This window comes from Amycolatopsis sp. NPDC049252, from assembly GCF_043197175.1.
Taxonomy (GTDB): domain Bacteria; phylum Actinomycetota; class Actinomycetes; order Mycobacteriales; family Pseudonocardiaceae; genus Amycolatopsis.
Genome location: NZ_JBICSQ010000071.1, coordinates 1 through 44,853, shown reverse-complemented (window position 1 = coordinate 44,853; position 44,853 = coordinate 1). Strand labels below are relative to the sequence as shown.

Sequence of the window (44,853 nt, the reverse complement as noted above, 5' to 3'; positions counted from 1 at the left end):
CCTAGATGGACGACTCGCGTACCGGGGCGGTCGGCTTGCGTGTCGGGAGGGTCGATAGGGCGGCGGCCGGGTCGGGCGGTGTGTCGTCCGGCTGGGTACGCGTGTCGTCCGGCTGGGTACGGGGGGCAGGGGTCAGGCGGAGTCTCGGACTACCAGGTCCGGGTCGAAGATCACTGACTCCGCGCGGAGTGCCGGGTTCGCCATGCGGTCCAGGACCATTCGCGCCATCGCCGCGCCCATGGCTTCGACCGGCTGGCGGATCGTCGTCAGGCGGGGGCGGCAGCTCAGGGCCACGCGGCTGTCGTCGAAGCCGATGACCGCGATGTCGTCCGGGACGCGGCGCCCCGCCTCCGCGAGCACCGACAGCGCGCCGTAGGCCATCAGATCATTGGCGACGAACACGCCGTCCAGCTCCGGCTCGGTCGCCAGCAGGCGTTCCATCGCCAGTTCGCCGCCGTGCTGGGTGAAGTCGCCCTCGGCGACCGCGACGTAGGCGTGGCCGTGGCGGGCCATCGCGTCGCGGAAACCCGCCAGCCGGTCGTGGCCCGCCGGGGTGCCGCCCGGGCCCGCGATCGTCGCGACCCGGCGGCAGCCGCGGGAGACGAGCCGGTCCGCCGCGAGCCGCGCGCCGTCCTGGTGGGCGACGTCGACGTAGCACACCGGCGCCGGGCGGGCGGGCCGCGCGAACAGCGCCGTCGGGACGCCCGCCTCGGTCAGCACCAGCGGCAACGGGTCCTGGTCCGGGGCGAGCGAGATCAGCAGCACCCCGCTGACCTGCTCCTGCCGCAGTTTCGCCACCAGCTTCGCGCGTTCCTCGTCGCTGTCGACGAGCATCAGCAGCGGGTGCCGGCCGTGCGGGCGCAGGTGCGCGACGACGCCCTCGACCACCCGGCCGAAGAACGGGTCGCCGAACACCCCGCCGGTGAACGCCTCCGCGTCGACGTGCCGCTCCGGCTCCGACACGACCAGCGCGATCCCACCGGTGTGCCGGCTGACCAGCGAGCGGGCCGCCCGGTTCGGCACGTACCCGGTGTCGGCGATGGCGCGTTCGACGGTCTCCCGCAGCTTCGGGTCGACGTTGCGCACGCTGTTGACCACGCGCGACACGGTCGCGCGTGAGACACCGGCGACCCGCGCGACGTCCTCGAGGGTCGGCGGCACCGAAGGAAACGTGGTCACCCGTTCTTTGTAGCACGCTGTGAGAGCGCTCTCCCAGTGTCTGGCGCCAACGTCGATGACAAATGTCATGAGCGCCCGGTGCGGGACGGCACTGCCCTCTCCGAGCCCGCGCGACGAACATTTCCGGGGCAAGCACTCCGATCCACACCCTGGGGAGAAACCCATGACCGTCCAGACCACCGCGCCGGCCTTCCGCCGCGTGCTCGCCCTCGTCGGCACCTACCTCGGCGTCAGCGTCCTGACGCTCGGCGTGATCGTCCTGTTCCGTGACGACCACACGATGGTGACCGACGCCGTCTGGGTGCGCGCCACGATCGTCGTCGGCAGCGCGCTCCTGACGCTCGCCTTCGCCCGCCGGGCGGCACGCGGCTCGAAGAGGGCGTTCCTGCGGCTGCGGATCGTCTCCGGCGTGATGCTGGTGGCGATCGCGGTCATCGTCGCGCTGCCAGGCGCGTTCCCGGTGTGGCTGCGGGTCGAGCAGGCGGTCTGCGGGCTGCTGCTGCTCGGCGTCGCCGTCCTGGTGAACGGCCGCGAGCTGCGGTCGCGGTTCGCGGCCCGCTGAGGCCGGGCGCGGTAGCGTGCCCGTGATGAACGATTCGACGGCACCCGCCGACGCGCAGCGGTGGGTGCGCGGCTGGCGGCGGCTGGTCCTCGACGCGGGCCTGCTCGCCTTCCCGATCGTCACCGTGCCCGGCGTGCTGGAGCACTCGAGCGGCGCGGCCGCGGTGGCCGGCTGCGTGATCGTGGCCGCCTTCGCCGTCGCCTACGTCGTGGGCGCGGTCGCGGCCGCCCGCCGCACGTGGCGGCGGTACTGGGTGTCCCTCGGCCTCTGCACGGTGCTGTTCGCCGCCGCGCTCCCCTTCGCACACGCGGAAGCCTTCTTCCTCGCCACGGTCGTCGTTTCGCTGGTCGCGCCGCGGATCGGCCGCTACGCCCTGGCGCTGGGCGCCGTCGCCGCGCTCGCCGCCGTCGTGGTGCCGTGGGCGGTGCGGCCGTGGCGCGCCGAACCGGGCTGGCCGCAGGCGATCGCCCTCTTCTTCACCGTGCTCGTGGTCTACGCCTTCGCCGAAGCCATCCACGCCAACATCGCCCTCGTCGACGCCCGCGCCGAGGTCGCACGGCTGGCGTCGGAGGCCGAACGCGCCCGGATCGCGCGGGACCTGCACGACCTGCTCGGCCACTCGCTCACCGCGATCACGGTCAAGAGCACCCTCGCCCGCCGGCTCCTCGACACCGAGACCGCACGCGCGGGTGAGGAGATGACCGCCGTCGAAACCCTGGCCCGCCAGGCGCTGACCGACGTGCGCGCCGCGGTGTCGGGCTACGCCGAAGTCACGTTGGCCGGCGAGCTCGCTCGCGGCCGCGAGCTGCTGCGCGCGTGCGGGGTCGCGGCCGAGCTGCCCACGGCCGTCGACGTCGTCGGCCCGGACCACCAGGAGCTGTTCGGCTGGGTGGTGCGGGAGGGCCTGACCAACGTGGCCCGCCACTCCCGCGCGACCCGGTGCGCCGTCACGCTTTCCGCGTCGTCGGTCGAGGTGGTCGACGACGGCCTCGGCGGCTCCGCCACCGAGGGAACCGGGCTCTCCGGGCTCCGCGAACGGGTCGCCGCCGCGGGTGGCCGCGTCGAGGCCGGGCCGGTTTCCCCGCGCGGCTGGCGGCTGCGTGTGTCCCTGACCCCGGTGGAGGTGCCGTGACCGTCCGCCTGCTGCTCGCCGACGACCAGGAGATGGTCCGCCAGGCGCTCGGCACCCTCCTGGACCTGGAGGACGACTTCGAGGTCGTTGCGTCCGTCGGGCGGGGTGACGAGATCGTCGGCGCCGCGCGCGAACACCGTCCCGACGTCGCACTGCTCGACATCGAGATGCCGGGGCTCGACGGGCTCGCCGCCGCGGCCGTGCTGGCCGCCCAGGTGCCGGACTGCCGGGTCGTCATGCTCACGACGTTCGGCCGCGCCGGGTACCTGCGCCGCGCGATGGAGGCCGGCGCGGTCGGGTTCGTGGTCAAGGACGCGCCGGCCGACGCCCTCGCCGACGCGATCCGCCGCGTGGTGAAGGGCGAGCGCGTCGTCGACCCGGCGCTCGCCGTCGCGACCCTGGCCGCGGGCGAATCACCGTTGACCGCGCGAGAACGCGACGTCCTCATCACCGCGCGGACCGGCGCGACCGTCGCCGAGATCGCGTCCCGGCTCTACCTGTCCGAAGGCACCGTGCGGAACTACGTGTCAGCCGCGATCACCAAGACGGGCGCGCGCAACCGCGTCGACGCCGTCCGGATCGCCGACGACCGCGGCTGGCTCTGATCGTGGGCCTGGATCGGCGAGCTGGACGAGCGCTGGGGCCCGGCGCGGGTGGCGCCGGCCGCCGGGCGGGCGCACGAGAACGAGGTGTGCTGCGGGCCTTCTCCACCGCGTTCGGCACCCGCGTGCACCCGCCGACCGGAACACTCTCGAAGCCGCCCTCGCGGAAAGCAGGCTGGCGTGGTGAACGCGTCCTTCGGCCCGGTCGTCACCCCGATTCCGCGCGGCGAGTCCTGCTCGTGACCGGCGCAGAGGGCTTCAGGCGTTCTCGTCGAACGGGATGCCGCCCGGCTTGGCCTTGCCGAGGTTGCCGGTGAACTGGCCGTCCTTGATGCCGAAGGTCGCGCTGCCGAAGTTCGCCGCGACGAGCTTGTCGCGGATGCCGGCCGGGTAGCCGTCCCAGCCGACCAGGGTCGGGTACTGCCAGACACCCTTGTGGTTCTCCGGCGGGTCGTCGTTGCCGTTGGCGGAGCGGAAGCAGTGCGTCGAGCCGCCGTCCTTGTGGTAGACGACCTTCGCGTGCGTGCCTTCGAACCGCATGCTGGCGCGGTCGTGCACCGCGAAGCCGCCGTGCTGCGACGTCGCCACGTACTCGACCTGGTTGTCCTTGACCCACACGACGATGTGTTCCCAGTCGTGGCGGTGGCCGGCGCTGCCGGGGCCGAGGGAGGCCTGGTCCTTCTCGAAGTAGAGCGTGTACATCACCGCGCACCAGCCGTTGTTGCACTTCTGGCGCGAGTACGAGTTGGTGTTGTCGAGGTCCCAGGAGTCGCGGCAGTGGCCGTTGGTGTCGCCGCCGAGCGACAGGCCGGGCGCGACGGTCCCGTCCGGGCCGATCGCCGGGGTCGGGTAACAGCCGTCCTTGTCGTAGTCGAAGGCGGGCTGGAACGTCTTCTCGAAGTCGCTCGCGTTGGCGGGCAGGGCGCCGGGCGGGTCGGCGAACGCGGTCGCCGGAAACGCCACCGCCAGCCCCAGCACGGCGGCGGCCACGGTGGCCAGGGTGCGGGATCGGTGCGCCATCACGTACTCCCTCGGTCGCGGTCGGCACTGTTCCGACGTCAGCGTCACCAGGTCACCCGGGGCCCGCAACGGTACCCCCGGCGATTCTGCCCGCCCGGGACCGTCGCGAGGGGACGAACGCGCACTCCTGCCCCGTCCACCGGCACGGACTACGGAAGCCGGGCTTCGGCGGCGGCCCAGTCGGCGCGGCCGGAGGGGTCGTAGCGGCGGACCTCCTGGGTTTCGCGGACCAGGGCTCGCATTGACGGCAGGTCTGGGAGGTCCTCCCCCAGGGCGCGGGCCTGGACCAGGACGTTGCCCAGCGCGGCGGCCTCGACCGGGCCGGCGAGGACCGGGACGCCGCAGGCGTCGGCCGTCAGCTGGCAGAGGAGTTCGTTGCGTGCGCCGCCGCCGACGATGTGGACCACGTCGAACGAGCGGCCGGAAACCTCGGCCGCCGTGCGGAGGGTGCGGCGGTGGGCCAGCGCCAGACTGTCCACAATGCACCGGACCACCTCGGCCGGCGTCGACGGCGGGCGCTGGCCGGTCGCGCGGCAGGCCGCCGCGATGCGGGCGGGCATGTCGCCCGGGGGCAGGAACGCCGGTGCGTCGATGTCGACCACGGCCGCCAAGGCCGGGGCCGAGGCGGCCGCCGTCAGCAGCTCCGGGAGGTCGGTGCGGGACCACGTCCGCAGGGTCTCCGACAGGACCCACAGGCCCATCACGTTGCGCAGGAAGCGAATCGTGCCGTCGACGCCGCCTTCGTTGGTGAAGTTCGCGGCCAGCGCCGCGTCGCCCAGTTCCGGCTCGGGCAGCTCCAGACCGGCGAGCGACCAGGTGCCGCAGGAGATGTAGGCGAAGTTCGTGCCCGGCTCGGCCGGGACCGCGACGACGGCCGACGCCGTGTCGTGCGAGCCGACCGCGATCACCGGCACCCCGGACAGCTCCCGCGCCGGGCCCACCACCGTGCCGGGGTCGCGCAGCGGTGGCAGCAGTCGCGGCGGAACACCCACGCGCGAGGCGAGCGAATACGCCCAGGTCCGCGCACGGACGTCGTAGAGCTGGGTGGTGGACGCGTTGGTGCGCTCGGCGCCGATCTCGCCGGTCAGCCAGTAGTTCAGCAGGTCCGGCACGAGCAGCATCGTGCGCGCCGCGGTCAGCCGGTCCTGTTCGGCGACCAGCTGGTACAGCGTGTTGAACGGCAGCTGTTGCAGCCCCGTGACGTCGTACAGCTCCCGGGCCGACACCGACGCGGCCACCTTCTCCGGCACGCCCTCGGTGCGGGAGTCGCGGTGGTGCACCGGGTTGCCGAGCAGCGCGCCGGACTCGTCGAGGAGCCCGTAGTCGACGGCCCAGGAGTCGATGCCGATGCCGTCCAACGGGCCGGCGTCGCGGATCCCGGCCAGGGTCTCCCGGTACAGCCCGAGGACGTCCCAGTACAGCACCGGCCCGGCCTGGATGCCGCCGTTGGGAAACCGCCGGACCTCCTCCAGACCGAGCTGTCCCGGGCCCGCGGTCCCGGCCATCACGCGCCCGCTGGACGCGCCGAGGTCGACGGCCGCGACCCGCGTCACGCCCGCACCACGGTCAGCTCCAGCCCGAGCAGGTCCGCGACGGCCGTCAGCTCGGCGACGCGGTGGCCGGTGCCCAGCGCCCAGTGGTGCGCGATGCCGCTGGCCGACCAGGCGTCGGTCCACTCCCCCGGGTCGCACCCGAAGTCGACGCGGGACGTCGTGTTGCCGATCCGCAGCAGCGGCCCGGGCACGACCGTGCCCTCCGACGCGACCAGCGAAAACGTCCCGTCGCGACCCTGCGCCAGCCCGCACAGCGTGACCGGCCCGTGCTTGACGTCGAACTCCACCGACACGCCCCACCCGCGCTTGCCGTGGTAGACGCCCAGGCCGCGCAGCAGCGGCTTGCGGGCGCTGATGCCGAGGTGGGCCGGGCCGTCGTGGCCCATCTCGACCACGTTGTCGTGGAAGTTCAGCGCCTGCAGCTCGGTGAACGAGCCGCCCGCGCCGAGCCGGTCCATCAGCAGCATGGCCAGCGACGTCCGCAGCTCGTACTCGCCGACCGCCGGGATGCCGCGGGCGGTGAGCAGCGACGCGCCGAGGATGAACCCGGCGCCGACGCGCTCGTGCGTCTCGCCGTCGAGACCGCGGTGGTAGTAGGCCAGCGAGTCGAGCGAGAAGTCCTCGACGAGCCGATCCAACGCCACCGAAACGCGGGCACCCCAGGCGAAGTCTTCGTCCACAACGGACTCGTCCACAGTGAACACGTCGCAGGCGAGCGCGACGCGGTCGGCCGTCTCGCTGTCGGTCACCTTCTCGACGCGCACGCGCAGGTCGTCGATCTCCAGGATCTCGACGTGCCCGCCGAGCTGGGCGGACACGAGCGTCGGGTCGGTCGAGACGTCCATCATGCCCGGGTAGAGGTGCCCGAGCAGGCCGTGGCGGCCGGTCCGGAACGCCGCCCGCACGCCGGCCGCCTTGATCCAGCGCTCGATGCGCGTCCAAGCCCGCGCGTCCTCGAGGTACCCGGACACCGAGCGGAACTCGACGCCGAGGCGGCGGAACGCGTTGGCCATCTCCGGCAGCGGGCAGGCGCCGCAGTAGGCCAGCCACGCGCCGGTGTCGAAGGACTCGTGGTCCATCGCCTCGGTGGGCTGCAGGTTCAGCAGCAGCACCGGCGCCCCCGAGCGCTGGGCGACCGGCGCCAGCATGCTGGACGTCAGGTACGTCGTGAGGAAGCCGATGATCAGGTCGCAGCCGGCGACCCGCAGCTTCTCCGCGGCCGCCACGCCCTCGGAAGCGTCCGAGACGAACCCGACGTCGACGACCTCGCAGTCCATTCCGGACAGTCGTTCGGCGACCCGCCGGGCCGACGCCTGCAGCTGCGGCAGCAGCTTCGGGAACTGCGGCCAGTACGCGCCGAGCCCGCCCGCGACGAGCCCGACGCGGGTCTTGCGCGGCGTGATGCGGTCGAGGGACATCGAAACTCCTTCAGCCGGGATCAACGCAGGAACGCCGCGGCCACCCCGGCGTCCACCGGCACGTGCAGGCCGGTGGTGTGGGTCAGGTCGCCACCCGTCAAGGCGAACACGGCGGCCGCGACGTGCTCGGGCAGCACCTCGCGCTTGAGAATGGTGCGCTGGGCGTAGAACTCGCCGAGCTTCGACTCTTCGACGCCGTAGACGGCGGCGCGCTGGGCGCCCCAGCCGCCGGCGAAGATGCCGGAGCCCTGGACGACGCCGTCCGGGTTGACACCGTTGACGCGGATGCCGTGCGCGCCCAGTTCGGCCGCCAGGAGCCGGACCTGGTGGGCCTGGTCGGCCTTGGCGGCGCCGTAGGCGACGTTGTTCGGGCCCGCGAACACGGCGTTCTTCGACGAGATGTAGACGATGTCACCGCCGCTGTCCTGGTCGATCATGGCCTTGGCGGCGGCACGCGCGACGAGGAACGAGCCCTTGGCCATGACGTCGTGCTGCAGGTCCCAGTCGCGTTCGGTGGTCTCCAGCAGCGGCTTCGAGATGGACAGCCCGGCGTTGTTGACCACCAGGTCGATCCCGCCGAAGGCCAGCACGGTCGCGTCGACCGCGGCCTGCACGGCGTCGGCGTCGGTGACGTCGGCAGTCACCGCGAGGCCGCCGATCTCCGACGCCACCTCCTCGGCGGCGGAGGTGTTCAGGTCGGCGATCGTGACGCACGCGCCCTCGGCGGCGAGCCGCAGCGCGATGGCCTTGCCGATGCCCGAACCCGCGCCGGTCACCAGCGCGATCCGCCCGGCCAGCGGCTTCGGCTTCGGCATCCGCTGCAGCTTGGCCTCTTCGAGGGCCCAGTACTCGATCCGGAACTTCTCGCTCTCGGCGATCGGCGCGTAGGTCGACACCGCTTCGGCGCCACGCATGACGTTGATCGCGTTGACGTAGAACTCGCCCGCCACGCGCGCGGTCTGCTTGTCCTTGCCGAAGGAGAACATCCCGACACCGGGCACCAGCACGATCGCCGGGTCGGCGCCGCGCATCGCGGGCGAGTCCGGGGTCGCGTGCCGCTCGTAGTAGGCGCGGTACTCGTCGCGGTACTCGGCGTGCAGCTCCTTCAGCCGCTCGATGACCTCCTCGAGCGGCGCGGAGCTGGGCAGGTCGACGACCAGCGGCCGGACCTTGGTGCGCAGGAAGTGGTCGGGGCACGACGTCCCGAGCGCGGCCAGCGGTGCGAGTTTCTCGCGCGCCAGGAACTCGAGGACGACGTCGCTGTCGGTGTAGTGCCCGACGACGCGCTGGTCGGTCGACGCGAGCCCGCGGATCACCGGCGCCAGGGCGGCGGCACGCGCTCGGCGTTCAGCGTCCGGCAGCGCCTCGAAACCAGGCACGACCGGCCCGAACGGTTCCGCTGAACCCCGTGAGGCCAGGAATTCCTCGGCCGTGCGGATGATCTCCAGCGAGTTGCGCCGGCACTCTTCCGAGGTCGCGCCCCACGCGGTGATGCCGTGGCCGCCGAGGATGACGCCGATCGCCTGCGGATTGGCGGCCTTCACGGCGGCGATGTCCAGGCCGAGCTGGAACCCGGGACGCCGCCAGTCGACCCATGCGACGCGGTCGCCGAAGCACTCCTTGGTCAGCGCGGCGCCGTCGGCCGCGGTGGCCAGCGCGATGCCGGAGTCCGGGTGCAGGTGGTCGACGTGCGGGGCTTCGACGAGCCCGTGCATCGCGGTGTCGATCGACGGCGCCGCCCCGCCGCGGCCGTGCAGGCAGTAGTCGAACGCGGCGACCATCTCGTCCTCGCGCTCGACGCCCGGGTAGACGTCGACGAGGGCACGCAGCCGGTCGAGCCGCAGCACGGCGAGCCCGGACTCCTTGAGCGTGCCGAGGTCACCGCCGGAACCCTTGACCCACAGCACCTCCGTCGGCGCGCCGGTCACCGGGTCGGTGACGTCGCCCTTGGCGGAGGTGTTGCCGCCGGCGTAGTTGGTGTTGCGCGGATCGGCTCCGAGCGCGTTGCTGCGCGCGATGAGCTGCTCCGGCAAGGACGGGACCGTCATGCTCATGCTCCCCATCCGGCCTGCGTGCCGCCGGCACGCTCGGCCACGATCTTCTCCTGGTACCCGCTGCGGTGGTAGGCCGCGACGGGGTCCGGGTCGAGGCCCGCTTCCTCGCGGAGTTCGGCCAGCAGTGGCCGGACGTCGGTGTTGTAGGCGTCCATCAGCACGGCGTTCGCGCCGAGCACGTCACCCGCCTGCTGGGCGGTGCGCAGCTCGTCGCGGTCGACGAGCAGCGCCTTGGCCGTCGCCTCCTGGACGTTGAGCACCGAGCGGATGATCGCCGGGATCTTGGCCTCGATGTTGTGGCACTGGTCGAGCATGAACGCGATGCCGTAGGACGGGTCGAGCGCGTCGCCGCGGACGATCTCGTACATGATCCGGAACAGCTGGAACGGGTCGGCCGCGCCGGCCATCAGGTCGTCGTCGGCGTAGAAGCGCGAGTTGAAGTCGAACGCGCCGAGCTTCCCGGCCCGCAGCAGGAACGCCACGATGAACTCGATGTTCGTGCCGGGCGCGTGGTGGCCGGTGTCGATGCAGACCGTCGCCTTCTCGCCCAGCTCCATGCAGTGCGCGTACGACGTGCCCCAGTCCGGGACGTCGGTGGCGTAGAAGGCGGGCTCGAAGAGCTTGTACTCCAGCAGGATCCGCTGGTCGTCGCCGAGGCGGTCGTACGTCTCCTTCAGGGCCGCGGCGAGCCGGTCCTGGCGGTCGCGGATGTCGTCCTGGCCCGGGTAGTTGATGCCGTCGGAGAACCACAGCTTCAGGTCGCGCGACCCGGTGGCGTCCATGATGGAGATCGCCTCGAGCAGGTGGTCGGTCGCCTTGCGGCGGATCCCGGCCTCCGGGTTGGTCACCGAGCCGAGCTTGTAGTCCTCGTCCTGGAAGACGTTGGTGTTGATGGCACCGATCTCGACGCCGAGGTCGCGCGCGTACGCGGTGAGGGCGCCGTAGTCGTCGACGCGGTCCCACGGGATGTGCAGCGCCACGCTCGGCGCGATGCCGGTGAACCGGTGCACGGTCGCGGCGTCGGCGATCTTCTCCTCGGCCGTGCGCGGGACGCCGGGCTGCGGGAACACCTTGAAGCGGGTGCCCGAGTTGGCGTACGCCCACGACGGCGTCTCGATGCGCTGCGCCCGCAGGGCCTGTTTCACGGCCGTCATGTCGCGCAAGACGATCACTGTCCTTCCCGGACGGAGGTGGTTTCGAGGTGGAAGACCTCGTGCAGCAGCTGGAAGCCCTCGTCGGGCGGGCCGCCGTCGAGGCCGGTGAAGAACTCCGCCATCTCCGCCTGCCAGCGGGTGTTGACCTCGGTGCGGGCCATCGCGGCCTGCGCGGCGGCGAGGTCGTCGGCTTCGACGTAACCGATCAGCAGGCCGTCCCCGCGCAGGAAGAGCGAGTAGTTGTGCCAGCCGCTGTCGCGCAGGGCCTGCCGCATCTCCGGCCACACCGCGCGGTGCCGCTCGGCGTACTCGGCCGCACGCTCGGGCTTCACCTGCAGGCAGAAGCAGTATCGGGGCATCCTCGGTCCTTTGTGGACCCCGCGGCCGGGCCGGGGCGGCGATCCGGCCCGGCCGCGGGAGTTTCTCAGAAGTTGAACTTGTCGATGTTGTTCGCGTCGAACGTCGTCGGCGGGCCGAGGACGATCTCACCACTCGCGCCGATGGTGTACTCACCGAGCTTGCCGGCCTTGAACTTCTCGCCTTCCTTGCCGGTGATCTGGCCCGAGGAAAGCGCGACGCCGGCGTACGCGGCGAGGTAGCCGATGTCGGCCGGGTTCCACAGCGCGAACTGCTTCACGGTGCCGTCCTTGACGAAGGCGCGCATCTGGTTCGGCGTGCCCAGGCCGGTCACCGCGACCTTGCCCTTGTAGCTCGACGAGCTGACGTAGCGCGCGGCGGCCGCGATGCCCACGGTGGTCGGCGAAACGATCACCTTGAGGTTCGGGAACGACTGCAGCAGACCCTGGGCCTCCTGGAACGACTTCTGGTCGTCGTCGTTGCCGTAGGCGACCTTGTCCAGCTTGAGGTTCGCGTACTCCGGCTTGCCCAGCTCCTTCTTGAGGACGTCGATCCAGGCGTTCTGGTTGGTGGCGTTGGGCGTCGCGGACAGGACCGCGATCTCGCCGGAGCCGCCGGAGAGGTCCTTGGCCTGCTTGGCCAGCGCCTCGCCGATGCCCTGGGTGGTGGCCTGGTTGATGAAGACGTCGCGGCAGTCCTTGGCGGCGTCGGAGTCGAACGCGACGACCTTGATGCCGGCGCTGCGGGCCTGGTTGAGCGACGGGCACACCGCGTTCGGGTCGTTCGCGGCGATGCCGATCACGTTCTGCTGCTGTTGGATCAGCGTGTTGATGTAGCTGACCTGCGAGGACGCGCTCGCGTCGTTGGGCCCGACCAGCTTGTACTCGCCCTTCAGCTCGTCGAGCGCGGCCTTGCCGCCGCTGACCTCGATGTCGCTGTAGGGGTTGTTCAGCTGCTTCGGGAGGAACGCCATCTTGACGCCCTCCTTGGCCGCGGCGTTGGGGTTCGCCGCCGCCGTGGACTGCTGCGCACCGGAGCCGGTGCTGTCGTTCTTCGTCGTGCCGCTGCAGGCGGCCAGGACGAGCACCAGCCCGGCCGACACTGCGCCGGTGATGAACCGTCGGGACATCTTCGTCACCTTTCTGGGGAAACCGCGCCGGTAGCTGTGGCCCGGTTCCGGCGCCGGAGCGCCGTTCGGGCCGAGGACACGATGTTGGGGAGCAGGACCGACACGATGAGGAGCACGCCGGTCACGATGTTGAGGGCTTCGTTCGACACGTCCTGCAGGCGCAGCGCGTTCTGCAGGGACGCCAGCAGGACCACCCCGGCGAGCACACCGGGCAGGGTGCCCTTGCCGCCGAAGATGGACACGCCGCCGAGGAGCACGGCGGCCACGACGGCCAGTTCGAGGCCGAAGCCGTTGTCGGCGCGGGCACTGGAGTAGCGCAGCGTCCACAGCACGCCCGCGACCCCGGCGACCGCGCCGCTCACGACGTAGAGCCAGAACTTGAGGCGCCCGGTGCGGATCCCGGCGAACCGCGCGGCCTGTTCGCCGGCACCGGCCGCGAAGACGCTGCGGCCGATCGGCGTCGCGTGCAGCACCAGGCCGAACAGCGCCGCCACCACGATCAGCGGGATCAGGACGTTCGGGAGCGGGCCGTCGCCGATGGTCCCGGTGACCCAGCTCGTGTAGTCCCGCGGGAAGTCGGCGACCGCGCCGTCGCCGAGGACGACGAACGCCAGGCCGCGGTACAGCGCGAGCGTGCCGATCGTGACGGCGAGGGCGGGCAGTTTCAGCACGGTGACGAAGAAGCCGTTCACCGCGCCGAGGACGGCCCCGAGCACGATGCACAGCGGGATGATCATCTCGATCGAGAGGCCCGCGTCCCACAGCGAGCCCATCACCGCGGACGTCAGCCCGAGCGTGCTCGCCACCGAGAGGTCGATCTCGCCGGTGACGATGATGAACGTCATCGGCAGCGCGATCAGCGCGATCGGCAGCAGGTCGAGCAGCAGGAAGGTGAAGTTGCGGCTGGTGCCGAAGTTCTCGACGGCGCCGGAGGCCACCAGCACCACGACGACCGTCACGAGCACGACCGCGGCGTCCCAGCTGAGCAGCCTGCCGAACCGGTTCCCGGTGTCAGACATGGGAATCCCTCTTCTTCAGTGCTTTGGCGACCCGGACGGCGACCAGCCGGTCGGCCCCGATCGCGAGCAGGATCAGCGCCCCGACGATCGCCTGCTGCCAGAACTGGTTGATGTCGAGCACGGCCAGGGCGCTGCCGATGACCGTGAGCAGGAGCGCGCCGAGGCCGGCACCCCAGACCGAGCCGCTGCCGCCGAACACCGCGACGCCACCGACCACGGCCGCGGCGACGACGTTCAGCTCGTAACCGGTGCCGGCCGCCGCGTCGACGGTGCCGAACCGCGCCGCGAACAGGACGCCGGCCAGGCCGGCGAGCGCGCCGCTGACCAGGAACGCGGCGCTGGTGTTGCGGCCGACCTTGATGCCCGCCAGCTTCGCGGCCTGCGGGCTGGAGCCCATCGCGTAGAGCTCCCGGCCGGCGCGGTAGCTGCGCAGCACGATCCCGGCGATCACCAGCACGACCACCGCGATCAGCACCAGCCACGGGATGCCGAGGATCGACGCCGTGCCGAAGTCCAGGAAGGACGACGGCAGCTTGTCGGCGTTGATCTGCTGGCCGCCGGCCCAGAAGAAGCTGACCCCGCGGAAGGCGTACAGCGTGCCCAAAGTGACGACCAGCGCCGGCACCTGCCCGAACCGGACGAGCACGCCGTTGAGCAGGCCGCAGACCGCGCCGACGGCGATCCCGGCGAGCACCGCCACGATCACCGGCAGGCCGGGGTTGTCGCGCATCAGCGAGCCGACGGCGAACGCCGACAACCCGAGCACGGACCCGACCGACAGGTCGATGTTGCGGGTGATGATCACGACCGCCTGCCCGACGGCCAGCACCGCGAGGATCGCCGTGCCGAGCAGGATGTCGCGGATGCTCTGCCCGGACAGGAACCGGGAGTTCTGCGTCGCGGTGAACGCGACCAGCACGATCAGCGCCAGCACGATCCCGGACTCGCGGGCCTTGAAGACGTTCGCCGCCCACGACTGCCGGTCTCCGGTCACGGGTTCCCGGGGCGGGGCGGCCACCTTGGTCGCGTTCACGCGGCGGCCCCCTGTCCCATCGCGGCGAACATGACCGAGTCTTCGGTGGCTTCGGCGCGCGGGAGCTCGGCCACGATCCGGCCCTCCCGCATCACCAGCACGCGGTCGGCCATGCCCAGTACCTCCGGCAGTTCGGACGACACCATGACGACGGCGACGCCTTCGGCCGCGAGCGACGACATCAGCCGGTGCACCTCGGCCTTCGTGCCGACGTCGATGCCGCGGGTCGGTTCGTCCACGATCAGCACCTTCGGCGCCATCGCGAGCCACTTGGCCAGCACGACCTTCTGCTGGTTGCCGCCGGAGAGCGTGCCGACGGGATCGCCGAGGCGGCGGTACTTGGTGCGCAGCCGCTCGGTCCAGTGCCGCGCCTCCTGCCGTTCGCTCCCGCCGGAGAGGAACCCGAGCTTCGCGAGCGCGCCGGAGCGCGGCAGCGTCACGTTGCGCTCGATCGACAGGTCCATGATCAGGCCCTGCTGCCGCCGGTCCTCGGGGACCAGCGCCATCCCGGCGTTCATCGCGGCCCGCGACGAGTGCGCCTTGAGCTTCTTCCCGTTCACCCGCACGACTCCGGCGTCGCGTTCGTCCACTCCGAACACGGCCTGGACGACCTCGGAGCGGCCGGACCCGACGAGCCCGGCGAACGCGACGATCTCCCCCGCGCGCACCGAGAACGAGATGTCGCGGAAGACGCCTTCGCGGGCCAGGCCTTCGACTTCGAGGACCACAGCGCCGGGTTCGACGTCCTGCTTGGGGAACAGCGCGTCGAGGTCACGCCCGACCATGCGGTGGACCATTTCGTCGACCGTGACGTCGGCGACCAGGTCCGTGGAGACGTGCTTGCCGTCGCGCATGATCGTGACGCGCTGGCAGAGCTCGGTGATCTCCTCGAAGCGGTGGGAGATGAACATGATCGCCGCGCCCTCTTCCCGCAGCGTCCGCGCGACCGTGAACAGCCGCTCGACCTCGACGCGGCTCAGCGCGGCGGTCGGCTCGTCCATGATCAGCACGCGGGCGTCGGCGCTGAGGGCCTTGGCGATCTCGACGATCTGCTGGTCGGCGATCGACAGCCCGCGCGCCGGGCGGGCCGGGTCGATCCGCACGCCGAGCCGGGTGAACAGCCGGTCGGCTTCGGCGCGGATCGCGGCCCGGTCGATGCGGCCGAGGCTCTTGCGCGGGTGGCGGCCCATGACGATGTTCTCCGCGACCGAAAGGTCGGGGAACAGCGTGGGTTCCTGGTAGATCACGGCGATGCCGGCGGCCTTCGCGTCGGCGGGCGAGCCGAACGAGACCGGTTCCCCCTCCATCAGCAGCGTGCCGTCGTCGGGCTTGTGCACCCCGGCGAGCATCTTGACGATCGTCGACTTGCCGGCGCCGTTCTCCCCGACCAGGGCGTGGGCCTCCCCGGCGTACAGGGGGAAGGACACCCCGGCGACCGCCGCGACGGCGCCGAACGACTTCGTCACGCCGCGCACCTCCAGCAGAGGGGCCCGGCCCGGGTCCTGCCGCGTCATCGCGACCTCCGGTTCAAGGATTGAAAGGTTTCACGAACCTGGCGCGGTGACGCTACTATGCAGCCGAAGACCAAGTCAATGCATCGGCCGAACCGTGGCCAAACGGCTTCAAGAGCGGATAGTTCGTGGCGATGTTACGTTTCAACCTGCGGGGGATGAGGGGGTCCGATGACGGTCCAGCAGTCCGGCGCCGAGCCGAGAGCGGCGGGCATGAAGGACGTCGCCGCGGCCGCCGGCGTCTCCCTCGGCACGGTGTCCAACGTGCTCAACCGCCCCGACCGCGTCAGCCCCGCCACGCGCGCCAAGGTCGAGGCCGCGATGGCCGAACTCCGGTTCGTGCGCAACGAATCCGCGCGGCAGCTGCGCGCCGGGCGCAGCCGGGTGCTGGCCTACGTGATGCTCGACGGCAGCAATCCCTTCTTCACCGACGTCGCGGCCGGGATGGAGGACGCGGCCGACGAGGGTGACCTCTCGCTGTTCCTCTGCAACAGCGCGCACCAGCCGTCGCGGGAGGAGGCCTACCTCGGCCGCCTGGAACAGCAGCGGGTGCAGGGCATCCTCATCACGCCCGTCGACCCGGACGCGCCGCTGCTGCGGGAGATCGCCCGGCGCGGGACGCCGGTGGTCGTCGTGGACCGCACGCCGGACGGCACCGAGCACTGTTCCGTCGCGGTGGACGACGTCTACGGCGGCGAGATCGCCGTGCGGCACCTGATCGAGCAGGGCCACGACCGGATCGCCTTCATCGGCAACCACACGACGGTCGGCCAGGTGCGCGACCGGCGCCAAGGCGCGCTGCGCGCCCTGCAGGCCGCCGGACTGGGCCCGGACCACCTCGTCGATCTCACGACGACGGCGCTGACCGTCGCCGACGGCCGGGGCGCTGGAGAACGGCTGGCCGGCCTGCCCGCGGCGATCCGCCCGACCGCCGCGTTCTGCGCCAACGACCTGGTGGCGCTGGGCCTGCTGCAGACGTGCGCCACCCTGCGCATGCGCGTCCCGGAGGACCTGGCGATCGTCGGCTACGACGACATCGAGTTCGCCGCGGCGGCCGCGGTGCCACTGACCTCGGTCCGCCAGCCCCGGCGCCGCCTCGGCCGCACGGCCGCGGAGCTGCTGCTGGCCGAAACGACCGAAACCTCCCACGAACACCGGCAGGTCGTGTTCACCCCGGAACTGGTGGTCCGTACCTCGACGCTCCGCTGACCAGGCCCGCGTAATGCCGTGTTGATCAGGTGCGATGCCTCAACGGGTCCGTTAGGGACACACTGGAGCCATCGAGCCACGGGTGCTCGCCCGAGCACGGAGGTCGGCATGGCGGACGGACGGCGGCTTTCCCGCCGCGGGTTCCTCGCCGCGAGCGGTGCCGGGCTGGCCGCCGCCGTCGTCGGGACCACCGTCGCCGGGTCGGCCGGAATGGGCGAACCGGATCCGGCGGCCGTGCGGCTGGGCGATTTCTGGCTTTTCGGGCGGTACGAGGACGGCTGCGCGGACGCCGACTTCGACGAAGAAGACCTCTCGCCGGTGCAGCTCCCCCACTGCGTGACGCCGCTGTCGTGGACGGGCTGGCAGCCGTCGTCGTGGCAGGACCGGTGGATCTACCGCAAGCACTTCACGGTGTCCCCGGCGATGGCGTCGGAGCGCGTCCGGGCGCGGTTCGACGGCGTCATGACCAACGCGGCCGTGTACCTCAACGGCACGCTCGTCGCCTCCCACAACGGCGGTTACCTGCCGTTCGAGGTGGAGCTGCCGCAGGTGACGGCGGGCGACAACATCCTCGCCGTGGTGGTGGACGGGCGCTGGCAGCTCGACGTCCCGCCCAACCTGCCGCGGACGGACGGCCCGTCGGTGATCGACTTCTACCAGCCGGCCGGGATCTACCGCCCGGCCACGATCGGAACGGTGCCGCACACGCGGCTCACCGACGTCTTCGCGTGTCCTGCCGACGTCCTCTCCCCCGCGCGCTCGCTGCGCCTGACCTGCGAACTGGACACGACCACCGCGATCGCCGAGCCGCTGCAGGTCACGGCGTCGGTGAGCCAGGCGGGCCGGGAGCTGACCCAGGGCGCCGCGACCGTCGGGCCGATGCCGGTCGGGACGAAGACCGTCACGTTCGACGTGGGCGGGCTCGGCGCGGTCCGGCTCTGGGACGTCGAGGACCCGGCGCTGTGCGACGTCACCGTGAGCGTGCGCTCCGGGCCGCGGCGGCTCGACCAGCGGGTGGTGCGCGTCGGGTTCCGCGAAGCGCGGTTCACGGCGGACGGCTTCTTCCTCAACGGCCGCCGGCTCAAGCTGTTCGGGCTCAACCGCCACCAGTGGTACCCGTTCGCCGGCGGCGCGATGCCCGACCGCGTCCAGCGGCGGGACGCGGAGATCCTGCGCCGCGAGCTGAACTGCACGATGGTCCGCTGCTCGCACTACCCGCAGTCGAGCGCGTTCCTCGACGCCTGCGACGAGCTGGGGCTGCTGGTGTGGGAGGAGATCCCCGGCTGGGGCCGCGTCGGGGACGCCGCCTGGCAGCAGCAGAACCTGCGTGACGTGTCGTCGATGGTCGTGCGGGACCGCAACCACCCGAGCATCGTGGTGTGGGGCACGCGGGTCAACGAGGCCACCGGCACCACCGAGATGTACCTCAAGACCGGCAAGCTCGCGAAGCAGCTCGACCCGTCGCGCCCGACCAGCGGGGCGCTGGCCAGCACCACCGGCGCCCGGCTGGCCCTGCCGCCGGGTACCGACGAGCAGGTGCTCGCCTACAACGACTACACCGCGCGCCGCGGGGCGCCGTTCCAGCTGAAGGCGCCTCGGCCGGGCGTGCCGTACCTGGTGACGGAGTCGATCGGCACCCTCGCCGGCGCCCGCGCGTACCGCCGGACCGACCCGCACGCCACGCAGCAGCAGCAGGCCGAGCTGCACGCGAAGGCCCACGACCTCGCCGCGGCCGACGACCGCTACAGCGGGCTGCTCGCCTGGTGCGCGTTCGACTACCCGTCGGGCTGGCAACGCTCGATGGGCGGCTCGAAGTTCGCCGGGGTGTCCGACATCTTCCGGATCCCGAAGCCGGCGGCGGCGTTCTACGCCTCGCAGGGCGATCCGCGGGTGCGCGCGGTCGTGGAGGCCGGGTTCGCGTGGGACTTCGGCGCCGGTTTCCCGGGCCCGGGCGCCACGATCTGGTCGAACTGCGACCGTCTGGAGGTGTTCCTGGCCGAGCGGCACGTGGGCACGGCCCGCAGCCGCCGGGCGGACTTCCCGCACCTGCGATACCCGCCGTTCGCCGTCGACCTCCCGCCGACTCGGGCCGAACTGCGCGTCGACGGGTACGTCGGCGACCGCTTGGCGGTGACCCGGCGCTACAGCGGCGACCGGGCCCGTGACGTGCTGAGCTGCGTCCCGGACGACCCGGACCTGCGGTCCGACGGCGCCGACGCGACCCGCGTGGTCGTGTCGGCGATCGACCGCTACGGCACGCTGCGCGCGTCGGCGTCCGGGACGGTGTCGCTCACCCTGACCGGCCCGGGTGCCTTGGTCGGCGACACGACGCTGGACCTCGCGGCGACCGGCGGCGCGGCGGCGGTGTGGCTGCGCCCGTTCGCGGGCCCACCGGGCACCCTGACCCTGACGGCCCGCCACGACTCCCTCGGCGTCGCCACGGCCACGGTGACCACCCACGCCCCCGGCGCGGCCCCCACGTCCGCAACCCGCCCGTGACCGCTCACCGGATGTCCGTGAAGGATCGTGGGTCAGGGGGCGGCGGTCAGGACGTCGGCCAGTACCGCGGCCGGGCTGAGCGGCGGTGTTGTGCTCGCTGTCAGCAGCGTGAGGGGGCCGCCTGCCGCCAGGTCGCGGAGTCGGGACAGGGCCGCCAGCCGGTCCGGTTCGCCCAGCTCCGCGCGGTAACGGTCGGCGAACTCGGCGAAGCGGGCCGGGTCGTGGCCGTACCAGGTGCGCAGCTCGTCCGAGGGCGCGAGCTGGCGGTACCAGCCGTCCAGCACGACCGTCCGGGACGCGCCGCGCGGCCAGAGCCGTTCCACGAGCACACGGGTACCGTCGGCGGGCCCGGCCGGGTCGGTCAGGCGCGCCACACGGACCGGCGTCGGCTGCATGCGCGCATTCTGCGGTGCGATCGCTCCCGCCGCCACCGGAGACCAGGGAGAACGCCGTGCGCAACCGCGTGACGCCGGCCGGTGAGATCGTCGACGTCCCCCTGCGCGGCGCGTGGACCGGCAACCGGGGCGTGCTGCACGAGGGCCACGAGATCGTCCGCTTCCACGGTGGCGACCTGTGGATCACCTGCGTGCTCGAGTTCCGCAGCCGGTGGCGCGAGCAGTGGCTGCCGGGCCGCTACACGCACCTGTACTTCCACGACGAGGCCGTCTCGTTCGCCGCCGGGCACCGGCCGTGCGGCGAGTGCCGCCACGCCGCCTACACGGCTTATCGCGACGCCTGGGGTGGCAGGCCGTCCGCGACGGAGATGAACCGGCAGCTCCACCGGGAACGCCTCCACCGGGGCACCCACACCCGCCGGGTGCACGAGCTGAGCTGGGCCGGCCTCCCGGACGGCGTGTTCGTCCGGCGCGGCGACCGTCCCGAACTCGTCCTCGGCGACCACCTCACGGAGTGGACGACCACGGGGTACGGCACCCGGCGGCCGCGCCCGTCCGGCGGAACCGTCCCGGTGCTCACTCCCCCGGCCACGATCGCCGTGCTGCGCGCCGGCTACCCGGTGCAGATCGACGACAGCGCACGCTGAACCGGGGCTTGCGAGCCACGCCGCCGCGGCCGAGACTGCCGGGATGGACCAGGTCACCGCCGCCCTCGTCGACCGCGCCCGGCAGCACACGCTGGGCGATCTGCTCCGCCGCACCGCGCTGCGGCTGCCGGGCAAGCTCGCCGTCGTCTCCGGGGACACCCGGCTCACGTTCGCCGAATTCGAGGCCGCCGCCAACCGCTGCGCCCACGCCCTCGCCGCCCGCGGCCTCCGCAAGGGCGACCGGCTCGCGCTGCTGAGCCACAACTGCTGGCAGTACGGCGTGCTCGCCTTCGCCACCGCGAAACTGGGCGTGGTGCTCGTCCCGGTCAACTTCATGCTCGGCGCCGACGAGGTCGCCTACATCCTCCGCCACGCCGAGGCCGCCGCGTTCGTCTCCGAAGACGCGCTCGAAGAAACCGCCGCCAAGGCCCTCGAACTGTCCGGGCTGGACACCGTGGTCCGCGGCCGCGTCGGCCCCGGCGGCGAGTGGGAGGACATCGGCACCTGGTTGTCCGAAGGAGACGATCAGGCACCCGACGTCTTCGTCGCCGACGACGACCCGCTGCGGCTGATGTACACCTCCGGCACCGAGTCGCGGCCGAAGGGCGTGCTGCTGTCGAGCCGCTCGCTGATCGCACAGTACGTCTCGTGCGTGATCGACGGCGGCATGAGCGCCGACGACGTCGAGGTGCACTCGCTGCCGCTCTACCACTGCGCCCAGCTGGACTGCTTCTTCTCCGTCGACGTCTACCTCGGCGCCACCAGCGTCATCCTGCCCGGCCCGGACCCCGCGGCGCTGCTCGCGGCCGTCGAACGGGAGCAGGCGACGAAGCTGTTCGCGCCGCCGACGGTGTGGATCTCCTTGCTGCGCAACGAAAACTTCGACCGGACGGACCTCTCCAGCCTGCGCAAGGGCTACTACGGCGCGTCGGCGATGCCGGTCGAGGTCCTGCGCGAGCTGCGCCGCCGGCTGCCGGACGTCGCGCTGTGGAACTTCTACGGCCAGACGGAGATGGCGCCACTGGCGACGATCCTGCGTCCCGACGAGCAGCTGCCGCGCGCCGGCTCGGCCGGGCGGCCGTCGCTCAACGTCGAGACGCGCATCGTCGACGACGAGGACAACCCCGTGGGGCCCGGGGTCGTCGGCGAGATCGTGCACCGCAGCCCGCACGCCACCCTCGGCTACTACCGCGACGAGGAGAAGACGGCCGACGCGTTCCGCACGGGCTGGTTCCACTCCGGCGACCTGGGCGTGGTCGACGAGGACGGTTACCTGTCCGTCGTGGACCGCAAGAAGGACATGATCAAGACCGGCGGTGAGAACGTGGCCAGCCGCGAGGTCGAAGAAGCGCTGTACCTGCTGGACGGCGTCGCCGAGGTCGCCGTCTTCGGGATCAGCCATCCACACTGGATCGAAGCGGTCACCGCGGTGGTCGTGCCCCGGGAAGACGCCGAACTGACCGCGGCGCAGGTCATCAACCACGCCAGAGCGCGGTTGGCCGGTTACAAATGTCCCAAGTACGTCGTGTTCGCGGACCGGCTTCCCAAGAACCCCAGCGGAAAGATCGTCAAGCGGGAACTCCGCGAACGGCACGCCGGACTGGCCACACGGGACTGAACGACCGAATTCACCTTGCCCGGCACGGAAAACCACGGATAACGCTGTACAAGGGCACCCGGGTCGGCGGGAACGTCAGCCCGCGAGCGCACCAGGGCCGACCGGCCCGGGAACCGAATGTCCAAAAGCCATGGCGCGGCCCGTCCGTCGGGTCTAGTAATGAGGCCGTCGCCGTTCTTCGATGACCTGATCCGAGGGAAGAGGTACAGATCGTGTCCGTTTTCATCGCCGTCCTGCTCGCGCTGGGGGCCGGGCTGCTCGTGGGCGGCCGGGTCCACGCCGCGAAGGAGGCCCGCTCCAGCTACTCCGCCTACCGCGCCCGCACGGCCAAGGGCTTCGGGGAAATGATCCGGACCATGGTCGGCGCCGGCATCGCGGTCGTCGGCGCCGTCGCGCTCCTGGTCATTCTGCTCAACGTGCTCCAGCAGGCGTAACCGCACGAACCCGACTCATGGCGGGTTGTTGCCACCGGACCCGCAGAGGACGCTTTCCAAGGCTCCGAGAGACGGGGCCGCGAAAGGACGACCTCATGAGATCGAGGGTGCTTTCCGCTGTGCTCGGTGTGGCCGCAGGCCTGCTGGGCACGGTCGTCGTCGCCGCGCCGGCCCACGCCGCCGCCGCGGTCTGCGGTGACCAGATCGTCGGCAACGGCGGGTTCGAGAGCGGCACCACGCCGTGGACCCAGACCAGTGGTGTCATCTCCGCGGCGACCGCCGCGGAACCGGCCCACGGCGGCACGACGGTCGCCTGGCTGGACGGCTACGGCAGCACGCACACCGACACCCTGTCCCAGACCCTGACGCTTCCGGCCGGCTGCGCGACGGCCAGCCTGACCTGGTGGTCGCACGTCGACACCAAGGAGACGTCGACGACCACCGCCTACGACAAGCTCGTGGTGCAGGCCGGGACGGACACCCTCGCGAGCTACTCGAACCTCGACAAGAACACCGGCTACGTCCAGCGCACCGTGGACGTGTCGCGCTACCTCGGGCAGACCGTGACCCTCAAGGTCACCGGCACCGAGGACTCGAGCCTGGCCACGAACTTCCTCCTCGACGACTTCTCGCTGACCACGACCGGGACGTCGAACCCGCAGTCCCCGGTCGTCACCTCGCCCGGCAGCCAGACCACCGCCGTCGGCCAGGCCGTGTCGCTGCAGGTCCAGGCCACCGACCCGCAGAACGACGCGCTGACCTGGACCGCGACCGGCCTGCCCGCCGGGCTGTCCATCGGCGCGGGCACCGGGAAGATCACCGGCACGCCGACCACGGCCGGCACGTCTTCGGTGACCGTCACGGCGAAGGACCCGGGAGGCAACAGCGGCAGCGCGACGTTCTCCTGGACGATCGGCTCGGCCCCGGCCGACTCGACCCGTACGCCGATCAATCCCGCCTACACCGTGAACCTGACCTCGAACACCGCCGGCGACACCTGGAACGGGCACCAGTCGGTCAGTTTCACCAACGGCTCGCCGACCGCGCTGCCCGAGGTCTACCTGCGGCTCTGGGACAACTACCACGGCACCTGCCCGACGACGCCGATCACGGTCACCAACGTCACCGGCGGCACGCCGTCGGCGCTGAGCGTCAACTGCACCGCCCTGAAGATCACGCTGCCGGCGCCGCTCGCGCAGGGGCAGTCCGCGTCGATCGGGTTCGACCTGCAGATCGTCGTGCCCAGTGGCGCCGACCGCTTCGGCCACGACGGCGCGTTCAACATGATCGGCAACGCCCTGCCGATCCTGGCGGTCCGGGACGGCGCGGGCTGGCACCTCGACCCGTACACCAACAACGGCGAGGCGTTCTACAGCCTGATCAGCGACTTCGACGTCACCCTGGTGCACCCGAGCACGGTGCTGACCCCGGCCACCGGCACGTCGACCGAGACGACCAGCGGCAGCACGACGACCACGCACGCCGTCGCGAACAAGGTGCGTGACTTCGCGTGGGGCGCCGGGCCGTTCGCGAAGATCAGCACGACGTCCGGCAAGGGCGTGCGGGTCAACGTCTACTCGGTCACCGGGATCTCCACGAGCAGCGCGAACCAGATGCTGAGCCTGGCCGCCGACGCCATCGACGTCCACTCGGGCCGCTTCGGCGACTACCCGTACGGCGAGGTGGACGTGGTGCTGGACAACAACTTCTGGTTCGGCGGCATGGAGTACCCGGGCTTCGTGATGGACCTCGTGTCGACCACGGCGCTCCCGCACGAGCTGGCGCACCAGTGGTTCTACGGGATCGTCGGTGACGACGAGTACAACTCGCCGTGGCTCGACGAGAGCTTCACCGACTACGCCACCGACCTCTACCGGGGGATCACCGGCAGTGGTTGCGGCATCACGTGGCAGTCGAGCGCGGAGAAGCTGACCAACTCGATGGCGTACTGGGACGCGCATTCGTCGCGGTACTCCACCGTGGTCTACAACTACGGCAAGTGCACCCTGCACGACCTGCGGCGGCTCATCGGCGACACGGCGATGGCGAACCTGCTGAAGACGTACGCGCAGTCGCACTGGTACGGCGTCTCGACGACGGCCGAGTTCAAGGCCGCGGCGCAGGCGGCGGCCGGGTCGACCGACCTGACGTCGTTCTGGGCGTCCCACCGGGTCGAAGGGTAAACCGGTTGGTCCCCGCTCGTGCGTCCGGCAGGCTGGGCGCATGGGCGGGGACCGGCTTTTCTGCGACAGGCTTTTCTGTGACACCGCGCTGGCGGCGCGGATCGAACGCGCCGAAGCGCGGCTGATCTCGGCGTGCCACGAAGCCGGGCGGGTGCGTCGCGGCACCGGGTTCGCGCGCCCGCTCGCCGGCGGGATCGTGAGCCTCGCCGAGGTGGACTCGCCGTTCACCAAGATCGCCGCGCTCGGTTTTGACGGCTTGCCGTCCGCCGCCGAACTGGACGAGGTCGAGCAGGCCTTCGCGGAGCTGGGCGCGCCGGTCCAGGTCGAGCTGTGCCAGCTGGCCGATTCCGCGGTCGGCGCGTTCCTCACCGGACGCGGCTACCGGCTGGAGTCGTTCGAGAACGTCCTCGGGCGGCGGCTCGGTGACACGGACTTCCCCGAGGACGTCCGGTTGTGCCGCGACGACGAGCTGGAGCAGTGGCTGGCCATGGTCGCCGACGCGAGCGCGGTCGCCGACACCGAGGGGCTGCCCTCGCACGACGACTTCCCGCGGGAGGCGCTGGTCCGCGCGCTGCGGGACATGGCCGGGGTCCGGCGGTACGTCGCGGTGCGCGACGGCGAGTTCGCCGGGGGTGCCAGTTTCCGCGCCACGGACGGGATCGCGCAGTTCACCGGCGCGGCCACCCGGCCCGCGCACCGGCGGCGGGGCGTGCAGCCGGCGTTGCTGCGAGCCCGGCTGACCGCGGCGGCCGAAGCCCGGTGCGACGTCGCCGTCGTCACCACGCAGCCGGGTTCGAAGTCGCACCAGAACGCGCAGCGGCAGGGGTTCGACCTGCTCTACACCCGGGCGATCTTGGTGAAGGGGACCTCGGCGACCAGCTCTTCGGGTGCCGAGAGCCGCCAAGCCTCGTAGATCAGTTCGGCCAGCTCGTCGGCGTCGATGCCGTCCAGGTAGACCACGACCCAGCCGAAGCCGCCCATGGTGAACTGGATCTCGAAGACGTCCGGGCGCTCGGCGACGAGGGCGAGCTGCTCCGAGATCGTCTGCTTGAGGCCGACCGTCCGCGTCCGCGGCCAGTAGTAGCCGAACCGCTTGCCGCGCACGCTGAACGACGAGTAGTCGCGGGCCTCGGACCGTTCGACGTCCGCCAGCGCGCTCAGCACCCGTTCGAAGTCCTGCACCCGACCACCGTAGCGCGCCGGTACCGTGCGAGTCATGACCGACCTGACCGAGGCCGAGCTGGACGACGGCCGGGCCGTCGTGGTCAAACGCGGCGCCGGGCCGCGCGCCACGGCGGCCGAAGCGGCGGGCCTGCGCTGGCTGGCCGCGGCGGCCGCGGTCCCGGTGCCGGAGGTGCACAGCTGCGACGACGAACGGCTCGTCATCGACCGCGTCCCGGCCGGGCGTCCGAGTCCGGCGGCCGCCGAGCGGTTCGGCCGCGGGCTGGCGCGCCTGCACGCCGCCGGGGCGCCCGCGTTCGGCGCGCCGCCCCCGGGCGGGCCGGCGGACGCGTGGATCGGCCTGGCGCCGATGGCGAACGTCCCGGGTGCCGACTGGGCGTCCTGGTACGCGTCGCAGCGCGTCCTGCCCTACGTGCGGACGGCCGTCGACGCCGGGCTGCTCGAGGCCGCGCCGTTCGAGCGCGCGTGTTCCCGGCTCGCCGCGCCGGACGAACCTCCGGCGCGGCTGCACGGCGACCTGTGGAACGGCAACGTCCTGTGGGACGGCCACGACGCGTGGCTGATCGACCCGGCCGCGCACGGCGGCCACCGCGAGACCGACCTGGCGATGCTGCACCTGTTCGGCTGCCCGCACCTGGACCGGATCGTGGCCGCCTACGACGAGACCGCGCCACTGGCCGCGGGCCTGCGCGACCGGATCGGCATGCACCAGCTGTTCCCGCTGCTGGTGCACACCGTCCTGTTCGGACAGTCCTACGCCGCGCAGGCCCTGGCCGCGGCGCGGTCACTGGGTTAGCACTTGGCGAGCATGGTCTCCAGGGCCGTCTTCTCCGGCACGGTGATCGTGAGGCCGTAGTTGGCCTTCACGACGATCCAGTCGGTGGCGTAGGTGCACCAGTAGGACACGAGCGGCGGCTTCCACTGGTCCGGGGCCTTGTCGCTCTTCTGCTCGTTGAGGTTGTCGGTCACCGCGTGCAGCTGCGGGCGGACCAGGTCGTTCGCGAACTGCTCCCGGCGTTCGGTCGTCCAGGACTTCGCGCCGCTGATCCAGGCCTGCCCGAGCGGTACCATGTGGTCGATGTCCACATCGGACGCCTTCGTCCAGGTCTCGCCGTCGTAGGCGCTGACCCAGGTCCCGGACTTGGTCGCGCACTGGGCGTCCACGGAGACGTTCTTGCCGTCGCGCTTGAGCACCTGCTCGCGGGTGTCGCAGGTGCCGTCGACCTTGTCCCAGTGCGGGAACTTCTCGCGGGAGTAGCCGTCCATGGTGCCGCGGACGGCGATCTTGAGCGCGGCCAGCTCCGTCTTGGCCTCGCCGGGCGCGACCGGCGCCGCGGCGGCCGTCCCGCCCGGTTGACTGCTCTGTCCCCCGGCGGCGGCGAGGTCCTCCGGCTTGCACCCGGCCAGCGCGGTACCCGCCACGGCGGCCAGCACGACCAAGGAGAGCGCTCTGGTGCGCGACATCGTGAGCCCCTTTCACGTCTACCTCGGGTTGATGCCCAGGAGACGCGCCGGGGAAACGGTGCAGATGGCCTAGTTGGCGCGAACTGATCGCGTCAACGGCCGTGAAAGACCTGCGAGACGAACACGGCGGCGATGACACCGACCGTGACGAGCAGGGTAAGCACGACAACCAGCCCCCAGGGCACCTGCCGGATCGGCCGCTGCCGGGGAAAGACGGCCGACACCGGCCCCCGCACCCGGGGCGGCGCGGGTGCGGGGGCCTCCGGCTCGGGCGCCGGCGGCGGCGCCACCACGGGGGGCTCGGGCGCCGGCGGCAGCACCCGGGCCGCGGCGGGAAGGCGTAGCGGAAACCCCTCGGCGAGCAACGCGGACCGCGACGGGGCGAGGTGGGCGAGCGACAGGGCGTAGCAGGCTTCGAGGACATCATCGGCGGTCCAGACGGTCCGCCACCGGTTGTGCTGCGCGATGATCCGCCGCAGCCCACGCGGATCCGCGAGCACGGTGGCCACACCCGGTTCGGGTTCACGCGAGGGCAGCAACGGCCACGCGGGCGGCGACGCCCCGGCTTCGGCCAGCCGCACCAGCACTTCGGCGCCGGGGTCCGGGCCGGGTCGCGGCACCGCCTCCGCCTCCGCCGCAAGAACCCCCACAGCCGGGCGCGGACCGCCGGCCGGCCCCGCTTCAGCGCCCGGCTGCAGCGCGGGTCGCGGCACCGCCTCCGCAACCGGACTCGGACCGGCAACCAGCCCCGGCGCGGGCCGCGGCACCGCAGCCGGACCCGCATCCGAGTGGAGGCCGGCTGCCAGGCCCACCTCGGAGGCAGGGCGCGACCACGCAACCGCATCCGCCGCGAGACTCCCTGCCACCGGATGGGAACCACCGACCAGCCCCGCCCTGACACCCGACTCCGGCACCGCACCCGAACCCACCGCGACAACCCCTGCCACCGAGTGCGGGCCGGCGACCAAGCCCGACTCCGAAGCAGCGCCCGGCAACGCAACCGCACCCGAGCGGGGGCCGGCTGCCAAGCCCACCTCCGAGCCAGGGCGCGACCACGCAGCCGCATCCGCCGCGAGACTCCCTGCCGCCGAATGGGAACCACCGACCAGGCCCACTCCGACACCCGACTCCGGCACCCCACCCGCAACCGCATCCGCCGCGAGACTTCCCGCCGCCGAATGGGAACCACCGACCAGGCCCACCCCGACACCCGACTCCGGCACCCCACCCGCAACCGCATCCGCCGCGAGACTCCCTGCCACCGGATGGGAACCACCGACTATGCCCACCCCGACACCTGACTCCGGCGCCGCACCCGAACCCGCACCCACTGCGACAACCCCTGCCGCCGAGTGCGGGTCGGCGACCAAGCCCGACTCCGAAGCAGCGCCCGGCAACGCCACCGCACCCGAGCAGGGGCCGACTGCCAAGCCCACCTCCGAGCCAGGGCGCGACCACGCAACCGCATCCGCCGCGAGACTTCCCGCCGCCGAATGGGAACCAGCGTCCATTCCCAACCCCGCGGCAGGGCCCGGCAACGCCACCGCACCCGCCGCAAGAACCTCCACCCCCGGAGGTGAACCGGCCGCCAGGCCCACCTCGGCGAACCGGCCCTCCGGCCGGTGACCACCGGGCAAGGGCGAGCCGGGGTCGCTTGCGGCCCAAGGCGAATCCACCGCGCGCTGCGGCGGTACGACCACGACCAGCCCGGTCACGTGCTCTCCACCGCCAAGTGCCGCGAGCGCACGCTTCGTCGCCCGCACCGCGGCTCCCACCCGCGGCCCCGGCTCGGCGCCCGGCGCCACACCCGGCTCGTGCGCCGCGAGCACCACCACCCCGGAGCGCGTGAACACCAGCGCGTCCACGAAACACGGTCCGGTGCGGGTCGGCACGCTGATCCCCGCCAGGGCCAGGCCCTTCAGCTGGTCCGGCCCCCAGGAATGCAGCAACCCCACGAGATGCTCGGCGGCGACCGGCAGAGCCAGGTCGCGCTGCTGCGCCACGAGCACGCCGGTCACACCTCCATGACGAGAACGGCGAACGGTCCCTCGACGGTAAGAGGCGAACCCACCACAGCCCCAGGCGCCGAACGAGTGGTCGATTGCGACGAACCGGGCACGGTCCGTAGCGAGGCATGCTGGGCGGGGCACCGGACACCGACCAGGGAGACCGCCGATGGGTTCACCTCCAGCCGCCTACCAGGCCACCGCGGGTGGCGCGCTCGACGTCGACCGGCCGTTCTACCAGCGGCTCGCCGGCGAACCCGGACGCGAACTCGTCGAGAGCTTCGAGGTCCCGATCCGTGCGGGGCGCGCGTGGCGGGTGCCGCGCGGGCATCTGTGCCGGCTGCGCACGATCGACGGCCCGCAGGTCGGCGACCTCAACCTCTGGAACGCCGACGACCCCCGCGAACGCTTCTGGGCCGCGCGCACCCGCCAGCTGCAGCGCGCGCACGTCAGCACGTTCGACCGGCTGTGGTCGACGCTGCCGTTCCTGCGCCCGCTGGCCACGATCACGTCCGACACGCTCGCGGACCACGGCGCCGACGGCGAAGGCGGCCGGGTGCACGACCTGCTCGGCACCCGCTGCGACCCGTACGTCAACCGGATGCTCACCGGCGAGGACTTCGACTTCCACTGCCACTCGAACCTGGTCCGCGCGGTGGCGCCGTTCGGGCTGACCGAGTTCGACGTGCACGACGTCCTGAACGTCTTCCAGTGCACCGGCCTCAACGACGAGGACCGTTACTTCATGAAGGCCTCCCCGGCGCGTCCGGGCGACCACTTCGAGTTCTTCGCGGAGATCGACCTGCTGTGCGCGCTCTCGACCTGCCCGGGCGGCGACCTGTCGGTCCCGCTGTGGGGTCCGGACGCCCGCGACCCGATCGACGTCTGCCGCCCCCTCGGCGTCGAGGTCTTCAAGCCGCGCCCGGAACTCCTCGACGGCTGGGTGTCACCGGCCAAGGCCGCCTACCGCGGTCTGCACGGCGTCCGGCAGCCGGAATGGGGTGAACCGGCCTAGGTTGCCCGGGTGGAACCGCTGCCCTTCGACGAGTACGTCCGCTCCCTCGACCGCAAGCGGACGGCGGCCGGGGTGCTCCTGCGCGACACGGCGGATCGCGGGCGAGGCGGGCGAGGCCCCGTGGCGCACCGCTGTTCGCGAACTGCCGGCGGGTCGGCTGCCCGAAGGCCTCAACTTCGTCTTCGACGGCGGCCTGGTGACCGAGGACGACGTCGCCCGTTTGACCTTCACCGATGCCGAGATCGTCTCGGCCCGCCTGCTCCCGCTCGCCGCGCGGCACCCGGGCTGCAGCCGGTCCTCGCCCGCCGGGTGGCGGCGGCGCTGGCCGCGGTCCGATCGGGCGAGTTGCTGCTGTGCGAAGACGGCCGCCCCTCCCATGATCACCGGACTCCCTGAGCGGGCCCGGTTTCAGCGGTTCACCCCGCGCGCCGTCCGTGTGATGATGGGCGGCGGGTACCCCGATCGGCTCGGCGAGGAGTGCGAAAGTGGACCTGCGGAGCGAGATCGCGCAGTCGTGGCGGCGGGCCGAGCTGTCCGGGCTCTCCCCCGGCTCGGCCCTGGACCGGCTGGACGTCGCCGACGTCGACAGCCGCAGCCGGCTGCTGCGCGCGGCCTCCCCGGTGCTCGACGAGCTGGCCCGGCAGCTGGCCGGGACGCGGTTCTGCGTCGTGCTGGCCGACCACGAGTGCCGGATCGTGGCGCGGCGGTTCACCGAGCGGTCGGTGGAGCTGGCGCTGGAGGACATCAGCGCGGTGCCCGGCTGCCAGTTCCTGGAGGAGCGGACCGGGACGAACGCCCTGGCCACGCCGTTCGAGACCCGCCGCGGCGTCGCGGTCGACGGCGGTGAGCACTTCCTCGAAGCGATGAAGCGGTTCACCTGTTACGGCCACCCGCTGACGCACCCGGCGACCCGCCGGCTGGTGGGCGTCCTCGACATCACCGGGCCCGCCGGTGACGCGAACCCGCTGCTCGGGCCGTTCCTGCGGCGCGCGGTGTCCGACATCGAACGGCGGCTGCTCGACGGCGCGAAGCTCGCCGAACAGCAGCTGTTGACGGCGTTCCAGTCGGTGCAGCACCGGGCGTGCGCGGTGCTGGCGCTCGGCCAGGACGTCGTGCTGGCCAACACCGCGGCGACCGAGCTGGTCGACACCTCCGACCACCGGCTGCTGCGGGAGCTGGGCCGCACCCGCCGCGGGATGCGGCGGATCCGGCTGACGTCGGGCACGCCGGTCGAGGTCCGGGTCGAGGCGGTGTCGGCGAACGCCGGGCTGCTGTTCGAGCTGGCGCCGGTGCGCTCCACCAGCCCGGTGGTCTCCCGTCCGCCCGGCTCACGCGAGCTGTTCCCCAAGGCCGTCGCGGATCGCCTCCGCAACGCCGGCCGGGCCCGGCGGCGCGTGCTGATCTGCGGCGAGCCCGGCGCCGGCCGCAGCACGGCGGCGCGGGTCGTCGCCGGGGACGCGCCGGTCGTCGAGTTCGACGCCTCGGACGTCGTCTCGGGCGCGGCCGCCTGGTGCGCGTCCGTCGAAGCCGCCACGGCGTCACCGGGCCTGGTGGTGATCGACGGCATCCAGCTGCTGCCGCCGCTGGCCGCGGTGCGCCTGGCGCGTCTCCTGGACACGACGTCCGCGTGGTTCGCGCTGGTCAGCGGCCCACCCTCGGAGCTGCACGGCGAGCAGGCGACGCTCGCGGCGCGGGTGCACCGGCGGATCGAGCTGCCTCCGCTGCGGGAGCGCCGGGACGAGATCCCGGCGATCGCCCGCGCCTTGTTGCGTGATTTCGGCGCGTCCCTGCGGCTGACGCCGGGAGCGCTGGAGCTGCTGGGTTCGCAGCAGTGGCCGGGCAACCTGCGCGAGCTGGCGGGCGTCCTGTCGGCGGCGGCGGACCGCCGTTCGGCGGGCGACCTGACCGCGGAGGACGTCGCCCCGGGTTGCGCGGAGCCGTCCCCGGGAGCGGCGCTGAGCGGCTGGGAGCAGGCGGAGTACGACGTCATCGTCCGGACGCTGCGGGCGTGCGGCGGCAACAAGGTCCACGCGGCGAAGCAGCTCGGCATCAGCCGCTCCACGCTCTACAACCGGATGCGCGCGCTGCACGTCCGCTAGCCCGGAATGCTCCCTATTCAAGCCCGCACGATGAATTTCGAAAGTCCGCGGCTCCCCAAGACAAATGTGGCATCCTGATGTGGTGAACCGCTCGGCTCGCCAAGTTCTCGCAACCACACTGGTGGCGTGCTCAGGCGGCGCTCAGGTCGGTGCCGGGATGTTGGGGAGCTACGTGGCAGGCCGCATTGTTGCTGGTTACAGCGCTAACGGCCTGGTTCGGTGTACATCTGGCGGCCGCAGCAGCACCAGACTCGCAGTCAATCGGCCGACTACGCGAGGCATCGATGAATTTAAAAAAAGCCGCGGCCGTCCAGATTTCAACCACAATCCCGTTGTCGTACCTGCGGCAATTTCGCCACCTGTCGACCGGGCGAGAGGGTTACGCCCGCTGACGAATGCCCGACCGATACCTCACCGGCCGACTACAACCGGATGCGCGCGCTGCACGTCCGCTGAGCCGCCACTGTCCGGGATCCGGACACTTCACAGCTCTCCCCGCTGCCCACAATCGGCTGCGTAGGGTGCAACGCCGCACGTGGAGGAGATGGCCGTGAAGACCAAGGCAGCCGTACTGTTCGACGCCGGGAAACCGTTCGAGATCATGGAACTCGACCTCGACGGGCCCGGGCCGGGTGAGGTGCTGATCAAGTACACCGCCGCCGGGCTGTGCCACTCCGATCTGCACCTGATCGACAACGACCTCGTGCCGCGGTTCCCGATCATCGGCGGGCACGAGGGTGCTGGGATCATCGAGGACGTCGGCCCCGGCGTCACCAAGGTCGCGCCCGGCGACCACGTCGTGTGCAGCTTCATCCCGAACTGCGGCACCTGCCGCTACTGCTCCACCGGCCGCCAGAACCTGTGCGACATGGGCGCCACCATCCTCGACGGCCACATGCCGGACGGCACCTTCCGCTTCCACGGCGGCGGCCAGGACTTCGGCGCGATGTGCATGCTCGGCACGTTCTCCGAGCGCGCCACCATCTCGCAGCACTCGGTCGTCAAGGTCGACGACTGGCTGCCGCTGGAGACCGCCGTGCTGGTCGGCTGCGGCGTCCCGACGGGGTGGGCCACCGCCAACTACGCCGGCGGGGTGCGGGCCGGGGACACCACCGTCGTCTACGGCATCGGCGGCATCGGCATCAACGCCGTGCAGGGCGCCGCGCACGCCGGCGCAAAGTACGTCGTCGCCGTCGACCCGGTGGAGTTCAAGCGGGAGGCCGCGCTCAAGTTCGGCGCCACCCACGCCTTCGCCACCGCCGCCGAAGCGGCGGAGAAGGTCAACGAACTCACCTGGGGGCAGCTGGCCGACCAGGCGCTGATCACCGTCGGCACCGTCGAGGAGGACGTCGTCAGCCAGGCGTTCGACGTCGTCGGCAAGGGCGGCACCGTGGTCATCACCGGGCTAGCGAACCCCGAGAAGCTCACCGTGCACGTCTCCGGCGGCGTGATGACGCTGTTCGAGAAGACGATCAAGGGCACGCTGTTCGGCTCGGCGAACCCGCAGTACGACATCGTCCGGCTGCTGCGGCTCTACGACGCCGGCAAGCTCAAGCTCGACGAGCTGGTGACCCGCAAGTACACCCTCGACCAGGTCAACGAGGGCTACCAGGACCTGCGCGACGGCAAGAACATCCGCGGCGTGATCGTGCACGCGCAGTGAACCTGGCGCACCCGCCCAAGAATCCACAATGGACCTTGATGCCGCGTACCGGCTGAACCCGCAGGTGGCGTTGCGCCCCGACCCGTTCGGGGCGCTCGCCTACCACTTCGGGCACCGGAGGCTGTCGTTCCTCAGGTCGCCGGACCTCGTGGCGTTCGTCCGCGAGCTGGCGACCCACGCCAGTCTGCGGGACGCGCTCGACGCCGCGGAACTCGGGGAAACCCGCCGGGCCAGGTTTCTCACGGCCCTGGAGACCCTGATCGCCTCCGACCTGATCGTGGTGGACCCCTGAGCGTCCACACGCGACGCGGGCCGCCACCGACTGTCCACAAGGGACCTTTGGGCGCCCTGCCGGAAATGTGAGAATGACCTTACGACCACGCATTGTGACCGCTGGTGTGACAGGGTGGAGGCATGGCCGCCCTGAGACCCTTCCTGACGTCCTGGACCTCCGTCACCCCGGTGCTCGGCGTGCTCGTGCTGGCCGTGGCCTGGGGCCGCGATCTCGGGCCGGTCTTCGTGGCGATCGTCGCGATCGCGCTCGGGGCGACCGTGCTCGCCGCCGTGCACCACGCCGAGGTCGTCGCCCACCGGGTGGGTGAACCGTTCGGGTCATTGGTGCTGGCGGTCGCGGTCACCGTCATCGAGGTCGCGCTGATCGTCACGATGATGGTCTCGGGCGGCCCGGAGGCGACGTCGCTGGCGCGCGACACCGTGTTCGCCGCGGTGATGATCACGACCAACGGCATCGTCGGCATCTCGCTGCTCGTCGGGGCCCGGCGCTACGGCTCGACGCTGTTCAACCCGGAGGGCAGCGGCGCGGCGATGGCCACGGTCGCGACGCTGGCCACGCTGAGCCTGGTGCTGCCGTCGTTCACCTCGAGCACGCCCGGCCCGGCCTTCTCGCCGGCCCAGCTCACGTTCGCCGCGCTCGCGTCGCTGGTGCTCTACGGGATGTTCGTGCTGACCCAGACCGTCCGGCACCGCGACTTCTTCCTCCCGGTCGCCGCCGACGGCGAGGTCAAGGAGGACGACCACGCCGAGCCGCCGACGAACAAGGCCGCGCTCGGCAGCCTCGGCTTGCTGCTGGTGGCGCTGGTCGCGGTGGTCGGCCTGGCCAAGGTCGAGTCCCCGGCGATCGAGGCGGGCGTGCGCGCGGCCGGGTTCCCGCAGTCGTTCGTCGGTGTCGTGATCGCGTTGCTGGTGCTGCTCCCGGAGACCCTGGCGGCCACGCGCGCGGCCCGGCGCGACCGGATGCAGATCAGCCTCAACCTGGCCTACGGCTCGGCGATCGCGAGCATCGGCCTGACGATCCCGGCGATCGCGCTGGCGTCGGTCTGGCTGCCGGGCCAGCTCCTGCTCGGCCTCGGTTCGACGCAGATCGTCCTGCTGGCCCTGACGGTGGTGGTCAGCGTCCTCACGGTGGTCCCGGGCCGCGCGACCCGCCTGCAGGGCGGCGTCCACCTGGTCCTGCTGGCCGGGTTCCTCGTCCTGGCCGTGAACCCCTGATGCGGATCGTCTCCCTGCTGCCCGCCGCGACCGACCTGGTCGCGACGCTCGGCCTGCTCACCGACCTCGTCGGCCGCACCCACGAGTGCGACTGGCCACCCGGGCTCGTGGACAGCGTTCCGGTCGTGACGCGGGCGGAGTTCGACCCGGACGCGCTGTCCAGCCGGGAGATCTCCGAGGCCGTCGGCGGTGCGCGGCACAGCGGGTCCGCGCTCTACACCCTCGACCGCGCCACGCTGGCCGCCGCGGCGCCCGACGTCATCCTCACCCAGGACCTCTGCGACGTCTGCGCGGTCTCCTACCAGCGGGTGTCCGAGGCGGTGCGGACGCTGGACACGGGTCCGCTGGTCGTCAGCCTCGAACCGGCGACGATCGACGGCGTCCTCGACTGCCTCCGCCGTGTCGGCGACGTCCTCGGCGTCCCGGAGCGGGCCGAAGCCGAGATCGCCAAGCTGCGCAAGCGCCTGGACGCCGTCCAGGCAGTCCCCGAAACGCCGCGCGTGGTCGCTTTGGAATGGCTCGACCCGATCTGGCCCGCCGGGCACTGGGTGCCCGAGCAGATCGCGCTCGCCGGAGGAGAGCCGCTGCTGGCGAAGGCCGGGGAGCACACCCGGCCGATCGAGTGGGAGGCCGTCGTCGACGCCCGGCCCGACGTCCTGCTGCTGCTCCCCTGCGGCTTCACCCCGGAGCGCACCCGGGCGGAACTCCCGGCCCTGGCGGAGCGCCCGGGCTGGGCCGACCTGCCCGCGGTTCGCGACGGCCGGGTCCACGTCCTCGACGGGCCCGCCTGCTTCAACCGTCCCGGGCCGCGGGTGGTCGACGGCGCCGAGATCCTCGCCGAGGTCTTCAGGCGGTGACCTGGATGCCGACCACGCACGTGTCGTCGTCGGTGTCGGCCGTGCTGTAGGTCAGCAGCCGGTCCAGCTGGTGCTCCAGCCCGCCCTGGTGGCCCTCCACCAGCGTGACCAGCCGCGCCACCGAGTCCTGCACCGGCGCGTCGCGGCGTTCGATCAGGCCGTCGGTGTAGATCAGCAGGATGTCGCCGCCGTCGAGCTGGACCTCTTCCTCCTGGTAGACGACGTCCCGGACCGCGCCGAGCAGCGACCCGCGGATCAGCGGCAGGGTCGTCGCCGTGCCGTCGTGGTGGCGGACGATCGGCGGCAGGTGCCCGGCGCGGGCCCAGCGCAGCTTCCGGCTCGCCGGGTCGAACACGGCCGCGACGGCGGTGGCCGTGACGTGGTCGGTGAGGTGGTAGGCCACCAGGTTGAGCCAGGTCAGCAGCTGCGCGGGCCCGGCGCCGGTGGCCGCGAGGCCGCGCAGCGCGTTGCGCAGGCTGACCATGCCGGTGGCGGCGTCGATGCCGTGCCCGGCGACGTCGCCCACGCACAGCAGGACTTCGCCGGTCGGCAGCGCGACGGCGTCGTACCAGTCGCCGCCGACGAGGTGCTCCTTCTCCGCCGGCCGGTACCGGACGGCGGCGCGCAGGCCCGGCATGTCGATCGGGCCCTTGGCCGGCGGCATGATCGCGCGCTGCAGCTGCAACGTGAGCCGGTTGCGCTCGATCGCCTCCTGCTCGGTCTCGGCCAGCCTGTCCCGCGTCGCCGCGAGCGCGACCTCGGTCCAGTGCTGCGACGAGACGTCCTGGTAGGCCCCGCGCACCGCGACCAGCTCGCCGCGGCCGTCGACCACCGGCTCGGCGACCACCCGGATGTGCCGGGCGACGCCGTCGGAGCGTTCCAGCCGGAACGCCGTCGACCCCGGCCGCTTGTGGTGCAGCACCGTGCGCAGGAACCGGCCGATCGCCGGGGCGTCGTCGGCGTGCGCGTGCCCGGTCAGCTGGTTCAGCGACAGCGGCGCGGCGTTCGGCGGCAGGCCGTAGAGCGCGAACAGCTCGGTGTTCCAGGTGATCGCGCCGGTGACGACGTTCTCCTCGAAGCCGCCGATGCGGCCCAGCCGTTGCGCGTGCTGCAGCAGCACGGCGAGCTTCGCGGCGTCGTCCTGGAGCCGCAGGACGAGCAGCACGTTCCCGGCGAAGCGCGTGATGCTGACGTCGGTGAGCACGGTCAGCGGCACCTGGTCGACCAGCGTGGTGACGGCCATGCTGTCGGCGCGGAACGGCTCGCCGGTGGCGTACACGCGCTGGACCTTGTCCAGCAGGCCGCTCTCCTCCGCGGCGAGCGGGTAGGCCTCCAGCAACCGGGTTCCGACCAGCAGGCTGCGCGGCCGCCCGCCCGGATCGGCGAACCGGAGGTTCGCGTGGTGGATCCGGAAGTCGCTGAGCCGGTCGCCGCCCTCGAGGCACGGGGACAGCAGCACGGCCGGGTCGTGCAGCCCGTCGACGAAGTCCACCAGCTCGCCGAGGAAGTCCCCCGATCCCGCGCCCAGCGGCGCGACGACGCCGTCCCAGGTGTCGAGGGTGTGCGCGCAGAGCTCGGCGAGCGCCTCCAGCTGACGCCGTTCGCGGCCGGGCTCGGCGGGCAGCGGCTCGGGCCAGCACATCTCGACGACGCCGATGATCCGCCCGCCGGTGCCGGTGGGCACCGCCACCCGGCCGCCGCCGGACAGGGTGTGCTGCCCGATCGAGGGCAGCCCGGACGACGCGAGCGTGGTGGACCACAGCGTGTCGCGGTCGATCAGCGCGGTGCGCGCCGGCGTCGCGACGCCGGGCGGGACGTAGCGCCAGCGGGCGGCTTCCTCCGCGGAGAACCCGGCCGAGCCGGCCAGGGTCAGCGACCCGTCGGGCCCGGCGAGCCACACCGCGACGGCCGTCGCGCCGAGCGGGCGCAGCGCGTGTTCCAGGATCGACTCCGCGACGCGCTGGGTGTCCCCCGCCGCCAGCACCCCGCTTTCCGCGGTGCGCAGGCGGACCGCGACGGAGTCCTCTTCCGCCCGGGCCAGGAACTCCTGCGCCACATCGGTGATGCGGTCCTCGGCCGCCTCGCCGACGACCTCCGCGGCGAACTCCAGCGGCGTCAGCCCGGCGCGCTCGGCCAGCGACTCCAGCTGCTTCGCGGCGTCGGAAGGCGTGCAGTGCAGGCGTTCCATCAGCACGCCCTTGGCCAGCTCGATCAGCGCGCGGCCGTCGGCGACGGCGTGCGCGTGGTCGACCTCGGCCCGCAGGCGGGCGACGGTGTCGGCGAGCCGGGCGAGGTTCGCCGAGACCTCGGCGGGCGGCGCCAGCACCGGCACGCCCGGTTCTTCGGAAGGCAAACGGGTTCCCCGATCAGGCCGTCACGTGCCGTTTGATGCGGGCGATCAGGTCGTCCGCGTCCACGGGCTTGGTCACATAGTCGGTGGCGCCCGACGCGAGGCTCTTCTCACGGTCACCCGGCATCGCCTTCGCCGTCACCGCCACGATCGGGATCGTGGCGTGGTCCGGCATGGCGCGGATCTTCGCGGTCGCGGTGTAGCCGTCCATCTCCGGCATCATCACGTCCATCAGGATCAGGTCGATGCCGGGGTGGGTGGCGACCGTCTCGACGCCCTTGCGGCCGTCCTCGGCGTGCAGCACCTGCATCCCGTGCAGCTCCAGGATCCCGGTGAGCGCGTAGACGTTGCGCGGGTCGTCGTCGACGATCAGCACCGTGCGCCCGGCCAGCGTCGCGTCGACGTCGGCCGCCCGCACCGGGGTGGCCTGCTCGTCCGGGCGGACCAGGGGCAGCACGGCGCCCGGCTTCTCGGCCGACAGGTGCAGCGCGATCCGCTCGCGCAGCTCGTCGAGACCGGACAGGACCTCCAGCGAGTGGACGTCCGCCCGGGACTGCAGCAGCTGCTCCAGCTCGACGTCCAGGCGCCGGCTGTTGTGCGCGAGCACCGGCACCAGCCGCAGCGCCGCGTCCCCCTGCATCGCGTCGAGGAAGCCGAACGCCGAGCGCTCCGGCAGGTCCAGGTCCAGCACCACGCAGTGGTAGGCGTCGGTGGCCAGCGCGGCCGCGGCCTCCTGGGTGCCGACCGCGGTGACGACCTCGACCTCGGCGGGCGAGATGCCGATGTCCCGGCTGTCGGCCAGGTCCGCGGCGGCGCTCTCGGCGACGAGCGTCAGCAGGCCGTGCTGGCGCTCCTCCACCACCAGCAGCCGCCGGTGGGCCCGCGCGGACGGCACGACCAGCCCGGTTCCGGTGTCCCCGGCCGTCACGGCGGCCTTGGTCTCGTCGGCCGCCGGGCGCGTCTCGAAGTCCGGGCGCGCGACCGGCAGCGAGAAGGTGAACGTGCTGCCCTCACCGGGCGTGCTCTCCGCGGTGATGAACCCGCCGAGCAGCTGGGCGATCTCGCGGCTGATCGACAGGCCCAGGCCGGTGCCGCCGTACTTGCGGCTGGTGGTGCCGTCCGCCTGCTGGAAGGCGCCGAAGATCGACTCCAGCTGGTGCTCGGCGATCCCGATCCCGGTGTCGGCGACCCGGAAGGCCACGGCGGGCCCGTGCGCGCGCAGCGGCCGCGGCAGCCGCTCGGGCTCCACCGGCTCGATGTGCAGCTCGATCACGCCGACCTCGGTGAACTTCACCGCGTTGGACAGCAGGTTGCGCAGCACCTGCCGCAGCCGCGAGTCGTCGGTGAGCAGCTCGGCGGGCGAGCCGGGCGCGACGGTGATCCGGAAGTCCAGGTTGCGCTGCGAGGTCATCGGCCGGAACGTCGCCTCGACGTAGTCCAGCAGCTGCCGCAGTGCCACCCGTTCCGGGGTGACGTCCATCTTCCCGGCCTCGACCTTGGACAGGTCGAGGATGTCGTTGATCAGCTGCAGCAGGTCCGACCCGGCGGAGTGGATGATGCCCGCGTACTCGACCTGCTTGGCGGTGAGGTTGCGGGTCGGGTTCTGCGCGAGCAGCTGCGCGAGGATCAGCAGGCTGTTGAGCGGGGTGCGCAGCTCGTGGCTCATGTTGGCCAGGAACTCCGACTTGTACTTCGAGGCGAGCGTCAGCTGCTGGGCGCGGGCCTCCAGCTCCTGGCGCGCCTGCTCGATCTCCAGGTTCTTCGTCTCGATGTCGCGGTTCTGCGTGACCAGCAGCGCGGCCTTCTCCTCCAGTTCCGCGTTGGACGACTGCAGTTCCTCCTGCCGCGCCTGGAGTTCCTGCGAGCGGGCCTGCAGCTCCCCGGTCAGCCGCTGGGACTCACCCAGCAGCTCGTCGGTGCGGGCGTTGGCGACGATGCTGTTGACGTTGACGCCGATCTGCTCCATCAGCAGTTCGAGGAACGCCCGGTGCACCGCGGTGAAGCCGTGCATCGACGCCAGCTCCAGCACGCCGAGCACCTGGTCCTCGACGACGATCGGCAGCACGATCAGGCTGGCCGGCGCGGTGCGGCCGAGGCCGGAGGAGATCGTGGCGTAGCCCGGCGGGACGTCGTCGACGGCGATCGGGCGGCGGCTGCGCGCGGCCTGCCCGACCAGCGACTGGCCGACCCGGAACCGCACCACCGGCCCGTCCCCGTCGTCCGGGTGGCCGTACGCGCCGACGAGGCGCAGCTCCGGGATCTCCGAGGTGTCGTCGGCCAGGTAGAACGCGCCGTACTGGGCGTTGACCAGCGGGACCAGCTCGTCCATCACCGCGGCCGCGACGACGGCGAGGTCGCGGCGGCCCTGCATCAGCCCGGTGATCGTGGCCAGGTTGGACTTCAGCCAGTCCTGCTCCTGGTTCGCCCGCGTCGTCTCGCGCAGCGACTCGACCATCGAGTTGATGTTGTCCTTCAGCTCGGCGACCTCGCCGGAGGCGTCGACGGTGATCGAGCGGGTCAGGTCGCCCTCGGCGACCGCGCTGGTCACCTCGGCGATCGCGCGGACCTGGCGGGTGAGGTTCCCGGCCAGCTCGTTGACGTTCTCGGTCAGCCGCTTCCAGGTGCCGGACACGCCCTCGACCTCGGCCTGGCCGCCGAGGCGGCCCTCGCTGCCGACCTCGCGCGCGACGCGGGTGACCTCCGCGGCGAACGCCGAGAGCTGGTCGACCATCGTGTTGATCGTGGTCTTCAGTTCGAGGATCTCGCCGCGGGCGTCGACGTCGATCTTGCGGGTCAGGTCGCCCTGGGCGACGGCGGTGGTCACCTGGGCGATGTTGCGGACCTGCCCGGTGAGGTTGTTCGCCATCGAGTTGACGTTGTCGGTGAGGTCCTTCCAGGTGCCCGCGACGTTCGGCACCCGCGCCTGCCCGCCGAGCATGCCCTCGGTGCCGACCTCGCGCGCCACCCGGGTGACCTCGTCCGCGAACGCCGACAGCGTGTCGACCATCGTGTTGATGACGTCGGCCAGCGCGGCGACCTCGCCCTTGGCCTCGACGGTGATCTTGCGGGACAGGTCACCGCGGGCGACCGCCGTCGCGACCTGGGCGATCGAGCGGACCTGGCCGGTCAGGTTGGACGCCATCACGTTGACGTTGTCGGTGAGGTTCTTCCAGGTCCCCGAGACGCCGCGGACGGTGGCCTGGCCGCCGAGGTTGCCCTCGGTGCCGACCTCGCGGGCCACGCGGGTGACCTCGTCCGCGAACGCCGAGAGCTGGTCGACCATCGTGTTGATGGTGTCCTTCAGCTCCAGGATCTCGCCGCGGGCGTCGACCCGGATCTTCTGGGACAGGTCGCCGCGGGCGACGGCGGTGGTGACCTGGGCGATCGAGCGGACCTGCGCGGTCAGGTTGTCGGCCATGACGTTGACCGACTCGGTGAGGTCCTTCCAGGTGCCGGAGACGCCCTTGACGTCCGCCTGCCCGCCCAGCCGTCCCTCGGTGCCGACCTCGCGGGCCACGCGGGTGACCTCGTCCGCGAACGCGGACAGCTGGTCGACCATCGTGTTCAGCGTGTCCTTGAGCTCCAGGACCTCGCCGCGGGCGGTGACGTTGATCTTCTGCGACAAGTCACCCTTCGCGACGGCCGTCGCGACCTGGGCGATGTTGCGGACCTGGTCGGTCAGGTTGCCCGCCATGAAGTTCACCGAGTCGGTGAGGTCGCGCCAGGTGCCGGAGACGCCCTTGACGTCCGCCTGGCCGCCGAGGCGCCCTTCCGTGCCGACTTCGCGCGCGACGCGCGTGACCTCGTCCGCGAACGACGACAGCTGGTCGACCATCGTGTTGATCGTGCTCTTGAGCTCGAGGATCTCGCCCCGGGCGTCGACCGTGATCTTCTGCGACAGGTCGCCCTTCGCCACCGCCGTGGTCACCTGGGCGACGTTGCGGACCTGGTCGGTCAGGTTCCCGGCCATGAAGTTCACCGAGTCGGTGAGGTCGCGCCAGACGCCGCCGACGCCGGGAACCTGCGCCTGGCCGCCGAGGCGGCCCTCGCTGCCCACCTCGCGGGCCACCCGGGTGACCTCGTCGGCGAACGACGACAGCTGGTCCACCATCGTGTTGACGGTGTCCTTCAGCTCGAGGATCTCGCCGCGCGCGTCGACGTCGATCTTCTGCGACAGGTCGCCCTTCGCGACGGCCGTCGCGACCTGGGCGATGTCGCGGACCTGGGTGGTGAGGTTGCCGGCCATGGCGTTGACCGAGTCGGTGAGGTCCTTCCAGGTGCCGGACACGCCGGGGACCTTCGCCTGGCCGCCGAGCTGGCCCTCGCTGCCGACCTCCCGCGCGACGCGGGTGACCTCGGAGGTGAACAGGGACAGCTGGTCGGCCATGCCGTTGAAGACCGTGGCGATCTCGCCGAGCAGGCCGTCGGTCTCGCCGGGCAGCCGGATGCCGAAGTCGCCGTCGCGGACCGCGGTCAGGCCGGCCAGCAGCCGGCGCAGCTCCTGCTCCCCCGCCTCGCCCACGCCCGAGACGTCCGCCCCCGCACCCGGGCGCCCGCCGTCGACCATTGCCCCACCCATCCGCCACCCGTTTCTTCGGTTGTCGGCGCCCCGCGCGCCGGGCCCGGAGTCGTACCGGATGGCCCAGCATAGTGCAGGTGCCTTAAGCTGAGGGGCAACGGTTGAGCAACCAGCCGCGCCCGGACCCGTGTGCGCAGTCGAGGCGGTGCTCGCGAACCTTTCCGTTCCCCCACAGGCCATCCGGCCCCGTTGACCCGTTCGGCTGAACGCGGCGGCGCGCGCACGACCGCGCCGCCGGTGCCGTCGCGCCCGCACACTTTAGTCCATTGTGGACTTTGACGGGCTCCACTGTGGATGATCGGCCGCCGGGGTGCGCCGGAAGCGGCCGCCGTTCCGGGCCACGGGCCATTTGTAGAGGTCGGTTGTAGAGGTTGTCGCTGTCGCGTCCGGCCGCCCGCCGCGAAGATCGGTGGTGCCGCAGTCCCGGACGAGGAAGGCATCCGTGACGACCGCCTGGAAGCTCTTCTCGGCCGCGCTGCTCGCGGCGGCCGCACTCGCCACCGTGCCGGGGACCGCGGGCGCGGACGAGGCACCGCGGCCGCTGCTCGTGCAGCGTGTCCGCGACACGGTCGAGCTGCGCTGCGCGCCACGGACCCCGCACCTGGTCACCTGTGTCGCCGTGCACCGGCCGCGGCCCTTCCTGACCGCCGCGCCGGTCGCCGCTACCGGCGCTCCGCCAGCTCCAAGTCGGCTCGGACCGCTGCGGCGCGCTCCTCACCGCCGTACTCCCGCATCATCGCCAGGGCTTCGGTGAGCACCTCGCGGGCCCGCTCGTGGTCGTCGGCCCCGAGGTGGGCGCGGCCCAGTTCGGCGAGCGTCATCGCCTCGTACAGCCGGACGCCGGCTTCGCGCCACAGCCCGGCGCTGCGCCGCAGCTCCTCGGCGGCCTCGGCGTGCTGCCCGGTGTCGCGGTGGACCAGGCCGATCCGCATCCAGCCGTAGGCCAAACCCCGCAGGTCACCGGTGTCCTCGGCGACGGCCACCGCCTCGGTCGCGTACTTCAGCTCGCGTTCCCGGTCGCCCTGGCGGCCGTACAGCACGCCGAGGTTGACCAGGTTGAGCGTCTCGACGTGGCGCAGGCCCAGGGACCGGTTGAGCGTGAGGCCGCGTTCGCCGAACTCGATGGCCGCGTCCAGGTCCTCGCCCAGGCCGAACACGAAGCAGAGGTTGTTGAGGATGCCCGCGAGCTGCCGCGGGTCCCCGATCGCCTCCCAGTCGGCGAGGCTGTGGCGCAGGTGCGCGTGCGACCGCCCGAAGTCGGGCGCCTCGCCGCCGTGGACCAGCTCGGCCTCGGCGACCCCGAGGTCGCCCCGCAGGGTCGCCGCGGCCACCCGGTCGACGCCCTCGACCAGGTCCAGGGCCAGCTCGTCGACGCGGATGGCGTCGCGCCAGCGCGCTCGCGCCCGGTGGTACTCGAACAG

General features: G+C 72.2%; 35 protein-coding genes. 17 read left to right on the top strand and 18 right to left on the bottom strand.

Annotation, left to right across the window (positions count from 1 at the left end; all coding sequences use genetic code 11):
- Positions 1–132 precede the first annotated feature (132 nt).
- Positions 133–1,179: a LacI family DNA-binding transcriptional regulator gene (locus ACGFMK_RS39445; RefSeq protein WP_392774342.1), complete on the bottom strand. Its 1,047-nt coding sequence runs from the start codon at positions 1,177–1,179 to the stop codon at positions 133–135.
- 163 nt (positions 1,180–1,342) lie between these two features.
- On the opposite strand from ACGFMK_RS39445, the gene ACGFMK_RS39440 reads away from it, so the two are divergent.
- From ACGFMK_RS39440 to ACGFMK_RS39430, 3 genes are read left to right on the top strand one after another with little or no spacing between them, the layout of a single operon-like run.
- The gene (locus ACGFMK_RS39440; RefSeq protein ID WP_392774341.1) at positions 1,343–1,741 is read left to right on the top strand and encodes a hypothetical protein; all 399 of its coding nucleotides are present in this window, start codon (positions 1,343–1,345) and stop codon (positions 1,739–1,741) included.
- A gap of 25 nt (positions 1,742–1,766) precedes the next feature.
- A complete protein-coding gene (locus tag ACGFMK_RS39435) occupies positions 1,767–2,873 on the top strand; it encodes a sensor histidine kinase (protein WP_392774339.1) in 1,107 nt (368 codons plus the stop codon).
- A complete protein-coding gene (locus tag ACGFMK_RS39430; protein WP_392774337.1) occupies positions 2,870–3,478 on the top strand; it encodes a response regulator in 609 nt (202 codons plus the stop codon). Before ACGFMK_RS39435 ends, ACGFMK_RS39430 begins: the two co-directional genes overlap by 4 nt.
- A gap of 255 nt (positions 3,479–3,733) precedes the next feature.
- Here ACGFMK_RS39430 and ACGFMK_RS39425 read toward each other — a convergent pair whose 3' ends face one another.
- The 10 genes from ACGFMK_RS39425 to ACGFMK_RS39380 form a co-directional block, all read right to left on the bottom strand.
- Positions 3,734–4,495, bottom strand: a complete 762-nt coding sequence (locus ACGFMK_RS39425; protein ID WP_392774335.1) for an NPP1 family protein — start codon at positions 4,493–4,495, stop codon at positions 3,734–3,736.
- Positions 4,496–4,644: 149 nt separating this feature from the next.
- Positions 4,645–6,000, bottom strand: coding sequence for a rhamnulokinase family protein (locus tag ACGFMK_RS39420; protein WP_392774350.1), 1,356 nt, complete (start codon positions 5,998–6,000; stop codon positions 4,645–4,647).
- Positions 6,001–6,044: 44 nt separating this feature from the next.
- Positions 6,045–7,466, bottom strand: coding sequence for an arabinose isomerase (locus tag ACGFMK_RS39415; RefSeq protein WP_392774333.1), 1,422 nt, complete (start codon positions 7,464–7,466; stop codon positions 6,045–6,047).
- Between the two features lie 20 nt (positions 7,467–7,486).
- Positions 7,487–9,520 (bottom strand): bifunctional aldolase/short-chain dehydrogenase, encoded by a 2,034-nt coding sequence (locus ACGFMK_RS39410; RefSeq protein WP_392774331.1) that lies wholly within the window; start codon positions 9,518–9,520, stop codon positions 7,487–7,489.
- Positions 9,517–10,674: an L-rhamnose isomerase gene (rhaI, locus tag ACGFMK_RS39405; RefSeq protein ID WP_392774348.1), complete on the bottom strand. Its 1,158-nt coding sequence runs from the start codon at positions 10,672–10,674 to the stop codon at positions 9,517–9,519. The genes ACGFMK_RS39410 and rhaI overlap by 4 nt, the downstream gene beginning before the upstream one ends.
- A 14-nt stretch (positions 10,675–10,688) precedes the next feature.
- Positions 10,689–11,033 (bottom strand): L-rhamnose mutarotase, encoded by a 345-nt coding sequence (locus tag ACGFMK_RS39400; RefSeq protein ID WP_392774329.1) that lies wholly within the window; start codon positions 11,031–11,033, stop codon positions 10,689–10,691.
- A gap of 65 nt (positions 11,034–11,098) precedes the next feature.
- Positions 11,099–12,160, bottom strand: a complete 1,062-nt coding sequence (gene rhaS / locus ACGFMK_RS39395; protein ID WP_392774327.1) for a rhamnose ABC transporter substrate-binding protein — start codon at positions 12,158–12,160, stop codon at positions 11,099–11,101.
- Positions 12,161–12,165: 5 nt separating this feature from the next.
- A complete protein-coding gene (locus tag ACGFMK_RS39390; RefSeq protein WP_392774325.1) occupies positions 12,166–13,179 on the bottom strand; it encodes an ABC transporter permease in 1,014 nt (337 codons plus the stop codon).
- Positions 13,172–14,212: an ABC transporter permease gene (locus ACGFMK_RS39385; RefSeq protein WP_392774323.1), complete on the bottom strand. Its 1,041-nt coding sequence runs from the start codon at positions 14,210–14,212 to the stop codon at positions 13,172–13,174. Before ACGFMK_RS39385 ends, ACGFMK_RS39390 begins: the two co-directional genes overlap by 8 nt.
- Entirely contained in the window at positions 14,209–15,726 is a 1,518-nt protein-coding gene (locus ACGFMK_RS39380) for a sugar ABC transporter ATP-binding protein (RefSeq protein ID WP_392774321.1), read from the bottom strand. The genes ACGFMK_RS39385 and ACGFMK_RS39380 overlap by 4 nt, the downstream gene beginning before the upstream one ends.
- Positions 15,727–15,894: 168 nt before the next feature.
- Between ACGFMK_RS39380 and ACGFMK_RS39375 the strand changes: the two genes are divergently transcribed.
- Entirely contained in the window at positions 15,895–16,932 is a 1,038-nt protein-coding gene (locus ACGFMK_RS39375; RefSeq protein WP_323336668.1) for a LacI family DNA-binding transcriptional regulator, read from the top strand.
- Between the two features lie 108 nt (positions 16,933–17,040).
- A complete protein-coding gene (locus ACGFMK_RS39370) occupies positions 17,041–19,431 on the top strand; it encodes a glycoside hydrolase family 2 protein (protein ID WP_392774319.1) in 2,391 nt (796 codons plus the stop codon).
- Between the two features lie 32 nt (positions 19,432–19,463).
- On the opposite strand, the gene ACGFMK_RS39365 is transcribed toward ACGFMK_RS39370, so the two are convergent.
- Entirely contained in the window at positions 19,464–19,826 is a 363-nt protein-coding gene (locus ACGFMK_RS39365; protein ID WP_392774317.1) for a DUF488 domain-containing protein, read from the bottom strand.
- Between the two features lie 56 nt (positions 19,827–19,882).
- Between ACGFMK_RS39365 and ACGFMK_RS39360 the strand changes: the two genes are divergently transcribed.
- The 5 genes from ACGFMK_RS39360 (at position 19,883) to ACGFMK_RS39340 (ending at position 25,621) form a co-directional block, all read left to right on the top strand.
- Positions 19,883–20,473 carry a hypothetical protein gene (locus tag ACGFMK_RS39360; protein ID WP_392774315.1) on the top strand — a complete coding sequence of 197 codons (591 nt, stop codon included), beginning with the start codon at positions 19,883–19,885 and terminating at the stop codon, positions 20,471–20,473.
- A gap of 43 nt (positions 20,474–20,516) precedes the next feature.
- The gene (locus ACGFMK_RS39355) at positions 20,517–22,091 is read left to right on the top strand and encodes an acyl-CoA synthetase (RefSeq protein ID WP_392774313.1); all 1,575 of its coding nucleotides are present in this window, start codon (positions 20,517–20,519) and stop codon (positions 22,089–22,091) included.
- A 212-nt stretch (positions 22,092–22,303) separates the two neighbouring features.
- Positions 22,304–22,525, top strand: a complete 222-nt coding sequence (locus ACGFMK_RS39350; protein ID WP_392774311.1) for a hypothetical protein — start codon at positions 22,304–22,306, stop codon at positions 22,523–22,525.
- 107 nt (positions 22,526–22,632) lie between these two features.
- Positions 22,633–24,708, top strand: coding sequence for a putative Ig domain-containing protein (locus tag ACGFMK_RS39345; RefSeq protein ID WP_392774346.1), 2,076 nt, complete (start codon positions 22,633–22,635; stop codon positions 24,706–24,708).
- A gap of 40 nt (positions 24,709–24,748) precedes the next feature.
- Positions 24,749–25,621: a GNAT family N-acetyltransferase gene (locus ACGFMK_RS39340; RefSeq protein ID WP_392774309.1), complete on the top strand. Its 873-nt coding sequence runs from the start codon at positions 24,749–24,751 to the stop codon at positions 25,619–25,621.
- On the opposite strand, the gene ACGFMK_RS39335 is transcribed toward ACGFMK_RS39340, so the two are convergent.
- Complete coding sequence (locus ACGFMK_RS39335; RefSeq protein ID WP_392774308.1) at positions 25,546–25,890, bottom strand: MmcQ/YjbR family DNA-binding protein; 345 nt, start codon at positions 25,888–25,890, stop codon at positions 25,546–25,548. The genes ACGFMK_RS39340 and ACGFMK_RS39335 overlap by 76 nt on opposite strands.
- Before the next feature lie 34 nt (positions 25,891–25,924).
- On the opposite strand from ACGFMK_RS39335, the gene ACGFMK_RS39330 reads away from it, so the two are divergent.
- Complete coding sequence (locus ACGFMK_RS39330) at positions 25,925–26,686, top strand: fructosamine kinase family protein (protein ID WP_392774306.1); 762 nt, start codon at positions 25,925–25,927, stop codon at positions 26,684–26,686.
- Here ACGFMK_RS39330 and ACGFMK_RS39325 read toward each other — a convergent pair.
- Positions 26,683–27,354, bottom strand: coding sequence for an HNH endonuclease family protein (locus tag ACGFMK_RS39325; RefSeq protein WP_392774304.1), 672 nt, complete (start codon positions 27,352–27,354; stop codon positions 26,683–26,685). The two genes, ACGFMK_RS39330 and ACGFMK_RS39325, sit on opposite strands and share 4 nt — an antisense overlap.
- A 92-nt stretch (positions 27,355–27,446) precedes the next feature.
- On the bottom strand, positions 27,447–29,372 hold the full coding sequence (locus tag ACGFMK_RS39320) for a hypothetical protein (RefSeq protein ID WP_392774302.1): 1,926 nt from the start codon (positions 29,370–29,372) through the stop codon (positions 27,447–27,449).
- A gap of 157 nt (positions 29,373–29,529) precedes the next feature.
- Between ACGFMK_RS39320 and ACGFMK_RS39315 the strand changes: the two genes are divergently transcribed.
- From ACGFMK_RS39315 to ACGFMK_RS39290, 6 genes are all read left to right on the top strand, one after another.
- Entirely contained in the window at positions 29,530–30,375 is an 846-nt protein-coding gene (locus ACGFMK_RS39315; protein WP_392774301.1) for an urea carboxylase-associated family protein, read from the top strand.
- Positions 30,376–30,860: 485 nt separating this feature from the next.
- Positions 30,861–32,474 carry a sigma-54-dependent Fis family transcriptional regulator gene (locus ACGFMK_RS39310; RefSeq protein ID WP_392774299.1) on the top strand — a complete coding sequence of 538 codons (1,614 nt, stop codon included), beginning with the start codon at positions 30,861–30,863 and terminating at the stop codon, positions 32,472–32,474.
- A gap of 550 nt (positions 32,475–33,024) precedes the next feature.
- Positions 33,025–34,137 carry an NDMA-dependent alcohol dehydrogenase gene (locus ACGFMK_RS39305; RefSeq protein WP_392774297.1) on the top strand — a complete coding sequence of 371 codons (1,113 nt, stop codon included), beginning with the start codon at positions 33,025–33,027 and terminating at the stop codon, positions 34,135–34,137.
- Between the two features lie 28 nt (positions 34,138–34,165).
- Positions 34,166–34,429: a mycofactocin biosynthesis chaperone MftB gene (gene mftB / locus ACGFMK_RS39300; RefSeq protein WP_392774295.1), complete on the top strand. Its 264-nt coding sequence runs from the start codon at positions 34,166–34,168 to the stop codon at positions 34,427–34,429.
- A 122-nt stretch (positions 34,430–34,551) separates the two neighbouring features.
- Positions 34,552–35,646 (top strand): calcium:proton antiporter, encoded by a 1,095-nt coding sequence (locus tag ACGFMK_RS39295; protein ID WP_392774293.1) that lies wholly within the window; start codon positions 34,552–34,554, stop codon positions 35,644–35,646.
- Entirely contained in the window at positions 35,646–36,503 is an 858-nt protein-coding gene (locus ACGFMK_RS39290) for a cobalamin-binding protein (RefSeq protein ID WP_392774291.1), read from the top strand. Before ACGFMK_RS39295 ends, ACGFMK_RS39290 begins: the two co-directional genes overlap by 1 nt.
- On the opposite strand, the gene ACGFMK_RS39285 is transcribed toward ACGFMK_RS39290, so the two are convergent.
- The 3 genes from ACGFMK_RS39285 to ACGFMK_RS39275 all read right to left on the bottom strand — a co-directional run.
- Positions 36,493–38,856 carry a SpoIIE family protein phosphatase gene (locus ACGFMK_RS39285; protein WP_392774289.1) on the bottom strand — a complete coding sequence of 788 codons (2,364 nt, stop codon included), beginning with the start codon at positions 38,854–38,856 and terminating at the stop codon, positions 36,493–36,495. The two genes, ACGFMK_RS39290 and ACGFMK_RS39285, sit on opposite strands and share 11 nt — an antisense overlap.
- Positions 38,857–38,869: 13 nt before the next feature.
- The gene (locus ACGFMK_RS39280) at positions 38,870–43,420 is read right to left on the bottom strand and encodes a HAMP domain-containing protein (protein ID WP_392774344.1); all 4,551 of its coding nucleotides are present in this window, start codon (positions 43,418–43,420) and stop codon (positions 38,870–38,872) included.
- A gap of 674 nt (positions 43,421–44,094) precedes the next feature.
- Positions 44,095–44,853, bottom strand: a 759-nt coding sequence (locus tag ACGFMK_RS39275) for a tetratricopeptide repeat protein (protein ID WP_392774287.1), incomplete at its 5' end; no start/stop codon positions are given.

Bases quoted from the DNA above. Each gene is read 5' to 3' on its own strand.
- ACGFMK_RS39440 (WP_392774341.1), top strand. From the start codon at position 1,343: ATGACCGTCCAGACCACCGCGCCGGCCTTCCGCCGCGTGCTCGCCCTC.
- ACGFMK_RS39435 (WP_392774339.1), top strand. From the start codon at position 1,767: ATGAACGATTCGACGGCACCCGCCGACGCGCAGCGGTGGGTGCGCGGC.
- ACGFMK_RS39425 (WP_392774335.1), bottom strand. From the start codon at position 4,495: ATGGCGCACCGATCCCGCACCCTGGCCACCGTGGCCGCCGCCGTGCTG.
- ACGFMK_RS39420 (WP_392774350.1), bottom strand. From the start codon at position 6,000: ATGGCCGGGACCGCGGGCCCGGGACAGCTCGGTCTGGAGGAGGTCCGG.
- ACGFMK_RS39415 (WP_392774333.1), bottom strand. From the start codon at position 7,466: ATGTCCCTCGACCGCATCACGCCGCGCAAGACCCGCGTCGGGCTCGTC.
- ACGFMK_RS39410 (WP_392774331.1), bottom strand. From the start codon at position 9,520: ATGAGCATGACGGTCCCGTCCTTGCCGGAGCAGCTCATCGCGCGCAGC.
- rhaI (WP_392774348.1), bottom strand. From the start codon at position 10,674: ATGACGGCCGTGAAACAGGCCCTGCGGGCGCAGCGCATCGAGACGCCG.
- ACGFMK_RS39400 (WP_392774329.1), bottom strand. From the start codon at position 11,033: ATGCCCCGATACTGCTTCTGCCTGCAGGTGAAGCCCGAGCGTGCGGCC.
- rhaS (WP_392774327.1), bottom strand. From the start codon at position 12,160: ATGTCCCGACGGTTCATCACCGGCGCAGTGTCGGCCGGGCTGGTGCTC.
- ACGFMK_RS39390 (WP_392774325.1), bottom strand. From the start codon at position 13,179: ATGTCTGACACCGGGAACCGGTTCGGCAGGCTGCTCAGCTGGGACGCC.
- ACGFMK_RS39380 (WP_392774321.1), bottom strand. From the start codon at position 15,726: ATGACGCGGCAGGACCCGGGCCGGGCCCCTCTGCTGGAGGTGCGCGGC.
- ACGFMK_RS39375 (WP_323336668.1), top strand. From the start codon at position 15,895: ATGACGGTCCAGCAGTCCGGCGCCGAGCCGAGAGCGGCGGGCATGAAG.
- ACGFMK_RS39370 (WP_392774319.1), top strand. From the start codon at position 17,041: ATGGCGGACGGACGGCGGCTTTCCCGCCGCGGGTTCCTCGCCGCGAGC.
- ACGFMK_RS39365 (WP_392774317.1), bottom strand. From the start codon at position 19,826: ATGCAGCCGACGCCGGTCCGTGTGGCGCGCCTGACCGACCCGGCCGGG.
- ACGFMK_RS39355 (WP_392774313.1), top strand. From the start codon at position 20,517: ATGGACCAGGTCACCGCCGCCCTCGTCGACCGCGCCCGGCAGCACACG.
- ACGFMK_RS39340 (WP_392774309.1), top strand. From the start codon at position 24,749: ATGGGCGGGGACCGGCTTTTCTGCGACAGGCTTTTCTGTGACACCGCG.
- ACGFMK_RS39330 (WP_392774306.1), top strand. From the start codon at position 25,925: ATGACCGACCTGACCGAGGCCGAGCTGGACGACGGCCGGGCCGTCGTG.
- ACGFMK_RS39325 (WP_392774304.1), bottom strand. From the start codon at position 27,354: ATGTCGCGCACCAGAGCGCTCTCCTTGGTCGTGCTGGCCGCCGTGGCG.
- ACGFMK_RS39315 (WP_392774301.1), top strand. From the start codon at position 29,530: ATGGGTTCACCTCCAGCCGCCTACCAGGCCACCGCGGGTGGCGCGCTC.
- mftB (WP_392774295.1), top strand. From the start codon at position 34,166: ATGGACCTTGATGCCGCGTACCGGCTGAACCCGCAGGTGGCGTTGCGC.
- ACGFMK_RS39295 (WP_392774293.1), top strand. From the start codon at position 34,552: ATGGCCGCCCTGAGACCCTTCCTGACGTCCTGGACCTCCGTCACCCCG.
- ACGFMK_RS39290 (WP_392774291.1), top strand. From the start codon at position 35,646: ATGCGGATCGTCTCCCTGCTGCCCGCCGCGACCGACCTGGTCGCGACG.
- ACGFMK_RS39280 (WP_392774344.1), bottom strand. From the start codon at position 43,420: ATGGTCGACGGCGGGCGCCCGGGTGCGGGGGCGGACGTCTCGGGCGTG.